At 36.3% G+C, this 57671-nt stretch carries 55 protein-coding genes and 2 pseudogenes (1 of these 57 only partly in view); 20 read left to right on the top strand and 37 right to left on the bottom strand.

The features are described from left to right. Positions 1–516: 516 nt before the first annotated feature. Genes WCV66_RS05870 through kdsA form a run of 3 tightly spaced genes read right to left on the bottom strand, consistent with a single transcriptional unit; the run spans position 517 to position 2873 of the window. Positions 517–1038: an HAD-IIIA family hydrolase gene (locus WCV66_RS05870; RefSeq protein WP_338788263.1), complete on the bottom strand. Its 522-nt coding sequence runs from the start codon at positions 1036–1038 to the stop codon at positions 517–519. 9 nt (positions 1039–1047) lie between these two features. Beyond that, a complete protein-coding gene (locus WCV66_RS05865; protein ID WP_066329351.1) occupies positions 1048–2031 on the bottom strand; it encodes a KpsF/GutQ family sugar-phosphate isomerase in 984 nt (327 codons plus the stop codon). A gap of 20 nt (positions 2032–2051) precedes the next feature. Continuing rightward, entirely contained in the window at positions 2052–2873 is an 822-nt protein-coding gene (gene kdsA, locus WCV66_RS05860) for a 3-deoxy-8-phosphooctulonate synthase (RefSeq protein WP_066329353.1), read from the bottom strand. A 512-nt stretch (positions 2874–3385) separates the two neighbouring features. Here kdsA and WCV66_RS05855 point away from each other — a divergent pair. From WCV66_RS05855 to WCV66_RS05845, 3 genes are all read left to right on the top strand, one after another. Further along, positions 3386–3835, top strand: a complete 450-nt coding sequence (locus WCV66_RS05855) for a YhcH/YjgK/YiaL family protein (protein WP_338788262.1) — start codon at positions 3386–3388, stop codon at positions 3833–3835. 212 nt (positions 3836–4047) lie between these two features. Further along, entirely contained in the window at positions 4048–4935 is an 888-nt protein-coding gene (locus WCV66_RS05850) for a peptidoglycan-binding protein (protein WP_338788261.1), read from the top strand. A 322-nt stretch (positions 4936–5257) separates the two neighbouring features. Further along, on the top strand, positions 5258–6841 hold the full coding sequence (locus WCV66_RS05845; RefSeq protein WP_338788259.1) for a L,D-transpeptidase family protein: 1584 nt from the start codon (positions 5258–5260) through the stop codon (positions 6839–6841). Positions 6842–6922: 81 nt separating this feature from the next. Here the strand turns inward: WCV66_RS05845 and WCV66_RS05840 are convergent, their stop codons facing one another. The 3 genes from WCV66_RS05840 to WCV66_RS05830 form a co-directional block, all read right to left on the bottom strand. Further along, positions 6923–7690: a hypothetical protein gene (locus tag WCV66_RS05840; RefSeq protein ID WP_338788258.1), complete on the bottom strand. Its 768-nt coding sequence runs from the start codon at positions 7688–7690 to the stop codon at positions 6923–6925. Between the two features lie 263 nt (positions 7691–7953). After that, the gene (locus WCV66_RS05835; protein WP_338788257.1) at positions 7954–8097 is read right to left on the bottom strand and encodes a hypothetical protein; all 144 of its coding nucleotides are present in this window, start codon (positions 8095–8097) and stop codon (positions 7954–7956) included. 144 nt (positions 8098–8241) lie between these two features. Beyond that, positions 8242–12381, bottom strand: coding sequence for a leucine-rich repeat domain-containing protein (locus WCV66_RS05830; protein ID WP_338788256.1), 4140 nt, complete (start codon positions 12379–12381; stop codon positions 8242–8244). A gap of 239 nt (positions 12382–12620) precedes the next feature. Here WCV66_RS05830 and WCV66_RS05825 point away from each other — a divergent pair, with 239 nt between their 5' ends. Then, the gene (locus tag WCV66_RS05825) at positions 12621–13568 is read left to right on the top strand and encodes a LytR family transcriptional regulator (RefSeq protein WP_338788255.1); all 948 of its coding nucleotides are present in this window, start codon (positions 12621–12623) and stop codon (positions 13566–13568) included. A 45-nt stretch (positions 13569–13613) separates the two neighbouring features. On the opposite strand, the gene WCV66_RS05820 is transcribed toward WCV66_RS05825, so the two are convergent. Then, positions 13614–14150, bottom strand: a complete 537-nt coding sequence (locus WCV66_RS05820; RefSeq protein ID WP_338788253.1) for a competence protein ComK — start codon at positions 14148–14150, stop codon at positions 13614–13616. A gap of 434 nt (positions 14151–14584) precedes the next feature. Here WCV66_RS05820 and WCV66_RS05815 point away from each other — a divergent pair, with 434 nt between their 5' ends. Beyond that, positions 14585–14842, top strand: coding sequence for a hypothetical protein (locus tag WCV66_RS05815; RefSeq protein WP_066329374.1), 258 nt, complete (start codon positions 14585–14587; stop codon positions 14840–14842). Positions 14843–14988: 146 nt separating this feature from the next. Here the strand turns inward: WCV66_RS05815 and WCV66_RS05810 are convergent, their stop codons facing one another. Next, positions 14989–15450: a hypothetical protein gene (locus WCV66_RS05810; protein WP_338788252.1), complete on the bottom strand. Its 462-nt coding sequence runs from the start codon at positions 15448–15450 to the stop codon at positions 14989–14991. Between the two features lie 388 nt (positions 15451–15838). Here WCV66_RS05810 and WCV66_RS05805 point away from each other — a divergent pair, with 388 nt between their 5' ends. After that, the gene (locus tag WCV66_RS05805) at positions 15839–16267 is read left to right on the top strand and encodes a hypothetical protein (protein ID WP_066329381.1); all 429 of its coding nucleotides are present in this window, start codon (positions 15839–15841) and stop codon (positions 16265–16267) included. 68 nt (positions 16268–16335) lie between these two features. Here WCV66_RS05805 and WCV66_RS05800 read toward each other — a convergent pair whose 3' ends face one another. From WCV66_RS05800 to WCV66_RS05780, 5 genes are all read right to left on the bottom strand, one after another. Continuing rightward, positions 16336–17154 carry a histidinol-phosphatase gene (locus WCV66_RS05800; protein WP_338788251.1) on the bottom strand — a complete coding sequence of 273 codons (819 nt, stop codon included), beginning with the start codon at positions 17152–17154 and terminating at the stop codon, positions 16336–16338. Between the two features lie 126 nt (positions 17155–17280). After that, positions 17281–17862 carry a PepSY domain-containing protein gene (locus WCV66_RS05795; RefSeq protein ID WP_338788249.1) on the bottom strand — a complete coding sequence of 194 codons (582 nt, stop codon included), beginning with the start codon at positions 17860–17862 and terminating at the stop codon, positions 17281–17283. Positions 17863–18107: 245 nt separating this feature from the next. Then, positions 18108–18848, bottom strand: a complete 741-nt coding sequence (locus WCV66_RS05790; protein WP_338788248.1) for a PepSY domain-containing protein — start codon at positions 18846–18848, stop codon at positions 18108–18110. Positions 18849–18920: 72 nt separating this feature from the next. Continuing rightward, positions 18921–20270, bottom strand: a complete 1350-nt coding sequence (locus tag WCV66_RS05785) for a HAMP domain-containing sensor histidine kinase (RefSeq protein ID WP_338788247.1) — start codon at positions 20268–20270, stop codon at positions 18921–18923. Continuing rightward, a complete protein-coding gene (locus WCV66_RS05780) occupies positions 20267–20968 on the bottom strand; it encodes a response regulator transcription factor (RefSeq protein ID WP_066329393.1) in 702 nt (233 codons plus the stop codon). Before WCV66_RS05780 ends, WCV66_RS05785 begins: the two co-directional genes overlap by 4 nt. Before the next feature lie 272 nt (positions 20969–21240). Here WCV66_RS05780 and WCV66_RS05775 point away from each other — a divergent pair, with 272 nt between their 5' ends. Next, the gene (locus WCV66_RS05775) at positions 21241–21435 is read left to right on the top strand and encodes a hypothetical protein (RefSeq protein ID WP_066329398.1); all 195 of its coding nucleotides are present in this window, start codon (positions 21241–21243) and stop codon (positions 21433–21435) included. A gap of 153 nt (positions 21436–21588) precedes the next feature. On the opposite strand, the gene WCV66_RS05770 is transcribed toward WCV66_RS05775, so the two are convergent. Beyond that, the gene (locus WCV66_RS05770; protein ID WP_338788244.1) at positions 21589–22722 is read right to left on the bottom strand and encodes a toxic anion resistance protein; all 1134 of its coding nucleotides are present in this window, start codon (positions 22720–22722) and stop codon (positions 21589–21591) included. A 19-nt stretch (positions 22723–22741) separates the two neighbouring features. After that, positions 22742–23368, bottom strand: a complete 627-nt coding sequence (locus tag WCV66_RS05765) for a 5-bromo-4-chloroindolyl phosphate hydrolysis family protein (RefSeq protein WP_338788242.1) — start codon at positions 23366–23368, stop codon at positions 22742–22744. Between the two features lie 162 nt (positions 23369–23530). Here WCV66_RS05765 and WCV66_RS05760 point away from each other — a divergent pair, with 162 nt between their 5' ends. Continuing rightward, positions 23531–25378 carry an SEC-C domain-containing protein gene (locus WCV66_RS05760; RefSeq protein WP_338788241.1) on the top strand — a complete coding sequence of 616 codons (1848 nt, stop codon included), beginning with the start codon at positions 23531–23533 and terminating at the stop codon, positions 25376–25378. Between the two features lie 95 nt (positions 25379–25473). Here WCV66_RS05760 and WCV66_RS05755 read toward each other — a convergent pair whose 3' ends face one another. Together WCV66_RS05755 and WCV66_RS05750 are read right to left on the bottom strand one after the other, a co-directional pair. Continuing rightward, positions 25474–25878 (bottom strand): hypothetical protein, encoded by a 405-nt coding sequence (locus tag WCV66_RS05755; protein ID WP_338788240.1) that lies wholly within the window; start codon positions 25876–25878, stop codon positions 25474–25476. A gap of 68 nt (positions 25879–25946) precedes the next feature. Then, positions 25947–26813, bottom strand: coding sequence for an ATP-grasp fold amidoligase family protein (locus WCV66_RS05750; RefSeq protein ID WP_338788239.1), 867 nt, complete (start codon positions 26811–26813; stop codon positions 25947–25949). Positions 26814–26971: 158 nt separating this feature from the next. Between WCV66_RS05750 and WCV66_RS05745 the strand changes: the two genes are divergently transcribed. After that, positions 26972–27157, top strand: a complete 186-nt coding sequence (locus WCV66_RS05745) for a hypothetical protein (RefSeq protein ID WP_338788238.1) — start codon at positions 26972–26974, stop codon at positions 27155–27157. Between the two features lie 517 nt (positions 27158–27674). Here the strand turns inward: WCV66_RS05745 and WCV66_RS05740 are convergent. Next, entirely contained in the window at positions 27675–30050 is a 2376-nt protein-coding gene (locus tag WCV66_RS05740) for an immune inhibitor A domain-containing protein (protein WP_413789659.1), read from the bottom strand. A 513-nt stretch (positions 30051–30563) separates the two neighbouring features. On the opposite strand from WCV66_RS05740, the gene WCV66_RS05735 reads away from it, so the two are divergent. Together WCV66_RS05735 and WCV66_RS05730 are read left to right on the top strand one after the other, a co-directional pair. Then, entirely contained in the window at positions 30564–31232 is a 669-nt protein-coding gene (locus WCV66_RS05735) for a response regulator transcription factor (RefSeq protein ID WP_338788236.1), read from the top strand. Next, complete coding sequence (locus WCV66_RS05730; protein WP_338788235.1) at positions 31229–32581, top strand: HAMP domain-containing sensor histidine kinase; 1353 nt, start codon at positions 31229–31231, stop codon at positions 32579–32581. The genes WCV66_RS05735 and WCV66_RS05730 overlap by 4 nt, the downstream gene beginning before the upstream one ends. A gap of 185 nt (positions 32582–32766) precedes the next feature. Here WCV66_RS05730 and WCV66_RS05725 read toward each other — a convergent pair. Next, positions 32767–32862, bottom strand: a pseudogene (locus WCV66_RS05725) (VOC family protein); the annotation flags it as partial. Between WCV66_RS05725 and WCV66_RS05720 the strand changes: the two are divergent. Next, positions 32856–33069, top strand: a pseudogene (locus tag WCV66_RS05720) (IS110 family transposase); the annotation flags it as partial. The pseudogenes WCV66_RS05725 and WCV66_RS05720 sit on opposite strands and share 7 nt — an antisense overlap. A 136-nt stretch (positions 33070–33205) precedes the next feature. Here the strand turns inward: WCV66_RS05720 and WCV66_RS05715 are convergent. After that, positions 33206–33775, bottom strand: coding sequence for a CBO0543 family protein (locus WCV66_RS05715; RefSeq protein ID WP_338788234.1), 570 nt, complete (start codon positions 33773–33775; stop codon positions 33206–33208). 160 nt (positions 33776–33935) lie between these two features. Continuing rightward, entirely contained in the window at positions 33936–34061 is a 126-nt protein-coding gene (locus WCV66_RS05710) for a hypothetical protein (protein ID WP_338788233.1), read from the bottom strand. 240 nt (positions 34062–34301) lie between these two features. Between WCV66_RS05710 and WCV66_RS05705 the strand changes: the two genes are divergently transcribed. Continuing rightward, positions 34302–34778, top strand: a complete 477-nt coding sequence (locus WCV66_RS05705; RefSeq protein WP_066329428.1) for a hypothetical protein — start codon at positions 34302–34304, stop codon at positions 34776–34778. A 219-nt stretch (positions 34779–34997) separates the two neighbouring features. Here WCV66_RS05705 and WCV66_RS05700 read toward each other — a convergent pair whose 3' ends face one another. The 8 genes from WCV66_RS05700 to WCV66_RS05665 all read right to left on the bottom strand — a co-directional run bounded on the left by WCV66_RS05700 (position 34998) and on the right by WCV66_RS05665 (position 42243). Continuing rightward, entirely contained in the window at positions 34998–35474 is a 477-nt protein-coding gene (locus tag WCV66_RS05700) for a hypothetical protein (RefSeq protein WP_338788232.1), read from the bottom strand. A gap of 616 nt (positions 35475–36090) precedes the next feature. Further along, on the bottom strand, positions 36091–37350 hold the full coding sequence (locus WCV66_RS05695; RefSeq protein ID WP_338788231.1) for an efflux RND transporter periplasmic adaptor subunit: 1260 nt from the start codon (positions 37348–37350) through the stop codon (positions 36091–36093). Further along, positions 37350–38024, bottom strand: coding sequence for a hypothetical protein (locus tag WCV66_RS05690; protein WP_338788230.1), 675 nt, complete (start codon positions 38022–38024; stop codon positions 37350–37352). Before WCV66_RS05690 ends, WCV66_RS05695 begins: the two co-directional genes overlap by 1 nt. Positions 38025–38355: 331 nt before the next feature. Then, complete coding sequence (locus WCV66_RS05685; RefSeq protein ID WP_338788228.1) at positions 38356–39906, bottom strand: polyamine aminopropyltransferase; 1551 nt, start codon at positions 39904–39906, stop codon at positions 38356–38358. 25 nt (positions 39907–39931) lie between these two features. Further along, entirely contained in the window at positions 39932–40327 is a 396-nt protein-coding gene (locus tag WCV66_RS05680) for a DUF350 domain-containing protein (protein ID WP_338788227.1), read from the bottom strand. A 20-nt stretch (positions 40328–40347) separates the two neighbouring features. Further along, on the bottom strand, positions 40348–40962 hold the full coding sequence (locus WCV66_RS05675) for a DUF4247 domain-containing protein (RefSeq protein ID WP_338788225.1): 615 nt from the start codon (positions 40960–40962) through the stop codon (positions 40348–40350). Positions 40963–41053: 91 nt separating this feature from the next. Next, entirely contained in the window at positions 41054–41722 is a 669-nt protein-coding gene (locus tag WCV66_RS05670; protein ID WP_066329454.1) for a PspA/IM30 family protein, read from the bottom strand. An 11-nt stretch (positions 41723–41733) separates the two neighbouring features. Then, the gene (locus tag WCV66_RS05665) at positions 41734–42243 is read right to left on the bottom strand and encodes a DUF4178 domain-containing protein (RefSeq protein ID WP_338788223.1); all 510 of its coding nucleotides are present in this window, start codon (positions 42241–42243) and stop codon (positions 41734–41736) included. Positions 42244–42410: 167 nt separating this feature from the next. Here WCV66_RS05665 and WCV66_RS05660 point away from each other — a divergent pair, with 167 nt between their 5' ends. Genes WCV66_RS05660 through WCV66_RS05650 form a run of 3 tightly spaced genes read left to right on the top strand, consistent with a single transcriptional unit; the run spans position 42411 to position 44765 of the window. Then, positions 42411–43346 (top strand): ABC transporter ATP-binding protein, encoded by a 936-nt coding sequence (locus WCV66_RS05660; protein WP_338788221.1) that lies wholly within the window; start codon positions 42411–42413, stop codon positions 43344–43346. Beyond that, entirely contained in the window at positions 43324–44031 is a 708-nt protein-coding gene (locus tag WCV66_RS05655; protein WP_338788220.1) for an ABC transporter permease, read from the top strand. Before WCV66_RS05660 ends, WCV66_RS05655 begins: the two co-directional genes overlap by 23 nt. Then, complete coding sequence (locus WCV66_RS05650) at positions 44031–44765, top strand: ABC transporter permease (RefSeq protein ID WP_338788219.1); 735 nt, start codon at positions 44031–44033, stop codon at positions 44763–44765. The genes WCV66_RS05655 and WCV66_RS05650 overlap by 1 nt, the downstream gene beginning before the upstream one ends. A gap of 27 nt (positions 44766–44792) precedes the next feature. On the opposite strand, the gene WCV66_RS05645 is transcribed toward WCV66_RS05650, so the two are convergent. Further along, positions 44793–45383, bottom strand: coding sequence for a transposase (locus WCV66_RS05645; protein WP_338788218.1), 591 nt, complete (start codon positions 45381–45383; stop codon positions 44793–44795). 158 nt (positions 45384–45541) lie between these two features. Next, positions 45542–46846: a branched-chain amino acid transport system II carrier protein gene (brnQ, locus tag WCV66_RS05640; protein ID WP_066329467.1), complete on the bottom strand. Its 1305-nt coding sequence runs from the start codon at positions 46844–46846 to the stop codon at positions 45542–45544. A gap of 743 nt (positions 46847–47589) precedes the next feature. Between brnQ and WCV66_RS05635 the strand changes: the two genes are divergently transcribed. Then, a complete protein-coding gene (locus WCV66_RS05635) occupies positions 47590–48516 on the top strand; it encodes a hypothetical protein (RefSeq protein ID WP_338788217.1) in 927 nt (308 codons plus the stop codon). A gap of 5 nt (positions 48517–48521) precedes the next feature. Continuing rightward, a complete protein-coding gene (locus WCV66_RS05630) occupies positions 48522–49295 on the top strand; it encodes an SH3 domain-containing protein (protein WP_338788216.1) in 774 nt (257 codons plus the stop codon). A 118-nt stretch (positions 49296–49413) separates the two neighbouring features. Here the strand turns inward: WCV66_RS05630 and WCV66_RS05625 are convergent, their stop codons facing one another. From WCV66_RS05625 to WCV66_RS05600, 6 genes are all read right to left on the bottom strand, one after another. Further along, positions 49414–49920, bottom strand: coding sequence for a ferritin (locus tag WCV66_RS05625; protein ID WP_338788215.1), 507 nt, complete (start codon positions 49918–49920; stop codon positions 49414–49416). A gap of 172 nt (positions 49921–50092) precedes the next feature. Continuing rightward, complete coding sequence (gene pdxA, locus WCV66_RS05620) at positions 50093–51097, bottom strand: 4-hydroxythreonine-4-phosphate dehydrogenase PdxA (RefSeq protein ID WP_338788214.1); 1005 nt, start codon at positions 51095–51097, stop codon at positions 50093–50095. Beyond that, positions 51094–52395 (bottom strand): four-carbon acid sugar kinase family protein, encoded by a 1302-nt coding sequence (locus tag WCV66_RS05615; RefSeq protein ID WP_338788213.1) that lies wholly within the window; start codon positions 52393–52395, stop codon positions 51094–51096. The genes pdxA and WCV66_RS05615 overlap by 4 nt, the downstream gene beginning before the upstream one ends. Before the next feature lie 13 nt (positions 52396–52408). Next, positions 52409–53401, bottom strand: coding sequence for a 2-keto-3-deoxygluconate permease (locus WCV66_RS05610; RefSeq protein ID WP_066329483.1), 993 nt, complete (start codon positions 53399–53401; stop codon positions 52409–52411). Between the two features lie 186 nt (positions 53402–53587). Then, positions 53588–55282 carry a PrpR N-terminal domain-containing protein gene (locus WCV66_RS05605; protein ID WP_338788212.1) on the bottom strand — a complete coding sequence of 565 codons (1695 nt, stop codon included), beginning with the start codon at positions 55280–55282 and terminating at the stop codon, positions 53588–53590. 149 nt (positions 55283–55431) lie between these two features. After that, on the bottom strand, positions 55432–56235 hold the full coding sequence (locus WCV66_RS05600) for a helix-turn-helix domain-containing protein (RefSeq protein WP_338788211.1): 804 nt from the start codon (positions 56233–56235) through the stop codon (positions 55432–55434). Positions 56236–56601: 366 nt separating this feature from the next. Between WCV66_RS05600 and WCV66_RS05595 the strand changes: the two genes are divergently transcribed. Then, a complete protein-coding gene (locus WCV66_RS05595; protein ID WP_338788210.1) occupies positions 56602–57357 on the top strand; it encodes a DUF2087 domain-containing protein in 756 nt (251 codons plus the stop codon). Positions 57358–57381: 24 nt separating this feature from the next. Continuing rightward, positions 57382–57671, top strand: the 5' portion of a protein-coding gene (locus WCV66_RS05590; RefSeq protein ID WP_066329489.1) for a GIY-YIG nuclease family protein. 70 nt of this gene lie beyond the right edge of the window; 290 of the gene's 360 nt are visible here — the first part of the coding sequence; its start codon is at positions 57382–57384; its stop codon lies beyond the right edge, outside the window.

The following is a 57671-nucleotide window of genomic DNA, read 5'->3' as shown; positions in this document are numbered from 1 at the left end:
TCTGTTTCTACACTACTTATGAACGCCTAGTTCTCATCCTTCCTAACTTGTTCAGTCCTTCCCTTTCATTCTCGAGTTTGAAAGGTACTATGACCTCTGCTGACTTCTGACTGTTCAGCTATCTATCACTAGATAGGTTGCCAAGAGTGCTTGGCTTATCAGTCAGACCTCCCCAGGTAAGAGTACAGTCTTTCACTCCATCTATCTGCTTCATTTACTCTATACCACCTTCGGCAGAAAGGACTTTGTTTTGTTAAGCAAACTCATCCAATGGTATCTAGCCTTATATGAAGTTCGTATTCCTCAGACCGGAGGTTTGCCGCTCGCTTCCTTCAGATTCTGCGTCACCACAGACACCCTTGCGTTAAGCTACTGCTACTTCTGCCTTCACAGTTCGGGACTTTCACCCTATAGACTGCACCCATGCTGGGCGCACTAAAAAACCTTAGCCCAATAGTATAAATTGGGCTAAGGTTCTATTTTAATCCACTAAATATGACTGAATCACTTTTAAAATTATTGGGTAATCTTAAATTTACCTTTTAAATAATCCTGTAATAGAGCATTGTAATCAACCGTTTGATTAAGAATATGGTCGATAATCTCGCGTACTGCTCCATTTCCACCCGTTTCAGTCGAGATGTACTGAACATGCTGTTTTACAATTGGCACTGCATCATGTGGTGCCGCGGAAAATCCCACAACTTGTAGGATTGGAAGGTCATTAATATCATCTCCGACATAACAAACTTCTTCCAAGGTTATATTTAAGTCATTCATAATTTGCTCCATGACTTCAAGCTTTTCATGGATACCTTGATGAACATAATCTATTTTTAATTCTTCCGCTCTTTTTAGAACAGACTCAGACGTTCTTCCGGTAATGATTGCTGTTTTAATCCCAGCATAATGTGCTAGACTAATGCCCATCCCATCTTGCGTATGAAAGGCTTTATATTCTTCGCGATCTGAGCCAATATAAAGCTTTCCATCTGTTAATACACCGTCAACATCAAAAACGATCAATTTAATATTCATATAAGCACCCTATATTCCTAAATTCATTAAATCATGAATGTGAATCATCCCAATTGGACGATGATTTGAATCAGCTACAGGAAGGACATTAATTTTACGCTCTTCCATTATTTTAAGTGCATCAACTGCAAGTAAATCAGCGGTAATAACAATCGGATTTCGATTACAAAGCTCATCAACATTTGATAATAAGAGATTATCTGATAGAGCAAATGCTCTTCTAATATCACCATCTGTTAAGATTCCCACTAATTTATCCTCTGTATCAACAACACTTGTTGCGCCCATTCCTTGAGCTGTCATTAGGAATAGCGCCTCTTTAATCGTAGCATCACCCTGAACAATTGGGTTTTTATTTGTAGACCTAACAACATCATGCACCGTTAATAATAGCTTTCTCCCTAATGCACCACTTGGGTGGTACACTGCGAAATCCTCTGGCTTAAAATCTCTTGCCTTTAATAAAGCGATCGCAAGTGCATCCCCTAGTGCTAAGGTTACTGTCGTACTAGTTGTTGGAGCAAGACCGAGCGGACAAGCCTCAGTTACATTTCCAATACTAAGAACTAAATCTGATTTTATTGCTAAAGTAGATTTTGTGTTTTTAGAAATTGCAATCATCTTAGCGCCAATTTTCTTGATAGAAGGAATTAGTCTAAGCACCTCATCAGATTCACCGCTATTTGAAATAGCAATCACGATGTCATGCTTTGTTACCATGCCTAAATCTCCATGTAATCCTTCCGCTGGATGGAGAAAAAGAGATGGCGTACCAGTGCTAGCCAAGGTTGCATTCATTTTTCTACCGATAATACCTGACTTTCCTACACCAGTAATGACAACTCTTCCTTTACAAGCAAGGATCATCTCGATTGTACGATTGATTGTTTCTTCCTCTAGTACTTCTTTTAAAGCTAATATTGCAGCAGCTTCTTGCTCTAATACATCATTAAAACTTGAAAGATAACTTGTAGAAATTTTGCTACTTGCCATCTTCATACCTCCTAATAAAATTAAAGCTTCATGATATTGTCAATTTCTTTGATTTGCTTAAGTATATTTTCTAGTTCTTCTAATTTAACAGTATTTGGTCCATCAGATAACGCCTCATCTGGGTTAGGGTGAACTTCCATAAAGACTGAATCTACACCAACAGCAACAGCTGCACGAGATAGATAAGGAACATATTCACGTTTTCCTCCAGTAGTTGTACCATTACCACCTGGAATTTGAACACTATGTGTAGCATCAAAAACAACTGGAACACCAAGTTCACGCATCGTAATAAGTGAACGGTAATCTACCACTAAATTGTTATAACCAAATGTTGAACCTCTTTCAGTTAAAAGAATATTATCATTACCTGTTTCACGTAATTTCGTTACAACATTTTTCATATCCCAAGGTGCTAAAAATTGACCTTTTTTCACATTGACGATCTTTCCAGTTTTTCCTGCAGCTACTAATAAATCTGTTTGTCTACATAAGAAAGCTGGAATTTGTAGGATATCTAGAACTTCAGCTGCTACTGCTGCTTGTCCTGGCTCATGAATATCAGATGTAACTGGTAAATCAAATTGTTCCTTTACTTTAGCTAGAATTTCTAGCCCTTTTTCAAGACCTGGTCCACGATGGGAATGTATTGAAGAACGGTTCGCTTTATCGAATGAAGCTTTAAATACATACGGAATACCAAGCTTTGTTGTTAACTCTTTTACTTTTTCTGCTGTAGATAAGACAAGTGATTCATCTTCAATCATACAAGGGCCTGCAATTAATACAAATGGGTTTTTCCCACCAAATTTTATATCATTTAATATAACTTCTTTTGACATAAGGATTACCTCCATACAATTTTCTCATTTTTTATAAAAACTTAAGGACATTTCTCTATTACCTATTAAATATAGCAAATTAAAGACTGCTTACAAAACAAAATATTCATTTTCTCCATTAAACAAGCAGATAAGACCTATTTAGTATGATCAATTCGAGCGAAATTTCCAAGGATAATTTTACTTAATATTATCCTAACTGTAAAGGGAATCAAGTAATGATAGTCTTCCCCTAACAATTAAGAAAATTAATTTAACAAGGATATTTTCTTAATAATAGTCTATCTTCTTACGATAACCACAACTGGGTAGGAAGAAGTACTTCAAAGGAATGAGATGATTGGAAATAAATTATAATTACGATCCAAATAAATAAGATTTTGCCTAGATTACTTTTTATTATGTCTCATTTGGAGATAATCCCAACATAAACTTCCTAATAAAATGGTAATCATATTTTATATACCTTATAATTAATAATTGATTTTATTATGAATTAATGGGGGATAACATTGATTATCGACAAACTTTCAAATGCTGAAATATATTATGGACTGCATCCTCGTATAAAAAAAGGACTACAATTTCTTATTGATAACGACTTGAATTCATTAACTCCTGGTAAATACGAAATTGAAGAAGATAATATTTTTGTTATGATTCAGGAGTACGAGACAATAGACGTTGAACAAGGACGTTGGGAATCTCATCATAAATATACCGATATTCAATTTATGATAAATGGCGAGGAAAGAATGGGTTATGCAAATATTGAGGCAATGGAAGTAGTTGAACAACATAAAGAAAAAGATCTAATGTTTCTTGAAGGTAATGGTGACTTATTCTTGGTGAAACAAGGATACTTTACTATTTTTTCACCTGAAGATGCACATATGCCAACGCTTTGTGTTCACGAACCTCGATATATTAAAAAGGCAGTAGTAAAGGTTTTTTGTGATTGAAAAAATCCATAGGTGACTGGTCTGGAATAACTAATTAACAATTAGGCAAAAAAAGCCACATAGTTTATTTTTGAGCTGCCATTCGGTGGCTCTTTTGTTTTGTAAGGTTCAGGAAAAGTCCCCAGATTAATTTGTAATATTTGTAATATTTTTGAAACTTTTCCCCTTCTTATACGTCTTATATAAGGGAATACAAATAAGGGGGCATCTTTATGTATAAGAAAATAATTATTTCAACATTACTAGCAACTCCATTGTTCGCATTAAATTTTGATCCATCATTAACTCATGCGGCAACATCTAGTGCGCAAGTAAATGCAAATATTGATCTAGAATACTTGAAGAAAAACTTAGGTGCTGGTATGTCGAAATCACAAGTTAAACAAACATTAGGTAATGAGTACACAAAAGGAGTTAACCATTTGAATAGTCATGAATCATGGACTTATATAATTGGTAAAGTTGGAGGTTATGAATTTGATAATCCAAACAATGATGCAGTTGATGTGGATGGAATAAAGAATGGTAAGCTCAAATACCATGTTTCTATTACGTTTGATAATGATATTCTAGAAAGTGTATATATCCGTTACTTAGATAGAAAAGGAAAAGTAGCTGAATATTTTAAAGACGACTCAGGTTATTTAAAGGATAATGGATATAAAGTTAGAAAGAGTAATAGTAAGTTTATAGATTTTGGAGACCGTGGAGAAAAAGTTAAGAATATTCAATCTCAACTTATGTCAAAGGGTTTTAGTTTAGATCGTTATGGAAATGATGGTGTGTTTGGAGAAGAGACAGAGAAAGCAGTACGTGCCTTTCAAAAACAACAAGGTATTCTTGTTGATGGTATCGTAGGTCCTGTAACATTAAAAAAGTTAGATATTACTATTGAGAATAATAATGTTGCTTATCCTGGTGACTTAGTAAAAAAGGGATCAAGAGGTAAGAACGTAGAAAGAATCCAACAGATTGTTGGTGTAACTGTAGACGGAATTTTTGGACCCAAGACAGAGGCATCTGTAATAAAGTATCAAAAGAATAATAGTCTTAGCGTAGATGGTATTGTAGGTCCAATAACATGGTCTAAAATGTTTTAAAAAAAGCCCTTTCTATCGGAAGGGCTAACCATTCGTCTTCCCAAACAGTATTCTATTTCCATCAATTTAAAAAACAGCAATAACTTTAATAAGACGAAATACTTTTGCCTTTATCAACCTCATCTCCCTGTACCTACAAACTCTCCAAGTGAAAAAATAACTCCTAAAAAACATTTTATTTCAAGTATAATTGCTAACTATTAAACAAGTCTTTGTACCTAGAGTTATATTGTACGAATACTCTTTCTAAAGGATTTTCTTTTCTAATCACTAAGAAAGCACTATAATTTTAAGAAAAGACTAAGCGAGGAGAAAGATAATAATGAGAAGAGCAATGCTTATTTTCCTATTAACATTGATTATTGCAATTTCCCCATTCATATCAATTCAAACAAGTGCAGCAACACCTTCAGTTGAAAGTCAGTTAAATCAACTTAAAGGCGGTATAAGTCAGGTAATTATTGCTACAACGGATAAAACAAGTTCTAGGAACGCAGAAGTCTCTTTCTATAATAAGAAAAACGGCAAATGGGTAAGAGTATATTCTAAAATGAGTGGTGTAGTGGGAAAAAACGGAATAACCACAAATAAGAAGGAAGGAGACGGGAAAACGCCAAAAGGTGTCTACAATCTCTCTACTTCTTTCGGTACAGCAACAAAGCCTTCAGGTTTAAAACTGCCTTATACAAAAACCAACAAATATTATTATTGGATAGATGATGTAAAATCTAACGACTATAATAAAATGATGTATTACAAAGGAAACGCTGATAAAAGATGGAATTCTTATGAAAAATTAACACATTCCTTGTATTCCCACGCAGTGGTCATTGATTACAATACTTCTCCTATCCTTAAAGGGAAAGGAAGTGCAATATTTCTTCATACAAGGACTTCTAAGACGCAATATACATTAGGATGTGTGGCAATTTATAAGGACAGCTTAGTTAAAATAATGAAACAATTAGATCCTAAATTAAACCCACATATCATTATTAGTGAAAAAGGAAGCTTAAACAAAACGATTTCAGAGTTCACAAAGGGAATGACAGATGATAAGGAGGAAAATACAGAAAAACAGTATAATTATTTTTCTCCAACAAAAAGCATTCCAGTTTATAAGCATATGACCGGAAATGCTACAATCGGTACTCTATATAAGGGAGAAATATTTCCAATTATAGAAGATGAATTTATTAATTGGTATAAAGTGAAACTAGGTAGCACCTATGGGTATATCAAAAAGGCAAATACAAAAGGCGTTTCCACAATAGATCGTAATAAGTTAACTAATAGTAAAGCACTCTCAAAGTCATTTACGGCGAAAAATGTTTTATATGTAAAGGCGAATACAGAAGGAAATCAAATTACGATTGGTAAGATTCAGAAAGGAATATCATATCCTATTATTAGTGAATCTGAAAATTGGTATCAAATTGACTTTTCAGGTCGAATAGGCTATGTGTGGAAAGCAAATACATCATTGGATGAAGGTTATTTCTCACCCAAGAATAATATAGTTGTCTACAAGCATATGACCGGAAATGCTACAATTGGTACCCTCTACAAGGATGAAGTATATCCAATAATAGATGACCAATTTGTAAACTGGTATAAGGTGAAGATAGGTAATACAGTGGGATATATAAAAAAGGATGAAACAAGATATCTTACAAATGTCTCAGTGCCTTCATTAAATAATGGTTCCACAAGTAGTTCAATAAAAGTAACAGCCATATCAGATTTATATGTGAAACAAAATATTACAGGAAAACAGATAACTTTTGGAAAGATAAATAAAGGAGTTGTTTATCCAATCCTAGAAGAAACAGGAAACTGGTATAAAATTGACTTCTTAGGAAGAATAGGCTTTGTATGGAAATTTAACGCTAGCATCTTAAAATAAATACGAAAACTACAAAATGCATCGAAAGATTAATTCTTTCGATGCATTTTGTAGTTTAGCATTAAAGTTTCAGTTCAATAATTACTTCGCAACAAAATAATTCAATAAATATTCCGCCCAAACTTTATTTCCACTTTCATTCGCTTTCGAATCTGTTAAATAATCCTTCATTTCAACATCATCTAAATCAGGCCAATTCTCCCAATGATTTAAATAAATCATTTCATTTTCTTCCGCATAAGCCATTAATTGTGATACCTCAATTGGATAGTAGGTTGCAGCATATAGAGGATTTGGAGGCTGAATCATAAGTGTCATATCTTTATTTGCCTCTAGCCACGAATCAACCATTTTTTGAATATTATCCAAAGTATTTTCAATTCCAATATGTCCATTATCTTTTAGCATCGATGGTTCAAATAATAGAATATCAGGGTTCAATTCGTTAATTCCCTCATAGGATTGGTCCTTTATGACATCACGAGTTGTTTTGTCACCTGTTGAAAGTATGGTTACTTCGAATACATTCTCACCATATGTAGTCTTTAATTCCTTGCTAAATTGTTCTGACCACGCCCCTTTTGCATCAGAGGTTCCAAAAATCACAAGCTTTAGCTGTTTACCAGTACTTGTAGCATTACTTACTTTATCTTGGAGATTTTTAGGTAGATTACTAGAATACTTTTCAACATCTATCTCAATTTCAGGCTCTTCCTGTAAAGGTACTGACTTACTAGTGCTTGTCACTTTCTCACCCTGTGCGGAAATTTTATTATTCCAATGGAGATTACCAAAAATAATTACTGCCACGCACAAAATTAGTGTTAGAAAAACTAAAAGCTTTTTCACAATGCTATCCCCCAATTTTCGACATATTTCTATCTAAAATTATACACAAAAACATTGATTCTACAATAATTTCCATAATAACAAAAGTGCAAGCGTCTTGAACAGCACCGACAAGCATAAGATGATTTAGAATAGAAGGCGTCCTTTGCCTTCAATTCTAAATTAGCTAGACTCTAAAGGGGCTAGGCGCTGGATGCCTAGTGCTTAACCACAGTACAAGAATTTTAAATTTCCTAAATAACAAGAAATGGATTTTCTATTTTTCAATGATAGGAAATCATTTGTAATTTTTGAATAAGCTTTAGCTCTTGATCATGCTTTTGTTTTTTTGATTCTCGATTAAATTGAGTTGTGCATTCATCAATAGAAAATCGTTGTTCATGCTGTGATAACTCTGTGCCTACCATCGTTAGATTAAACTCCTTCTCTAATCTTATATAGTGACTTCTATTATTATTTCGGCATAAAATTACTTTTTTTAAGCTTTTATAGACATAAATAAGAAAAAGACTCAAAAAAGAAGGAAACCACTCGGTTCCCTTCTTTCTCATTTACATATTAGTTACGCGTTTTCTTTTCTGAATAAAAAGTATTACTCCTCCTAAAGCTAGGACAATGAGTCCCACTGCTAAAAGGTTATACACTATAGTAGCTGTTTTAGGAAGCTGATTCTTATTTTCAACTTTAACAGGTTCAGTAATGATGTTTTTCGAATCTACTGGTTTTTCCCCAATAGATGAATTATTTCCATTAGCTGGATTTTCACCGTCAGGAGTTGGCTTTTGAGGATCCACTCCCCCATCTTGACCATCACCAGGTGTTGTTACTGGATTATCGTCACTATCTTCTAACAGAAAGAGAATTGGATCTACTAGGTAATCTTCCGTTCCGTTTATTTCAAACTGGAAGGTTACTTCTTCTCCATCCGCTGTCACAAACGTTATTTCGTAATTTCCAACAGGGAGCTCTACTATATCCATTTCTTCATCTGTTGAAACGTCAATTAATCTTCCTTGTTCATCAGACCAACCAAAGTAATAAATATTCTCTGTTTCTTCATCGATTCCGTAAAGGTCAAATGTCGCATCAACCTCAGGAAGATCGACTGTTTTGTACACATACAGACTAACATCCTTAACTGATCCTTCTATAGGTAAGGTTGTCACATCTGCAGATAAAAAGCCATAATACTCATCTTCTTCAACATTAATCTCAATGTAATAATTAGTATTTGGTGAGAGTTTCAAAAATTGATAGCTAGTTTCATTACTATGAAGCTCTACGTCCTCAACAAGTTCTCCGTCATCTGAATATAGAGAAACGTTGTAAGTGCCTGTACCTTTTGGTAGCATTGGATCCCATGAAATTGAAATAGAGTCTTCAGTTACTTCATCGATATTTAGCTCAGGACTATTATCTACGTCAAGATTTACTTGAACGCCCCAATCCTTTAGAGCTGCAATTACTTGGGCATTATCCTTATCATTTACATCAAGTGTTGCAATATTGTATAACGAAACATATTCTAGGCTTGGCAATTCAAGTAAAGGTGTTAAAGCTGAAATTTTCGTTTCATCTAAAATTAAATAATATAGGTTTTCTAACTCTGCAAGGCTTGAAAGATCCTTAATTAGGTTTCCACTTACATCGAAATAATTAAGATTTTCCTTCAATCCTGATAGTGGCGATAGATCCTCTATTTTATTATTTGCAAGACTAATAAAGTTAAGTTTTCTTAATCCTGATAAAGCGGAAATATCTTGTATACTATTATTTATTAATGTCAGATCTTGCAGATTAGTCATTCCACTTAAAAAGGAGATATCAGATAGATTACTATTGACGATAGCTAAAGAACTTACCTTTTTTAAATCCTTTAAAATTGAATAATTCTTTAAATCCGCATCTTCAATATGAACATAGCTTAGCTCTGATAAATTCTTAAGCGGTGATAAGTCTAGAGTATATGCATTTCCAAATACATAAAAATCATATAGGTTGCTTGCAAACTCTAAGCCAGAGAGATCCTTAATATCTGACTCAATTAAAGATAACGAGGTTAGCTTCTCTAAGTCACTTACTCTTAAATCACGATCAAGTCCAAGCTGTTCTTTAATAAGCTCTTGTAAATTGTTATCCTTAAATGGTACGGTTTCACCTGTTGGCTCAGACCATGTCATTTCAGAGATATTCGAACTAAGAACAAGATCTCCATCACCGTTATATGCCTTAACCTCTAAGTCATACACAGTAGCTGGTTTAAGACCATCTATTTCTAAGAAGTTTTCTTCACCTGGTAACTCGCTGTGAAGTTCACCATTGACGTATACCTCATACATTTTAATTTCTTGTTCACCGTAATAATCCCAATAAAGAGAAAGTGAATCTTCTGTAACTGTATTAATATAGGCTTCAAGCCACTCTTCCCCTTCAGCACCTTCATAATCAACCATTACGCCATTTGCGATAAGCTCCTCAATTACCTGCTGAGCGGCTGACCCTTCTGATAAATCGAGTTGTTCTGTTCCATATAAAGTTACATATTGAAGCTGCTCAAATTTCAGCAATTCATCAATCTTTTCAATGCTTGTATAACTTAAATTAATACTCTCTAGCTTTGTCAGCTGCTGAATATCAGCGAGTGAGCTAATTGGGTTATCATCCACATCGATATATTCCAGCTGTGTTAATTTTTCAATTCCTTTAAGATCTTTTAAATCATTTTCGTAAAGCGATAAGTAGCTAAGACCTTCAAGTGCTGGCAGTGTTTCAATGCTCTCTAAATTGTTTCCATTGAGAGAAAGATCAGTTAAGTTTTGCAAATCTGCTAAAATAGACAGATCCTTTATTCCCGTTTCACCTAAGTGTAAACTTTCTAAATTCGTTAGCCCTTTTAATGCAGTGAAATTCACAAGCGGATTTCCATCTACATATAGATCTCTTAGGTTTTTTAATGAAGCGAGTGGTGTTAAATCAGATATTCTGTTTCCAGACAAGCTTAAGCTTCTGAGATTAGTTGCTGCTTCAATACCTGATAAATCTTTAATTCTTTTACTGTCGAGATATAGTTCTTCTAGTCCTTTTAAGTCACTAATAAAAATATCACGTTCTAAACCAAATTCAGCTTTTATTGCTTTCTCTAGTTGTGCATCCTTAAATACAGCTTTTTCTCCTACAGGAGCTGAAAGAGTTTTAAACGTAGAAACAGCTTTTCCGATTTGCTCATCCTTGTTGTTATAAGCAAAAATCTCTACTGAGTATTCTGTATTTTGCTGAAGTGTCTCAACTGTTATTTGGTTCCCAACTTCATCAGGGTCTACCATTGTTACCTTATCAGCAACTTTTACCTCATAATAAGCTATTGATTCCTCATCATCATATTCCCAGCTAATGATCGCTCTCTCTTCATTCGCCTTTATTGATGTGATGTACATCTTATATGAATCATCGTGGTCAATCGTTAGACCTTCGCGCTCAAGTGATTGTACCTCATCAATTAGAGTAAAATAAAGCTCACCGTAAATTGTTAATGTAGATAAATTGGTTAGCTGCTGCAGCGGTAATATTGTTGCAACCTCTATGTAGCTAATATCTAACGTTTCTAGGCTAGCAAGCATTGCGATTGGTGCTACATTATTTACCAATGATTCTGCGAGTATAAGAGTTTTTAAGTTTGTTAAAGATGTTAAAAATTCAATGTTTTCTCCTTGGAAAGAAGTAAGATCAAGGTAGTTAAGCTTTGTTAATCCTTGTAATGCAGCGGCACCCTTGATATCATTTCCCGCCAATTCAAGCTTTGTTAAATTTATCGCCTTTTCTAATCCTGTCACATCTTTAATTCCACTGTAAGATGCATCTAACGTCGTTAAGCTTTCCATATCTGATACATAAATTTCATCACGTTTCAATTGTAGAGCTGCTTTAATTTCACGCTTTAAAGCAGAATCAGGTACTGTGACAAGCTCACCTGTAGGTTCAGTAGCTGTTATACTTACCTTTTCTTTGCTTTCAGTTACACTAGTAGTATCTACACTTTCTTCTTCTTGCTTTTGTGCAGTGATAATATTTTTCGATGCTTCTTTTAAAATAGCACCATCACCAATTGCTCTAATGCTAACGGAATAGCTTGTCCCACTTTGAAGATCCTTTAGCTCATAAGAACCAGCTTGGTTGACTTCCTCAATAATCTTGCCGTCAACAACAACTTGATAACGATCAGCTTCTAGGAACTCTGACCATGAAACCTTGATTGAGTGGTCTGTTACACTTGTCGTGTTCATTTCGAATGGAGCTAATGCTTCCTTAACTAGTTCATAAGTAACTTCAATTGGTTGTGTTTGAAGCTTTGTATCACCAGTTTTTTGCACAGTATATTTATACGTTTCACCTACTACCACTTGTTGATCAACGAACTGATAGGTTCTATGGAGATTCCCATCTTGATCTTCTGATGACTCAATGACTTCTACAGAAGACAAATGAGTCTCTTCTGTATTTTTCAATAAAGTAAAGCTTTCTTCTGAATGAGATGAAGAAATTGTACTCCATTGAAGCTTAATTCCACTCTCAATATTTTCTGCTGGTAAAATTGTCATGCTTTCATTAGCAGCAACTGCAGTTGATAAGAATGGGGTAATGAGAGTAAAAAGTAATGTAACAACGAGTGATAATGAAACGAAACGTTTAGTCAAGTTCGTCTTTCCTCCTATAACTTTCTATATATTGTCAGGATTCATTATAATTTTTATTTAAGATTCTGCATATAAGAATTATTAGACAAATTTCTACAAAATTATGAAACTTTTTTTATTACCTATCGTCTTATAACTGGAAACATTTTTTTACAAAAAAAGATTGTGATAAAAGTAGGAGAGAACTATAATCTTTATAGACTAATTAATTAAATAAAATAAAAAAGGATGAACTATATATGCGTGAAACAAAAAAGAAAAAGAAGAAGTTACTATGGATAATTCTTAGTATTATCGGTGTGCTTGTTTTAGGTACAGGTGGTTATGCATTTTACCTTTATAAATCTGCCGCAGATACAGTTGCTAGTATTCATGAGGATATTGACAGAGAAAAGTCTGAAAAGAGAACGGAAGAAGTTGAATTTACTGAAAAGGACCCAATTTCAATTCTATTAATGGGTGTTGATGAGCGTGAAGGTGATGCAGGTCGTTCTGACTCCTTAATCTTAATGACTGTAAATCCTAATACGAATACAACGCAAATGGTAAGTATTCCGCGTGATACAAGAACTGAGATTGTTGGTAAAGGGAAACAGGATAAAATCAACCATGCGTATGCTTTTGGTGGAACAGAAATGGCAATCAACACAGTTGAGCACTTTCTCGATGTCCCTGTTGATTACTTTGTGAAAATTAACATGGAGAGTTTTAAGGATACGGTTGATGCTGTGGGTGGTGTAGAAGTTAATAACACACTTGATTTCACTTACGAAGGTTACCATTTCACAAAAGGTACTACTTCTTTAGATGGTAAAAAAGCATTAGCCTATACAAGAATGCGTTATGAAGATCCACGTGGTGACTTCGGTCGTCAAGACCGTCAGCGTCAAGTAATTGAAGCAGTTATTAAAAAAGGTGCAAATGTATCATCAATCACAAAGTTTGGTGATATGTTTGGAGTAGTACGTGACAATGTAAAAACAAACCTAACATTTGATGAAATGTGGGAAATTCAAGCTAACTACAAAGCGGCTAGTGCAAACCTTGAACAGTTTCAAGTAAAAGGTACAGGGGATAAAATTGACGGTATTTACTATTATATCGTTCCAGAGGAAGAGCGTTTAGCCTTATCGAATCAGTTAAAAGAGCATTTAGAGATTACTACAAATACAGCAAGTACTAATTAACACAAAAATGTCAGTCCATAACGGGCTGACATTTTTTATACTGATTTATGATGGTAATCGATCTATACCTAATAATGGATTTGATGCCCTGTCAAGATTTAATGTATTCTCCAGCTTATCATGATTGTTAATATACGTATTTAGGAGATCTGAAGCAAATGCTTTTTTCATTGTTAACACATCATAGCTAACTGGAACAACCACTTTATCATAGTTCTCAAATACAATAATTGCTCGATCCTTATAAGGAATAATTTCTCGAATGTGATTGACTGAAATCCACATACATTCTGATTTTTCTGCTGAATGTGTCGGGAACAAACAAATCCGAAATGTTGCGGATAAACATAGTGGCAACATTCTTTTCCCCTTTAATACGGTCCTAGCAGCTCCAAACTTTCCTTCGAGAGTGCAACCATGAAATTCACAATTGTCTTCTAATAATTGCTTAACTGACTTCAACACTCTTAGCTTGCGATATTGCTCGAGGACTATGGTGTTTTCATTTCCGCACTCATCGTAAACGGAGTGGATTAATTGTGTTTCCCTTGAAATAAGATATTCATCTTTTACAACTTTCATCGTTGCACCTCTTTTACATTTTTATTTTTAGATTAGTGACTTATGTATTATAGATCACATTTCACTTAGAACTGATGACTTGGATAAACACCTCCGAATAACATAGTAGATTCACGGATTTAATGTGTTTGAAAACAAAGATGTAGGAATAAAGGGGTTTGACTTAATCGAATTTAGGTTATTTATACAAATATCATTATACCTTTAGTAGTAGGTAAAAAATATTATTTTATGGGATTTTTACCTAATTTTAACAAGCGGGATTTTAATTTTACCTTGGTGAAAATTAAATTTTCTATGTAGATAATGAAATATTCAATATATGAGGGCTCATATACTGTAATTAAGGCTATGGTAACTTTTTATTCGGTATACGAATAAAAAGGATTGAACACCATATCCTTTAAGGATAATTGTTTGAGGAGGGATTTATTATGGAATTTTCATTTGGATTTATAATTTCCATTGCTATTGCAATCTTTTTGGCAATTGATGCACCAAAGCATGATCGTAATCCATGGCTATGGGGAATCTTAGGGTTCGTATTCGGACCAATCGTACTTGGGATATACTTAATAGTCACAGGCCGAAAAGTGGCCGGATGGATTATCTTAGTTATTTCCATTTTACTTCTTTTACTTGTGATCATATTATTCTCAGTTGGTATGTTCTTTTTGTTTAATGGAATGTAAGTGGAAAAGGAGTAATGCTGGGGACAGTCCCCCGCATTACTCCTTTTGCTGACTTTTGAGTTGTTTGGTGTAATTCGGGGACTGTCCCCACATTATCTTTTTGCTGACTATTGAGCTGTCCTTACTCTATTTTGGGGACTGTCCCCCTAATCAAATGCCCACACAACTTTCCACTCTTCCTCATCTTTCACAACATAAATATCCTGAATGACTCTAAATGTTCCAAACTTACTTTTAAACGTCTGCTCGACCTCTACACGATAGGCATTCGAGAACTTCTCTGCGTCCTTGGCCATCTTCCAGTTTTTCACTTCCTCTTCATCTCCGAGCTCAAATGAGAAGGTCTCAACACCGTAGTGGCTCATATTAATATGTGAACGCTCTGTCACGTATGCATTTTTTGAAAACCGCTCCTGCATCACAGGGTGGAAATGCTCCCACGCACTTCCGAAGTCACCTTCTTGCTCATAATGATAAAAAGCTTCAACTATATCCTTTGGATCCCGTTCTCCAACACCTGATAAAACCCTAATAATGAAAATCACGAACAAAATCACTGCTACAACTACTATCAAAATAGGAAGCTTACTTGAATTTCGTCTTCTCATGTTCACACCTCGCTGCCTGTCTACTAACAGACTATGATGGGGTGTGGACGAATATTCTTTTGCTTTTATTTTGATTGGGAGACTTTGTTTTTGGGGACTGTCCCCACTTTATCGCGTTAACTTAGTGGGGGACTGTCCCCGCTTTATCGCGCTAACTTAGTGGGGGCTGTCCCCACTTTATCGCATTAACTTAGTCGGGGACTGTCCCCACTTTATCGCGCTAACTTAGTCGGGGACTGTCCCCGCTTTATCGCGCTAACTTAGTCGGGGACTGTCCCCACTTTTTCACCAGTTACCAAATAACAATTTAAGGAAAAACAGCAAATCCTTATCAATTGTTGGTATAATAGAGGTTCAGATTAAACTTTAGAAGCGAGTGAAAGAGTTAATGGGAGAAGGAATTAAGTTTCTTGTTGAGGTTGTAAACAACATCCATGACATATTGATTCTTATATTGAATGACGTACTGGGACTTCAAATGACTGATAAAGACATGCATTTTTGGATTATGGGGTTTATCGGCATTTTCACCTTTGCTTGTGTATATGTTATTTCTAAATGGTTATCAGAGTTTCCATTTGGGATTCATCTTATCGCTTTTTTATATACCTTAACATTTATGTTTGTATTGGTTTTTGCTATCGAAATTCAGCAGGCGATAACCAATAGAGGAAACATGGAGTTTGTTGATGCTATCATTGGGCTTTGGGGATTTATAGCATTGTTTTTAGTGTATGTAGTAATAGCTGTGTTTTTGATTATCACAAAATTAATCTTCAAAAAGATTAGAAGAAAAGATGATGATGTAGATTTATAGTCAAATAAAAAGAAGTAACAAACTTAGTTGCCATAAGCCCTAAGTTTGTTACTTCTTTTTTCTAGTTATTAAAGTGAAGTCATTATCCTTTTCTTTTGTACAAAATAAGCCCACTCTGTAAAGCCGATTTCTTTCAGTCTTTTTTGAACTAGTTCAAATTCATCGCCAATTCTTTCTGGCTTATGGGAATCTGATCCAAATGTTACTTTCACATTGTGGAAAAGTGCTCGTTCTAAGATGTCATCTGCTGGGTACCATCCTCCACAATCCTTTGTTTTCCCCGATGTATTAATTTCGATTGCGATATCTTCTTGTCCGATTATTTTTAGTGTTTTTTCAATCACGTCTGTTTCAATATCTGAAAATGCTGGATAAAATCCTTTCATCGCATCAATATGACCGAGGATTTGAAACACTCCGCTTTTTGCTGATTTTTGAATTAAGTCATAGTATTCTTCTTTCAATTTTATCTGCTCTTGACTAGCTAAACCATCCCAACGACCTTTTTTAAAAATATTAAGGTCTTGAACATAGTGAACGGAGCCAATTATGTAGTCGAATGGATGTAAAATATATTGATCTTTATAGACGTCAATATGATCTGGAAAGAAGTCACTTTCCATTCCTAATAACACATGGATTTTATCTTGATATTTTTCTTTTAGATGAAGAACCTCATTAATATATGTGACAAATTCACTCTTAGCCATCGAAATTGTTGGGTAGAGATGATCTTCTTCACTATAAAAATATGGAGAATGGTCTGAGATCCCAATAAAATTTAATCCATATTCAATTGCTTGCTTTACGTAATCCTCAATTGTACCGATAGCATGTCCACAGCGATGATGGTGTGTGTGGAGATCAAACTTTATAGAATTTGACATTTCCTAAGCCCCCCTACTAAAATTAACCAATTCGTCTTACCTCATCATAGCTTAGATTTCAATTTTTATCCATTAAAAGGACCCCCACTATTTTATCCGTGGAGGCCCGGTTTATACTACTATCTATCAATCATCATCATCGTCGTCATCGTCGTCGTTATCCAATTCCAACTCTACTACCTTTTTACTGTGAGCATCAATTGTGATTTCTGCTTCACCCTTAGCTGTCTTTAATTCCATTTCATACTCGTATCTACCATCATCTTCGTCTAATTCAATTTTAATAACTTCACCCGTTACGTTCTTTTTTGCTATTGCAATTGCTTCATCTTCTGAAATCATTGATTCTGTCGCTGATGTTGAAGCTTGAACCTCACGATTATCATCGTCGTCATCGTCATTGCGATTTTCATCAACCTTAATAATTTCAGCTGTATATGCATCTACATCAATATCAAATTCTTTATTATCTTTATCAATATCCACTTCATAGTATGTTTTACCATTATAATCTCTATCTAATTCAACGCTCTCGACATGCCCATCTACCTTTTTCAATGCGGCTGCTTTCGCTTTTTCAATTCCTATTAATTCCTTTGTCTGCTCAGCCTTTTTCTGATTATCCTCTTGTGCATATCCATGATTAATTGCTATTGAACCACCTAGCACAATTGCTGCAGCTAACGTAATAGTAACGATCTTTTTCATCTTCTCTTTCCTCCTAAGTGTTTTGTCTTACAGTCTCTACTATAAACAGCGAAGATTAGAGGAAGGAAAAAGAAAGATTAAAATTTGATGAGAAAGTTTTTAGATTTTCTCATTTATTTGGGGACAGTCCCTCTTTTTATAGTGGGGACTGTCCCCCTACTATCTTAATCCTTAAGTTCATTGTGTTTTACTATGTTGGGGACAGTCCCCCACTATTGATTAGGGACTGTCCCCAATTAAACAATTCATTCCTCCTCATCACTTTCGTCCTCGTCCTCTTCATGGTCCTCCCAGGAGACGTTTTTGATTTCGCGGGTGTAGGCGTCAATTTGCAGTACGGCCTCTTGGTCTTCATTTATTTCGACTTCGACTAGGTAATATGGCGTTTGATTAGGTGGTTCATAAAAGTCAACTTCATCTACTGTACCTTTTACATGTTCTTCGGCAATCGTTATTGCTTCGGTTTCAGTTAAGATACGTGGTTTTTCTTTTGTTGAGCTAATGATATCCCCTGAATACGAATCTACTTTTAATGTTATGTTTTCGTTATTTTTACTTACAACAGCTTTATAATACGAGTTGTTGTTTTCTTGCACGAGATCAATTGATTTCACCGTACCTTGTGAGGAAACTATCGCCTCGACTTGTTTCTGAGTAAGTTGCTTTGGTGCTGTTTTTTCAGGAGTTTCTTTAGGGATCTCCTCGGGCTTTTCACCCCTTTTTATAGAGTTGACCTCCCCACTTTTTGCATCAATTCTAATATGATAGACCCCTGTTTCAAGCTGCATTTCAACGTGATATTCACCTGCAGATTTAGTTGTCTTTAGTATGTCACCAGGGTATTTATCCAGTGCCGCTTTGTTTGCTTCATCTTCTGTTAGCGATTGGGCTGATAATGATGGCGCCCATAATTGGAATCCGACAATGACAATCAGAGCTAAAACGAGAGTAGCTGCGGCGGTCCATATCCATTTTTTATTTTTCATCGTGTCACCTCATCCAACATTTTGTTGGCTTTATTATATCGTTGAAAAATGAGAACTTGCTGAGAAAGCAGGTTATTTGCTCGGTAAAAATAGAGTCACAGTTGTACCTCTGCCTTCAAGACTATCCATTTCAATCCGTACATGTATTGCATCTGCAATTTCCTTTGCTACAGATAATCCTAAACCTGATCCGCCTTGCTTTCGCGTTCTCGCTTTGTCTACCCGATAAAAGCGGTCAAACACTTTCTCCAGTTCATTTTTGGGGATTCCAATTCCTCTATCTTCAATTCGAACATAAGCTTCGTTACCTGTTTTTCCAATGTAGACAGCTATAAACTCATCACTGTATTTTCTCGCATTGTCTAAAAAGATAAACAATAGCTGTTTTAACTTTTGTACGTCTGAAGTTGCAAAAACCTCATCTTTTGAATGGATCTCGATGTTTCGATGGTAGGCATTTTGAAACACTTTTGCTGATTCGGCCATGAATTCAATTAGGTTGATTTTTTCAAGCTTGATATTCCATTGTTCCTGATGTTTTGCCAGGAGGAGCAATTGCTCAGTCATTTCTCTCATTCTAATTGCTTCTGAATGAATGGCCTCGATTGATTCGTCAAATAAGTCAGGGCGTTCCATCCCTCTTCTTTTTAAAAGATCGGCATAGCTTTCGATAATCGTTAATGGTGTTTTTAATTCATGTGATGCATTTGATACGAATTGCTCCTGCTTTTCAAAGTTAGTCTGCAGTAGATCAATCATGTGATTAAAGGTTTCACCCATTTCTACAAGTTCATCCTTGGATTTACCTTTAAAACTGATGCGCTTGAATTGACCACTTTGTTGAATTTCTTTCATCGTATCAATCATCGATCTGATTGGACGGGTAATTAAGTTACTAAGGATACTACTTGAGATTAGCACCGGTATCATTGCAATAATGGTTACTGCGATTAACACAATGCGTAAAATGCCAAGCATTTCTTCTGTTGTGTGAATGCTTTTCGTGATTTGGAGATTGACAATACTTCCATCTGTCCAGATGATTGGATTTGATGCAAATACATATTTTTTCTGATTATAAGTGATGATTTCACTTTTTTCTCCTGGATAAAAAATAGGTTTTCGATCCTTTAAAGGGTTTTCTGAATGTGATGTAATGGTCGAGGACTTTTTATTTGTTTCTCCTACAATTTGCACCATGCCATCAATCGGCACATAAGCACGAAGAAGATTATTTGGTGCAATTTGATTAACAGCATCACTAACATCTTTCGCAATTTTTTCAGTTTCCGCTTTTGTCCGATCAAGTTCATTCGTCATGATCATGTTGCTAAAAACAAGATAAATTGCGACATTCATTAAAATTAACAGGAAAATAAATAACACGGCGGTATATAAATTGATTTTATTTCGAAGCCTCATTTTGGATCCTTTAAGACGTATCCAACGCCTCTAACTGTATGTATTAGTGGTGTTTCAAAGTTGAAATCGATCTTTTTACGAACATAACGAATATACACATCCACAACATTCGTGTCGCCAAAATAATCATAGCCCCAAACTGCCTCCAAAATTTGATCTCTGTTCAACACTTGTCGCTTATTTTTCAGCAAATATAGTAGTAAATCATATTCCTTTGGAGTTAAATCAATTTCGCTTTCTCCTCTAATGACCTCACGAGTTTTATCATTCAGCTTTAAATCACCAGCAGATAACCATTCGTCATTATTCACTTCACTTGTTGGAGTGGTAGATCGCATCCTTAAAACAGCGCGAATTCTAGCAAATAATTCTTCAATTTGGAACGGTTTTGTTATATAGTCATTCGCGCCAAGATCAAGGCCAGACACTTTATCCTCAACAGACCCCTTTGCAGTTAATAAAATCACAGGAGTCATCGTGTCATTCGCTCGGATCCGACGAAGCAGTTCAATTCCACTTAACCCTGGAAGCATGACATCTAGTAAGATCAAATCCCAGTTCCCAGATCGATAGGCTTCAAGAGCTTCAACGCCATCAGAGGCCTTTCCGACTTGGTAACCTTCATATTCAAGCTCTAATTCGAGTAGCCTTTGAATTTTTTCTTCGTCTTCTACGATAAGTATCGATTCTTTGGTCATTTGGTTTGCCTCCTTTTCATTTGGTGGGGACTGTTTGGTGGGGACTGTCCCTCACTGCTTTAAAGCACCAGATTGGGGACTGTCCCCCAATTTATTATACCAGTTCATGGAAGTAAGGTTTCAATATTAAACTCACAAATAAAGATAGCTTGCTCTACCAAAATCATAATAGATTTCTCTACAAATATTAATTACAACTCTAGATCATGTTTAAAGCATTAATAAAAAGACAAAAATAGTAAGATAAAACCTTATGACGGGAGGTAGTAAGTGTGAACACTAGACATTATGTCATTTTTGCCATTATCTTAATTTTTATTTGTACACTAGGAAGTGCATATGCCTTTAAAGAGGAACCTAAGCCAATAGAGATCCATACTCCCCAAAGGAAAATTGAAAGGCAATTACCTACTCCAGATCAGACATCTTTTAATCAATCAAACGCTGATGAACGTTCTTTAAAATGAATGGGGACTGTCCCCATTTAAGTGAGAATAGTCCTAAAATTAAAGGTTTAAATAGAAGTGGGGACTGTCCCCACTTCTTCTATTCCAATACAAAAAAACCACAGAACCAAAATCTGTGGTTGGATAAAATTCATTAAGAAGCTCCGCAGAGACTCACATCCCCGTCAACTTCTTCTTCAAATCAGTCTCCATCGATGCTAAGTCCTGTTCAGCCTGAATACGTTTTGCTCTACCCTCTGCTTGAATGCGGAGGGTTTCTTCTAGTGTTGATACTAAATGATCCTGTACTTTTTTAAGAGTATCAACATCGACAAGGCCTCGTTCGTTTTCCCTTGCAGTTTCCAGTGTGTTTACCTTTAACATTTCAGCATTTTTTAACAAAAGATCGTTCGTAGTTTTCGAGACTAGCTTTTGCGCCTCAACAGCGTTCTTTTGACGAAGCAAGGTGAGAGCGATTGCCACTTGGTTTTTCCAAAGTGGGATGGCTGTTGTGATTGATGACTGGATTTTCTCTACTAATGCTTGGTTGGCACTTTGAATTAAGCGAATTTGTGGTGCGCTTTGCATTGTGATTTGTCTGCTTAGAACTAGGTCATGTGTACGCTTTTCTAAGCGGTCGGCGAATTGCATGAGATCATTGACCTCTTGAAAGGCCATTTGGTCTTGGGTTAATTCAGCCTTTTTCTTTAATTCTGGGATTGATTTTTTCTCTAATTCTTCAAGCTTTAGTTCTCCTGCAGCAATATAGACATTTAATGCGTGAAAATATTCTTTGTTTTTTTCATATAGTTGTTCAAGGACATTGATGTCACCGAGAAGATCATTTTTTGAGTGTTCTAATTTCACTGTAATGCGATCAATTTGCGCTCCGGTTTTTTGGTATTTTGACAAGACCTCCTGAACTGAGTTCGATATCTTGCCAAACATCTTTGAAAGAAGATTGCGTTTTTCCGCCTTTAAATCATCAGGACTCACTTGTTCTAGCTTTTTCATGAGATCACCGATAATTTCACCAATTTCACCGCTATCCTTCTTTTGCACATGGTCTAGCATTGTATGTGAAAAGTTTAATAGCTTTGTTTGCGCTTGGCTGCCATATAAAGAGATAGCTTGCTGGTTTTTCGGATCAATTTGTTCCGCTAGCTGAATGGCTTTTTGGCGATTTTCTTCAGGTAAGACATCAACTAGCCGTTTTGGCTTTGCTGGTGTAGCTTTATCGTCGATTACAACCTTATTTTCTCCAAATGGGTTAGAAAGTAAATCATCAAGTTCACTATTTTTACTCATATGAACAGACCTCCTAGTGTCATTTTTTGATTGTTTTATTAATAGAAAGCTTGGCAACATCTAATTCAAATTGTAAATGATCAATATCCTTTGATAGCACATCGTATAAATCCTTCTCCAAGGTCTCGGCAAGATTAGAGATCGTTCTGCGTGTTTCACTTAAAGAAATTGATAACTCAGCATTCTTCTTTGGTTGCGCTGCTAAAAATGCATATTTTTCACTGATTTCGACCATTGAGTCTAAGTGAGAATAAAAAAATGGTTCTACTAAGTAAAAACGTTTAGGTTCATTTTTGGTAATCGAATAGATTTTGTTAACGATCCGAATAATTTCAATGTTTTGCTTTATAGAAGCGACTGATCGCACATTCAAAAGTGCCTTTCTGAGTCGCCTGATTTTTTTGCTGGCTTCGTTTAAGTTCTTCTTTATATATTGATATTCCTTCTTCGTAAGCTGATTCTGTTTTAAAAAGCGATGTGTTGTCATCCCCTTAATTGTTAGGTAAACGACACCACCTACACCTAATGCATAAGCGCTTGCAAGGAGGAATGGTTGATGAAATGCGAAAAAACTCCCAAGCCAAATTGTACCTGTTGAAAATGTAGCTACTGATGACCGAAGTAAAAAGTTAACTAATTGTTTCAATCGTATCGACTCCTATTATTATCGTACTAATATTAGTACGTATGATGAAGGAAGAAAGTTTCATTCCTTAAAAGAAAAACTACCACTTGAATAGTTGTAACTATTCATCTAAAATCACATATGGCTACATATTTATATAATAAAAATTGATAGGTGATAAATTTGGTAATAAAACGTAATGATCCTTGTCCTTGTGGCAGTGGAAAAAAATATAAAAAATGCTGTTTAAATACAGCCAATGTCATTCAAATTCAAGAAGTTAAGGAAGAACGATTCTTTCAAAATAAACATATGCTTGTGTTAAAGCTTAGAGATTTTATGAACAAAGAGGTACCGGCAAACAAGTATTACCAATTGCAATCTGAATTCAAAAAACGGTCCCAGCACGCGATTAAAGGAAAATATGAAACGGGCTTTTTCGAGTTTTGGTTGTTTTTCTTCCATCGTTTTGAAAATGGACTTCGTGGGATCGAATGGTTTACAGGGGAAATTGCCCCACGTCTTTCAGAAGAAGAACGTCAGATGGCTAATACTTGGCAGGAGCTAACGCCAAAAATCGTCCAGGCAGTTAATAGGGAAGCAGATATCATTTATTATGAAGATCGGTTTACGAATAAGCAATACCGTGTACCTTTTATTAAAAATGATGATCCTGAGTTTGTCCCGTGGTATGGCACAATTGGACTGCTTGAACCATTTGAGCAATTGTTCTATTTTAATGGTGTAAGAGTTTTCGAAGATCCTATGGGTGTAAATCGAGCAGTTAAAAAGGTTGAAGAACTAGCTGAAACCTTTAATCAAAGCCATGAGCAAGTACTATTTAATTACTTTCCAGAGGTAATAGCTGCATTAAAAACAGATGAAGCGATGGTGAACTCTGAAAGTAAAAAGATTAGTGAATATACGCTTCAATATCATGTTCTAGATGAAAAAGCTCTTTCTGCTCTATTCGAAAGCAATCAGCAGTTTATGATTGACTCTTGGGAAATAAATAAAAAGCTTGGCAGTTGGGTTGATAGCTGGTACGTGTATACAGATAGTGAAATTTCAAGTCCGATACATCTCGGGAAATTATCAGGGAAATTTACTGTAGAAAATAATGTCTTACAGTTCATTAGCTTGGATCATGCTCGTGTTGAGGAATTCAAACAACTTATGGAAAGCTTAATTGCTTCTTCTGCTCTATCGTTTAAGAATGAAAAAATAAATAAACTAACAATTCCTTTCCAAGCTGAAATAAGAGAATTGGTGGTTTCTTATGATAAGGATATACCTCAATACTTTGCTCTATATGCGCAAAATAACATACAATTTGAATTAGATCAACCAATTGGACTGTTTAACGGTCTATCCATTAGAGAATTGATTGATGCGGGAAGAAAAGATGACGCAGACAGCTGGCTAAAACAAATGGAATACAATATGTATCAACAAGTACAGCAGCAATTTAAACAAGTCGCAACGACAGCAGACTATAATACGGTTCGTAAAGAGCTTGGCCTTGCCCTTTCACCATTTGTAACAGGTGGAGAAAATAGAACATCAACTTTTGAAAAGCTTGCAACTCAGAATACTGAGGGCCAACATGTAGTAAAAAAAGAGGACATCCCATACTACGAGCAACTCGGCTTCACACCAGATAACGTTAACACCTTCTACTCAGACGACTTTGTGGCCTTCTTTAAAGAAAAAACAGAAGGTAAATCTGAGAATACAATCAGAAAATATAGATTTAGTCTATCTGACTTAAGAATGATATTAGAGAATTATGAACTTAACAGCTGGGAGAACTGTGATCAAGAATTCTGGACCAGAGTTATGATCATCGACTTTATCGGACTTTATGAGGTCTTGACTAAAACAGCCATAAAGGATTTTATCAGTACAACAAAAGCCTTGGCAAAATGGCTGGATCAACAGAACAAAACATCCTCATTAGCTAAGATTGTTGCGCAAGTGGCAAAGGAAACTGAAGAAGAAATGATGCGATCGGTTGAGGTATTCAATTAATGATTCATTTTTTAAATTAACAAACTTATTAAACAAAAACGGCTTGGGAACTTTCCCGAGCCATTTTAAGTTTTTCTTGTTTAACTAAAGCAGCGTTACTCAAAGAAAATGTTTTTTAAGACACTTGCGTTTTCCTTGTTTAACTCGCCATAACCTTCATTTTTATCATTACTGATAATTGTAGCTGTACCTGCCTTATCATTAAACCAAATTTCATATTCGTATAATCTTTCAGGTGTATTTTTTTTAACTTCATAATAGAAGATAGCTTTAACATCTGGTTTTCTAGACATACTAGGAACTTTATTCTGTTTCCATTTTACTTGTTCAGAAAAGTTTCCCAATAAAGATAAGGTATTTTTATCTTGAATGTGAGTATCACTTTGATTTTCAATTAACACATCAATTCTTGTTAATTCTCCCTTTCCTTCCATTGTGCAGCCTACCATTAATAAAATAAAAATAGAAATAAAGGCAAAAGACTTCATTATTTTTCTCATCATACACCCCATGAATTTAGACGGTTTTCATTGCATAAAGTTTCATTATCCCGCTCTCAATCTAATACCTAGAGCAAATCCAACTTCGACCCATAAAACAAATCATACTCCCGCGGATCATAGGCTATAAACCCACTCCCTGGTGTAAACGTAAGCTCACCAAAATAAATCTTATTGGCTGTTTGATAAAGATCGACACGAACTAAAGGAAAATCCTTCGACAGTTCCTTAGCGATCGTCACCATCTCTTTTAGCATCGTGGGTTTTTGAATTTGTTCTTCTGATTTAGGATAAAGCAAACGAAATGCTAACGGATCCCACTTTGGTGTAAAAAGGTCTCGCTTGTGGCTGTCAAACCTTTCACTGTCCACTTGGATAAATAATGGTTCACCATGGAAACAAAAGAATTTGTAATCCTTTAGATCCTCTTCTTCTTCACCAATATATTCTTCCACGATAATCCTTCCTGTTAAAGGTTTATAGTTCGGCTCGCCACTGACATCATAGAAATTAGTTCCAAGCCAATCTCCACATTTCTTTTTTAATTCCGCTAAATCAAGCTTGCTTTTATCAAGGATCACTTCATTCCACCCTGAACCATGTGTGGCCTTAAGCACAAATTTTTCAGGCAGCTTTTCGAAGTCTATTTCATCTACTGTTGAATAAACACCGAAAAGGGGGATTAAGAACTCTTCACCAATTGTATTGCTTATGAACTCTCTAACTTGATATTTATCAACATAACGCGCGAATTTTTCTAAATTTCCATTCAGCTTCAACCATTGAATTTTTTCTGATAATGTTTGGGGATTGTTTAGTGGACATGGATAACCATGGTAGTTATGAAAATAAAATTCAATAAATGATTTCAATCCGAATTGTTCCAGGTATTCCTTTTTAGAGTCTGCATTCCTTACATTAACCGTTTTTTCCAAAGTACGCGTGCACCTCGATTCAACTATGTAGTTTGATTACATTTGGGACAAAGTTTTCCGCAAAAACCATGTAAGTAAAACGAACAATAGCATGGAATAATCTCATGTTTCATTCTATTATGATTGGTATAACTGTATATCACAAAGGGGTGGTAGCTTTGAAACAATATGTATTCACATTTGATACGAACGATTGTCAACGTGATCTTATCTTCAATGCTAGTGGAATTGTAGATGCAGTGAACCAACTCAAATTTATCATGAATGTACTTAAAGCCGACAGCAACTATCAGACAAAAAGCGTTTACTACAAAGGGGTTATTTTTAACAATCATCTTCTATAATATTTGACTTAATAGCCGTTTATCCTTTATTAAAACACGCTTTTCAACCAGTAAATTAACTCACTTTAAGAAAATGGGTTGAACTTTTTGTTCAACCCATAAACTTGCTGATCACCCTTATGAATCTCATTCATTGGTTATCTCTTCATCTATTGCCGGGACATTTTCTTCTGGAGAAGGCTCTACCGTCTCTTCCCCTTCAACATTCGTTTCTTCTTCTATATATGAATCATCAGGTATTTCTTCTTCATAACCAGCATCTTCAAGCTATAATCTCCACCCTAAAATAACCAAATTCATCTAGGTAGTCTTGGTAGTAGTAGACTCCTTCTTCAGATCACCCCACCCCTATTACTTTTGAACTATTTCTATCATATTGGAGAGAGGGAGATTTTACAATTAAAAACCATATTGGATGTTTCCACCAAAAACACCATTAGAAAAGGGCTGGACTCAGGCAATATGGTCCAACCCCTCTAAAAATATTTTCATATAAAGATATCTTCAAGCTAAGAGCTTATTTAAAAATCATCACCTTCCCAACCGTACCATCTTCACTCTCTCCAACAACACGGAACTTCAATCCTGTATTTGGTACATTTCGTCCAGCATCGACAAGTCCTTTGTTGCTGTAGTCGGCACTATCATCAAATAACGGATTGCGCTGGGTAAAGTTATCCTTTAATGTTAAGCCATTGATGCTTGAGTAATCTAAGAACATTTTACTAGATTTATCAAGGCTAAATGCCGCATCATTTAATTGGTAACGAGCCGAAGCAACTGTACCGTCACTCCAATAGTTCGTATGCTGATCAGCATCAACAAGACCTAGAAAACCCTCTCCTGGATGAATACCTGTCCAGTTATTATCATAGGAATTGTCGACATACCAAACGACTAAGCCTGGATCAAAGCTCATTAGGCTAGCACCACGGCGGATATGTGCTAAGCCAGCATCCACATCATTATGTGATCTCCATTCCAATAAATAGTAGTTTTCAGAAGAGAACGTTCCTTCATCCTTCTTAAAGCCTGCAAATGTAAAGGCAGAATCTCCTTCAGCATTATCATTTACTAGCGTATTACCATCAGCCTTTATCACAATATCATCAACATAGAAGCCAGGCATCGCCACCGCTACGTCTGTCCAATAGTTAAATTTCACTTCAATAGTTTTCCCTTTATAAGCGGAAAGATCAAAGTTAGCATCGACCCACCCATTCGAATTCCCTGTAATCCCATGCCCTGGATTTTGTTCATTTGGATTTTCAGTCGTTGTGATGTTTCCAGAAATAGCCGTCCATTCACTAGCACCTGCCTCTTTTACTTGAACAGATGCATAATCCCAATCTGCCTCAATGTCATACCACGCTTTAAATGTAAGTTCAGCACTTGTCGCACTGGTTAAATCAACAGAAGTGGTCATCGAATGATCCAGCTCATCACCACTACCACTAAAATACTCAAACTGCCCACTAGCTGGCGTGTTTACAATCGTTTTTTTATCAGGAAGATTTACTCTTACTGCATCTTGATTTGTTCCCTTTGTAACAGCTTCATCTAATAAGATTGTTGTCCCTTCACTTGTTACATCGGCACCATTTATTGTTGTTCCCGTTAACCAGTTACCACCATGTGCTGCCTGTAGAAATTCTTTTGCATATGGACTAAAACCAGTTGGTTCTGTTCCAGGAATTTTCCCTGCCCAGCTGCCCGCTGACATAATCGACCAGTATTCAACAGGCTCACCTGCACCACTATAGATTGTGTCATATTCATCTGGAAGGCCTAAATCATGGCCATATTCATGCGCGAACACACCAGCTGCGCCATCTTCTGGTTCAATTGTATAATCCCAAGCACCTAACAAACCACCGAAGCGGTCACTATTAGACGTTGCATTTGGAACCGCAACAGGACCCGTACTTAACTTAGAACGATGGGACCAAATTGCATCACCAGCAAGCTTGCCGCCCCCAGCCTCTTCACCAACACCTGCATGAATCACCATTAAATGATCAATAATCCCGTCTGGCTCAGCATACACACCATCACCATCATAATCATCGCGATCCCATTGGTCGTATTCTGTTAAATTAACATTAGGATCTGCTGATGCTTTTTTCAGTGCTTCATAAACTAATTCACGCGGGCGTGCATCATTGCCGTCAGGCGCAGGATCATTCCCTCCATAATAGCTTGCAGGATGTTCAGCCGTATACCAGCCAGCTACCTGCCCTTCAACGGTATAGCTCTCACCTGATTGCTTTTCATAGTACTGCTTCATTGAGACAAGGCTTTCTCCATTTGGACCTTCATAGCCATCTTCACCAAAGATCATTTTCTGGAAGTGCTCAAGTGGATAATCCTCATAAAACATATCTGTTTCTTCCTTTGTTATCGAACCTTGCTTATAGTCAGGAAAATCTATCGCAAGCACAAGAACCTTATCCTCACGAACAGCTCCTGTGTAATTTTCTTCTACAACAGAATCAACCTTATTTTTCTTTGCTTGTCCAAGCTTGTTGCCATTGCCATTTTTTAAGCCTTGATTAGTGGACTCATCAGAACCTTCAAGCTTCTCAATTGGCTTTGGTAGTTTATCTTTAGCTGAACCTACTTTATTTTTCCCTTTAAGATACTCTTTCAAGGCCTTATCTGCTTGAGCTTGAGTAGCATTTTTAGAAATCTTCCCTTGCTTTTTAAGCATTTCGATTAATCTCTCATCATTGGCCATACCTAAATCAGCGGTTACACCGAGAGTCGGTGCCGTCACTTCTTTTAATGCTGTTTCAGCGGCTACCTTCTGCGCAGGTGAAAATGCCCCTAGCGCAAATGTGCTTAGCCCTAGTGCCATTGCCATAGCGGTTTTTATTGCTTTCCCCTTCTTCAACCCAATCTCCCCTTTATTTGTACGTTTATGTTTCCTGACTAAACCATTTCGTCCCACGAAATAAATACTCCTTTTCAAAACGTGAAAATGAAGTAAAAGTCCTTATTCGTTTTATTGGAATAGTACTTTCGTCGAAGAGAATTCAGTCACATATTGTTGGAATAAGGGGATATTATTATTTTAGACTATTTATTCATGTTGTTTTTTTGCAACAACCTTTTAATCACTCCTATAAATCGTGATTAAATACCTATAAAAATTAAAACTATCATTATTCCCAAAGAATTATTCACTAACTTTTTAGTTTATCTCCCCTTCAAATCTTCTCTAGACAAATATCGCCATAGATTATTCTACAAAAATTCTGTTAAAGCTACATTTAGTTGAGAGCGTTCAGGGAAAAGAATATTTCACACAATACACAGATACACAAAACCCAAAATTCTCCAAATTTCGGGTGGTGACAGGCACCATCCCGTTGTAAGATAGTAAATAGATAGGGAGGGATCAAAAATGAACATCCTATACATAGAAGACGACAAAGAAATCGGCCAATGGGTTCAAAATGACTTAACTTCAAAAGGATTCGATGTTACCTGGCTAACCTCTGGTATCAATTTGCCAGCAAGCTTTGATAAATTTGATCTTGTTATTTTAGATGTGATGCTTCCTGGGTTAGATGGATTTTCACTTGGGAGAAGAATTAAAAAAGGAAGCGCTGAGCTCCCAATTATCATGCTATCTGCAAGGTCATCGCTTGAGGATAAACTAGAAGGACTCGAATTTGCGGATGATTATGTTACAAAGCCGTTTCATCCAGAGGAGCTTGCGAAACGGGTTGAAATTTTATTGCGGAGGTTTGATCGCAGCTCACCAGCAAAAAAACAGCTAAAGCATTTAGAGATCGATCTAGCAAGCAATATCATTATCAATACAACTAGCGGAGAAGAGATCATCTTAACTGGCAAACAGCATCAAATTTTTACATACTTCATTAGACATCTCAATCAAATTTTAACAAAGGAACAGCTCTATGAAGGTGTCTGGGAGGAACCCTATATCGAAGGTGATAAAACCTTAATGGTTCATATTCGGTTTTTAAGAGAAAAGCTAGAAATAAACCCCTCACAGCCAGAGATTATTGAAACAATTCGCGGAATCGGTTATCGGGTGAAATCATGAAATGGGTGAAATCCTTACAGGTTAAATATTTAATGATCATTTTCATCGCAGTTTTGATTATTCCATTTTCAGTTCCATTTGTTTCAATGCTTGTATTTGTCCCACAAATTGCAATGGATGATCAAAAGAGCACCTTCGAAGGCTTTAGTCAGCTAGAAGAATTGTGGCATGAGGAAGCGAAACAACTAGCTGATCAATCTGATACAACCATAAACCAACACCTTCAAGAACTACACAAAAAGTATCCTGAATCGCAAATGTTCTGGGTCGACCGCTCAGGAAAAACGCGTGAAACATATAATTACGAGGGTGAGCTTCCTGACAAATGGACACCCTCTTACACGATTCAATTTATGAAGCAGCATTTTGATGCAGATCCGTTTACTGTTGTCGCATTTCTCGGCGGTGATTCTACCAATGGGTTTATGGTCATCCAAGTCGATCGCACCCTACTAGAACCGCCAATTCAAAGGTTAAGTGATCATTATAGCTATCTTTATATGATTATTGTCATTTTCATCCTCTTTTTATTTATTTTCCTATCCTGGCTGTTTTTTAAAGGCATCCATAAACGATTACTCCGTTTAACAAATGCTATGCAGGATAGAAGTGAACTTGGCATCCCCCATACAGTTGTCATCTCAAAAATCGATGAAATCGGGGAGCTTGAAAAAAGCTTTAATCAAATGATTACCGAATTAGAACACAGTCGTAAACGGGAACAAGAGGCAGAAACACTTAGAAAGGACCTGATCGCAAATTTATCCCACGATCTCCGCACACCGCTTACAACGATTCGTGCGCAGCTTTCGATTGTGAAGGAAGAAGTAAAGTCAATCAAGGGAAATGAAGCTCTTAAATCAGTTGATCAGAAAATCGATTATCTTAGTGCTCTGATTGATAACTTGTTCTCATACACACTTTTATCAGCAGGGAAGTATCCGTATCATCCAGAACAAACGGACCTTAACCGATTAATCCGAAAAATAGCTGCACAATGGTATCCAGTATTGGAACAGCAACAATTTGCAATTGACATCAACACACATCAAGAGCCAATCTATTGGACAATTGATCCACAATGGATGGAACGATTAATCGAAAATCTCCTGCAAAATATCATTCGTCATGCAGCTGAAGGAAGGTATGTCGGCATTACCTTAAGCAAACAAGGGAATGGCGGGCAGCTCCTTATTCAGGACAAGGGAAATGGATTTAAGGAAAAAAGTGAGAAACAAGGTGCAGGGATTGGCCTTACAATTGTTGATCTTATGGTGAAAGAAATGGGATTGACATGGTCGATTGAGTCGAGTGAGGAAGGTACTGTTGTTAAGATTGTTTGCCCGTAGAATTTAAAGCACACCATTACTAGGGAGAAGTGTCTGTAGCTAACGGGTTCCGTTACCTATAGCAAAACGAGTATTTGTAGCTGATAGTGTATAGTAAAATTCATATGACATTGGCACCGTTTTTTCGGTGCTTTTTGATTGTGAAAATACATACCCCAGTCCTATTTTAACTGAGCTTCTTCAAGTAGATAACCGAGGGCGTTTACAGGAGCACCCCGGTGATCTGATATAGTAGGTGGGGTGAGAAATCGCGAAAGTTCAAGCCGGCTGTGGCCATCTGGCTGTTCAAAGTGGCATTCGTGATTCTCTTAAGAAGAAAATGACTGATGAGATAATTGCACGTAATAAAAGATTTAAGAGAGTTTTACGATAAGAAACGTGCAGAAGGAAAACCCTTCAGAGTAGCAGTTATTGCATGTGTTAATAAGCTCTTACATTGGATTTACGCCTTACTAAAAAGCAGAACTACCTTCCAGGATATAGCTTAATAACTATATCTAACTAAATACAACAAAACCTTCCAATTTCAGTATAGAGGAAGGTTATTTGGCGTGAGCACCTTTAGTATATCATGTGAAAAATGTTGACAAACTATTAGCTGGTTTAGTTCAGTAATGAAGGTGTTCATTTTCCTTTAGTATTATTAAAAGGAGAAAAGCCATTTCTTTTACTCACATAATATGCAATAAGAAAAATCAGAAAATAGATTGGAAATGAGAAAAAAGAATTCCATTTTATTTCTTCATAGAAATCAATCCATTTAAAAAATGGTTCGCCAATAAATGAACCTATAATAGCAAAAAGAAAGGCTTTAATATATGGTGAAACGTGTGGTTTATATTGGAGTAGCAACATTACAATAACTGGTAAAATAGAAAAATCATACGGTGCAAATGTTGGTATGATTGGTACAAGTTTATGTATATAAACCCACAAACCTAATGCAATCCCAATAAAATCAAGACCGCAAGTAATAATCATTACTAAAAATCCGATATATAGTAACCTATCTGCACTATCTTTTGGTCGAATTTTTAACCATATTATCCAAGGTAAAAAGGTTAATAAGAGATTTACCCACCATTCCCATCCTAAGAAACTATTCTCATACCATAAATTGAAAATTTCAGTATTTGCCTTGTCGACGTTTTCATATTGTTTCTTTATTAAATCTATATATTTTTCCTCGTTCAACATAGCTCTCCTTTTTTCAAATATGCCTTTTTTTCATATTCTTTCCTTAATTTTAATGAACTATCCTGCTACAATAGTGCTATAAGAAAATGCATTACCCCTACTTGAAGTAATGCACCCTATAGTTTAAGTATAGGTTTTCACAATCTACATTCCAGTCTTACTTCATTGCTATATCAAATAAATAACTAACTACTTTCCCCATTCTCCAAGCAATTACAGCTAAGCTAATGGCTATTACTGCTAAACTTCCAACCTTAATAAGCTCTAATTTATCTTTGTCCAATTCTTCTCCCCCTAAATAAAACCATTTTACTTATTTTAACATATAACTTATTTTCACTTATTCTGCTAACCTGCTCCTTCAGTTGAACAAGGCTGAATCAGTTCAACAATTTGTGCGAACTGCGACACTTTTCAATTGAATAATACGATACCTCTTGAGCAAAGATATCTAACAACAACTAAAAAAATATATTTTTCTTATGACAGATTTGGTGATTATGTCCACAAAAGGAGAATACCTTTGGATAAATTTATACATAATTTAAACTTAGGGGCAAAAGGTCTTTGGTTCCCCCTTACAGTGAGTATTTTATTAGCAATAACAGCATTATTAATTCCAAAGAAAAACATTTCTTGGAAAGAAATGTATATTACTTTTGGTATCGTAGGACTTGGTACTTGGATAAGCGATTCCATTATCGCTAGGGCATTTGATCTAATAGATTTAGGTGATCCTATTCGGACTGGAATTGGAGATATACTCTCGTATACGTTTATACCAACATCTATTGCCATTTTATTTCTAAATTACTTTACTAAAGAAAATAAATGGAGATTAACTATCCTTTTCACTGTATTATCATTTATGATTGATACCGGAATGATTTATTTTGGATACATGAAATACAAAGGATGGAATACGGCTTTTTCTCTCATTGTTTTTATAATCGCTTTTTCTTTCTTATTACCTATTCACTTAAAAATTATAAGAAGATAATTTTACCCCACCATGATTAGATGAAATATAAACAATTACTCATGTCGCAATTTTCTTCAAATACGACAATAAAGAGAGATGGAATATAATCTCTCTTGTTCCACTCACCAATAAAAAAAGAGTTGCAGCAAAACCCTTTACTCAACTAAATGCCCCGTTAGTGAAACAAGGACTATTCTTTAATTATGCTTGGTTCTATTTTTAACCCAAACACTTCTTTTAATATTTATTTACCTCTTTAATAATAGTTCGTTCCACTAATAGTTGATAAAAATAAATAACGATTGCTGTTACAACTGACAATATGTAAAAATGTTTAGGTTGAATTTTCTTGAATTTGAATACTCCTACTTTAGTGAAAAATTTTACGATAGGGAATGCAAGAAGATAATCGAGTACCATATTTAATGTTAAGTACTTTATAAAGCTACCGTATGTTAATTTAAACACCCAAATAGTTGTTATGAAAAATAAGCCTAAAAGGTAAGAGAAATCTAAACGATAGTTTGGAAATAAAGCATTTTTCACTTTCCACCACTTACGTCTATCAGCTATTTCGCTTAAAAAACTAAAGGTATAACCAATAAAAGTTGCGACTGGAAGAAAGCGAACAAATGAATTTTTCCCTAGCAATGGTGTAGTTAACCAAGGGATAACTAATGTACAAAATGATAAAACTTTTCTTTTACTAATCATAAGAACCTCACAAGGTATAATTTATACATTAGTATCCTTTAAACATACTTTTTTTATTCTTCAAGATGCTTTTTTCAAAAAATATTCTTAGAAAAATTAGGTATATATCCAGCTGTTAGTCGATGGTGTTAATTTTCATTTGTTGACAAATGAAATAGTATTCATAAATTCTACCTTATACATTATTATTTTTGATCTATTTTTATCATGAATTTACTCCTATTCAAACAAACAACGAAGTATAAATCTTTTTGGTTTTATGTCTAAATTTTCATGAAAGATATCACCGATAAATGAGATGGTAGCTTCGATTATATTCTCATCTTATATTTTAAATATATCATGACAACAACTGAACTTATTCAACAATCCACCACGTTACTTTAGGTACAACAGTCATTCTACCCCTGCAAAATACTATCCATTTTCTTGTACACATTTAAGCACTAATTCTGAAAAAAATCTGATCTATCAATAATAAAATGACTATCAAATTAGTTTACAATTTGATAGTCATTTTTGTTTACATTATTACTATTTTGATAGGGCACAGAACCCGTTAATAAACTGCACTTATCCTTAGTATATACCCATGATAATCCTGCTTAAAAAGCCCTTATTTCTCAATCAACCCAATTAAAAATGCTTCCCACTTATCACGCGTTGAGAACTCTTTAAAAGCAGCCTTTTTTATTCGTGTAGGTTTCATTTCGGTAACAAAATGAGCATTGTTTTTTGGTACCTTTTCTGGAGATACCATCATGATTTCTTTCACTTCAACACCATTGGTAACTTCTTTGATTCCATTAAAGCCTAACCCAGTTTGTACCGTTTTTTTTGTGATGAGACCATTTCCATTTAATTGATAGACATAAGGTTTTTCGCCCTTTTGAATCGCCTTTTCAGGAACTGTTAAGACACCGATTGCCTCCGCTGTCACAACTGAAACAGTTGCATTTGAGCCTATGGCGAGTGTTTCAGATTGTTCGGTAAGATTCCCTTCAAATTGGTAGTGATTGTCTTTATTGACTTCTGGCTCTTTTGCTGGATAAGGATTGATTTTCGCAAGTGTTCCTTCAAGCTGCTTTTTCTCTCCATTAATATCAGCGGAAAACTTCATGCCCGTTTCAGCTTTTTTAAATTGGGATTCTGTAAGCAATCCTTCTACAGAAAGGGCATCGGAAACAATGGTTATGACTGGGTTACCGAGCTTTTCATTAACTTCTTTGACAATCCCATCTGTTTCACTTACGATCATCGCTGTGCCGCTTTGTTCATCGATCGTGCTTAATTGACTATCATACTTGTACACTTCTTCTTCAAGCTTACTTTTTTCGAGCTCTTGTTTATAGATTTCTTGATCAATTGCACTAATAATCATCTCGGAGGATGCATGTTTATCAACCTCAATTTTTAAGCCTTCTTCAAGTCCAAGTGCAGCAACCTCTTGTACTTCAGAGGAAGGATCAGGGATGCTAGCTTGATAATCTAGTAATGTGCTAATGTAATCGTCAATACCTGTTATTTCTCCCTCAGCCTGCAGCTTTTCAGCTTCAAGTGTTTCCCTCAGCTTATCGAGTTCAGGAGTGATATACTCAAATAATGGTGTTCCTGCCGTTACGACATCTCCTTCTTTGACAAGGAAACGTTGAAATTCTTTATCTGCTTCATGAAAGTAAATTTTATACTCTTCTTGAGGCATCATAACGCCCTCTGTATCAAATGTTTCGACAACATCGTCTTTTGCAACACGTGCCCAATCTTCAACGTAAACGGTATGCTGAACCTTGCTATCCTTTTTTACAATTAAATACCCGTTTAAGGCAATAAACCCTAATGAAACAGCTGTTAACGAAATGATAATCCACTTTTTCATCACAGCACCCTCCTCACGATAACGGGTACCTCTACATACGCCATCAATGCTGTTAACATCCAGATCATCAGATAAAATAAAACAATGACAGTGAGCGTACCATACTTATTTTTATCAGAAAGATTTTTCAAGTAATAGAAAAGAACTGAGATTGCTAGAAAGTGAAATAGAGTAATTGCCCCGAAAAAATGCTGCCAAAACTCATTTTTGAACAAATACTGGCTAATGACCCCAAATGAAAAGGGATTACTTACTTGATTTAAATCAAAGAATACAAGAATTGGAACTGTGATTGCCTGTTCAAATAAGTGAACGGTAAACACAAACATCTGAACAATCACTGCTTTAATGTAAGAGATTTCAAGCATGATCCAGAAAAAAAGTGCACCCAACCAAATAAAAAGCGTGGTATACAAAACGCTTGAAGCAAGTTTCCCACCGAACAATAACAGCTTCCCTGCTTCAAACTCCGCTTTGGTTTGGTCCGTAATGGTCCCCGAGTATGTCTCTGCTCCAATTCCAAAATATGTACTTACCGCAAAACTAATTAACGCTAATAGATAAAGCAATAACAATTTAGGAATAACACCTGTCATTGCTTCTGCTCTTTGTAATTGATAAAGACTAGTGCCTGGTCGGAAAAGTCCATTCAGTACTTTCATTTCATATGTCATTACTTTACTGTTCCCCTTTGTAGATATATTCCTATGGTGTATTCATTTTAGCATGTTGCGTGCCTGTCACCACCCGAAATTTGTCGATAATTGAAAATATTTTGATTAAGTTTTGACAACTGGTTATTAGTCGAATCACGTATAGTATAAAGGTGCCGATACTAATTAGTAACCTAGACAAAAGCAACAGATGGTTAGGTGTAGAAATACCCCACCCAAACATAATACACGAAATCCGTCTGAACAAACTTCGAGAATACAAAAAAATAACTGTCTAACTCAAGTTTAAAGTTAGACAGTTACTTCCCTTTTTATTAATAAAGACACCTAATCAATAACTCTTCCATGCCTTCTCATATTTCTCAATAATTGTCGGCCTTGTTAACGTATTGGTTTCAAGAGGGACCGGATTTCCCTTTTCATCAAGTATCTCTTTATCAATATCTTTTCCAAACGTTGTAAGCCCACTAAGTACCTCTTTGGTTAAAAACTTCGTCTCAACTGTAATGTCAGCTTCTTCAAGTTTAACTGCTTCTCTTTTCGCTAAGACAAAACCCCAATCACCAAAGCTCGGAACATCGACATGTAAATTCTCAGTATGTAGATTTGCTGCTTGGACTGTTTGGTTAATCGACCAATATACCTCGGTTGCAAAGGTTGGACTTGTCGCTTGAATCATAATCGATCCGCCTGGGGTGAGATGATTTCGTAAAAGTTGATAAAATTCAAGCGTATACAGCTTGTTTAATGACTCATTATTTGGGTCAGGTAAATCAACAAGTATGACATCATAAAAGGTTTGCTTGTTTTTTAGAAACTGGAAGGCATCCTGGTTAATCACCTGTACACGTTCATCCTCATATGAATGCTCATTTAGGGTTACAACATCTCGATTTGTTTTGCCGATCTCAACGACTTTTGGGTCTAAATCAACGAGTGTCATTGATTTGACTTCATCATATTTTTGCAATTCCCTAAGTGCTAAACCGTCTCCACCGCCGAGGATGAGAATGTTTTCTTTTCTCTCAGCAGTAGCCATTGCTGGATGGACGAGTGCTTCATGATAGCGGTATTCATCACTTGAACTAAATTGCAGCTGCCCATCAAGAAATAACCGTAAATCACCCTGTTCCTTTGTTAAAATAATTTGCTGATAATCTGTTTGCTCTGTATAAATAATTGGATCTCTGTACAACTTTTGTTCAAATGTAAAGGCTGTTTCTTCACCAAAAAGCACACCAACGATAAGCAGAAGGAAAATCACAATTCCAGCGACAAAATGGCGTTTAAAGGTTCTGATTTCACGTTTAAAATAAACTAAAATCCATAACGCAACACCAACATTTATAATCGCTACTAAAAACGCTGTTTTGACGAGACCAAATTCAGGCCTTAATAGATAGACAAAGAGAAGTCCACCAATTAATCCGCCAGCATAATCTGAAAACAGCACTCTTGCCGTACTTTTTTTCACTGTGACGCCAATCTCATTTGCTTTCCTGATTAAAATTGGCAACTCTACACCTGTTAGAGCACCAACAACCAAGGTAATAAAGTAAAGAAAGAAGCCATCCATACCTTCACTTAGAAAGGCTGAAACCCCAAATAGTAAAAATGTTGAGAAGCCAGCAATGATCCCGATTAAATATTCGATCCAGACAAAGGACAAAATCAAATTTTTCGTTACCTTTTCACTAATGGAGGCGCCAATTCCCATACCAGTTAAAAAAAGAGAAATGGTGAGGGTGTATTGTTTTACACCATCACCAAGTAAATAGGAGCCAGCTGCACCAAATAATACTTCAAATATAATTCCACATACAGATACAATTCCTGACGCCCAATAAATGGCTTTGCTTTGTTTTATAGGATGTTCAATCACACAATGGTCTCCTTGTTAAAAATCTTTACGTAATGGATGCTCCAATAACAAATGCTAATCCAATTGATACACACATACTAATAATCCCTACAGATATATTCCCTTTTTGAAGTTGTTCTTCGACAGAAAATTTTCTTGTAAAGAGCTCAAATAATAAGTAGGCGATCATTTGAAGTAGAATCCCAAATGCACCCCAAATAATCGTGTCTAAAACACTAGCGCTGTGATAAATTGAGAATGCTAGAATAATACAAATTCCAATGATCTTACCTCCAATAGAAAGGGACACAGCGTGATTACCATTTAAAACCTCATCCCAGTCTTTATATTTCTTTGTCATAAATTCAAATATTGTTAAACCAATTAATACGATTGCAATTGCTACAACAAAGTAAACAGCCGTTAAGATAAATGGCTCCATATTATATCTTCCCTTCTTGTTTATTTTCCAGAACCAGGTCCGCCGCCTCGAACAGAAGATGTTCCACCTCTGACAGTCGAAGAAGTTCCGCCTGAACCTTTATAGTATCCACCAGATGTACCATAGCCTCGGTAACAATCTTCATTGTTTGATGTACACTTATTTCGTTGTTTCTTTCCCCAATCATCGACATCTAATATATCATCTAGAAGCCAAAGGACAAATAACCCGTCAAAAAAGTCTGGATTGTAATTGTCACGAACAAAGTTGTGTGTAGTAATTTCAACCATTGTATTTTGGGAGTTATTTTCATCATTTGTTAAGATTACGAACGAATCCTGATAGATGAGGACCTGTTTGTTGTCTTTTTTCTCACTGACTTCTTTTGGCTTTTCATGCGCTTGTAATTCCTTAGCAACCTCATCGATGGATTTATCTTCAGCAAGATAAATTTCCGAAATGTCTTCAGACCTCGCTTGACTCTTCACAGCATCTTGAAAGATATAATTCGTACTAATAAATTCAGCAATTCCATCTTTAAAAATTGACCCACTTGTTGAGCCCTGGCCTCCACTCCCACAAGCTGACAACAGGAGAATAAAAGACAGCATAACAAAAAGAAGTGGTTTTTTCATTACCTCACCTTCTTTCACGACAATCTATTAATGAGGACATCCAAAAACCGTTCTATAGGATTAGCCCTTGGAAGTCCCATTCACTTTTTGCCTATTCTTTTCCTAATTTTCTTTTTAATGCTGCTAGTTCATCATCAACATCATTTTTTTCTAATGCCGCAAAGTCGTCATCTAAGCTTCTATTTGAGGATCTCATATCTTCACTAGTTTCAGCCTCTGCTTCATATTGAAGGACTTTTTCCTCCATTCGTTCAAAGCCTCTTTTTGAATCATCACTGCCAATTCCAGACAAGGTGCGATTCATTTTTGTTCTCGTTTTCGCGGATTCTGCACGAGCCTTTAACGAATCTTTTTTCAATTTCATTTGGTAGTATTCAGCTTTCATTTCATCTAATTTCTTTCTTACCGAATCTGAGTCAAGCTTAGCACGATCATAAGACTCCTTTAATGTGTCAGCTGTTTGACTGTGAATCTTTTTATCCTCTAAGGCACGTCTAGCAAGGTCATCATTTCCTGCTTCAATTGCCTTGATTGCTTGTTCATCACGCTTTTCGACCATTTTTGTTGCGTCCTCATATTTCTTTTGCAGCATTTTTTCATTGGCAATTTGTTTCGCGACTGCTGTTTCCGCATCACGAATATCTGATTCCATATCTCTCATAAATTGCTCAAGCATTTTTACTGGATCTTCCGCCTTATCCAATAACGCATTTAATTCAGAATCAACAACCGTTTTTACTCGTTTAAATAATTTAAACATCCATTTTCCTCCTATTTACTCGCGATTATTTTTAATTCATATTGTTCAATTTCATAACCTGCACTTACTTCAATTTCACTGCCCCATATCTCAACAGATAGGAATTTTTCTTCCTCTTCATCACAATAGTCATAGTACCCGCAAATCATACCGTTTATGTTTTGATTTCGACCAATTCCTGTTACTTTTGCAGAACCTGATTCATCTAAGTAATACATTGTTCCGTCATATTCAAGTTTTTTAGGAATTGGTTCTTGAAGCTTCATTTTTATTTTTTCATAAATTCCAAGATAAAGCTCATCATCCATTTCGACACTTAACCAAATGGTTCTAGAAACCCCTTCAAGCTGATAAGCATGCCATTTGAAGCCATGGTCATCATAACTAATTTTTCCGACAACCTTATAATCCTCTAAATCATATGTGACAATGTCATCGAGCTGCAGATTGAACATATTCCGTTCTACTACTGGTTTAGGGGTGTTCACTTTCTTACCAAATAATTTACTAAAAAAACTCATGAATCCACCTCGGCTTTTTTTAAACTAATTTGTTCTATCTTAATAATACGAATGAGGAAGGGGAAAGTTTCAGGTTATATGTACCTTCCTTTTTTAAACAAAATTTAAACAAAACAACAACTCAATTTTAACTCTATCCCTCTAAACTATACATGAGGTGATAAATAATGAATGAAATGATGATAAAAACAACGGATCTAACAAGAAAGTTCAAAGGAAAAACAGTCGTAGATGATATTAATCTTACAATTAAAAAGGGAGAAATTTACGGATTTCTTGGACCAAATGGGGCAGGTAAAACAACAACAATTCGAATGTTGCTTGGGTTAATGAAGCCAACAAGCGGAAAAATTGAATTGTTTGGTGAAGATGTGAAGCATAATCATCTGAAGGCACTTAAGAAAATTGGATCATTAGTAGAGTCCCCTTCCTATTATGGACATTTAACCGCAAGAGAAAATTTAGAAGCATTACGAAAAATCTTACAAGTGAGCAAAAGTAGAATTGATGAGGTGCTTTCGATCGTTCGGTTAACCAAGGATGCAGACCGAGCTGTTAAGGGCTATTCACTTGGTATGAAGCAGCGTCTCGGAATCGCGGCAGCTATATTAGGGAGACCAGAGCTACTAATTTTAGATGAACCAACAAATGGACTTGATCCTTCTGGTATCCATGAAATTCGTGATCTTATCAAAAGTATGCCCCAGCAATACGGGATTACGATCTTGATTTCTAGTCATCTCTTAAGCGAAATTGATCAAATGGCCACACAGGTTGGCATCATTTCAAAAGGACAAATGATCTATCAAGATTCAATCGAGATGCTACGTAATAAAGCAATGGCACAAATTATGATAAAAGTGAAGAATGCAAAAAAGGCAAAAGCACTACTTTTAGCTAAAGGCTTTTTAGTTGAAGTTCAAAATGACTATGTCATCTGTGAGGATATGGCGGATGAAAAGGTCGCAACGATCATTACGATTTTAGTCAATGGCGGTCTTGCTGTTTACCGAGTGGAAGAAAAGCGGAAATCACTTGAGGAAATCTTCCTAGACCTAACAAGTGAAGGAGGAGCCCAACATGCTGGCGGTTCTGCAAGCTGATTTACTAAAAATTAAACGGAAGTGGTTTTGGTTCCTTGTTTTTCTCGGACCATTTGGCGTGATCGTGCTGCAAATGGTGAACTATGGTGTCCGCTACGAATATTTAGTTGAAGGTAGAGAGAATCTCTGGCAGGACCTCATTCAAAATGTAAATATGTTTGTAGCCCCTGCTTTGTTACTAGGGATAACGATTCTAGCTTCACAAATTGCAACAATCGAGCATCAACAAAGCTCATGGAAGCAGCTTCTAAGCTTACCTGTTAAAAGACGTGTCGTTTTTTCTTCAAAGTTTATCGTCACATTTATGATGCTCTTACTCTCTTGTCTCCTATTATTCATAGGAACTTGCCTTTTAGGGATAGGGCTGGGATTTGCTGAATCACCTATTCCATTTGTAGCCATCTTAAAAAATAGCTTTTACCCGCTATTGGCAGGTCTGCCATTATTAGCGATTCATATATGGCTGTCAATTACCCTAGATAATCAAGCCATCCCACTAACGGTTGGGATTTTCGGTGCCGTTGTGACGTTATTCGCCTATTATGCACCAGATTGGGTCATCTGGAAATGGCCATTGCTATATGGGGACAAGGAGCCTATTTGGTTTGTAACCGTCGGAATAATCGTTGGGGTTATCATCCTGTTAATCGGTATGATCGACTTCCAAAAAAGGGATGTGAAATAATGTTTTGGCACCTTGTACAATCTGAAATCTTAAAAATGAGAAAAACAAATATTTGGCTCCTGTTATTCGTTAGCCCTTTACTTGCCTTTGCAGTTGGTTTAGCAACAACAGAGACAATGGAAAGAACTATCAATGAATGGACAACAACCTTACTCATGATGACACCTGTTCATACGATTCTTTTCTTACCGCTAATTATCGGTGTTTTTACAAGCTTTATTTGCCGATATGAACACAAGGACGGAGGCTGGAAACAGCTCTTAAGTTTACCTGTCAAAAGAACTCAAGTGTATGTTTCTAAATTTTCACTCGTGATGTCATTAATCGCCTTAAATCAAATTCTGTTTATGTTGTGCTGGATTTCAGTAGGACTTATAAAAGGATTCTCAGATCCCTTTCCTACTCTCGTTATGTTCAAAAGCTTAGTCGGGGGCTGGATTGCATCCCTACCACTAGCTTCAATTATGCTGTTAGTATCAATGGCATGGTCAAGCTTTGCTGCACCGCTTGCATTGAACGTCGTCTTCACCTTACCAAACATATTAGTCGCGAACTCTGAAACCTATGCCCCTTACTACCCATGGGTTCAACCTTTTTTAACGATGATCCCAAAAGGAGATGGTCCTTGGGGCGGATTCTTTGTCTCGTTCGAATCGATTATCTTTGCAATTATTGGCGGGTTCGTGATTTTCTTTGCTAGTGGGCTAGTTTATATTCGAAGAAAAGCGGTATAATGTTGTTGAGGCTTAATCCATTTATTTTCAAGGGTTAAGCTCTTTTTCGACATATTTCGGGTGGTGACAGGCACCGCCGCCTACATACTCACAATACTTCCTCACTCTTTCATCAACCTCCCCATCAAATTCATCCAATAAAATCGAAGGATTAAAATATGGCTGCTCTATCTTCCCCTTCTCCATAAAGGACAGATAACTCCCCCATCGATAATCCTCTGGCTTTTCTACTATGTTGACTTTTACAGGATTCAAATGAATGTATCGACTTACCTCCAACATTCCACTTGTAGAAAGAATCACCTTATCGAAAAATCTTTTCTCAAATAAATGTCCTGTTAGATTGTAGCGAGTATTAAAATAGTTTGCGTATCTTTTATTAATAAGAGCCATTATCTTGGAAATGGATTGTTCTGTTGATCTGAGTTGTAAATGAAAGTGGTTCGTCATTAAACAGTAAGAGGCTAGTTCAAAAGGGTATTTTTCGTGGATCTTTCTGAGGATATATAAAAAGGTAAGGAAATCGCCATTATCCATAAATAAAGGGTCACGACGGTTTCCACGGCAAACAATGTGGTAAAAGTAATGAGGTATCCAAACTCGTTTCTTTCTTCCCATTCTTTTACCACACTTGCCCTTTAATATAATTTTTCATTGTAGCCATTATTCTCTCCTCACGCAGAACAAACGTTCCTATTTATAAGTTTAGAATATAGCATACAATGATGAAAGTCAAATATCTTTGTTCGACAAAATCCGGGTGGTGACAGGCACCACTAAACATTCGACAATTTCCGGGTAGTGACAGGCACCACTAAACCAACCAATCCCCCAACAACCGCCGGCAGCACCCAACCAACCCCTACATCATAAAGAGGAACTACTCCTAAAAGAGAATCCAGTGAATTTCCTAAAAACGTATAATTAACAGTCTCTACTAAACTAAACACCCCGGTAAACAATGTTGCAAAGAAATAAACACGGGTTGATATATAGTTGTTTATTAATCCTAAAGTAATCAAAACAACAGCAACAGGATAAATCGCTCCTAAAATCGGAACTGAAACAGACAGGATTTGCGTGAGACCCATATTCGCGACAATCATACTGACAATCGCTAGCACAACAGCCCAGCCTTTATAACTTATAAAGGACAAGGTTTCTGAGAAGTATTGGCTACATGAAATAATTAACCCAATACACACACAAAGACACGCAAGCGTGAATAGCAATCCGAGCATCAAAATACCAGTTTGCCCAAATAACTCATTCATGACAATCGTTAATACCTGTGCACCATTTTCAGGCTGCCCAAGCGATGCACTTGAAGCACCAAGGTAGCTTAAAATTCCATATATCGATGCCAGCAAAATTCCTGCCCCAATTCCTGCAAAACTCATATATTTAGAGAGTTGTTTTGGATCTTGCACACCCTTTGCCCTGATCGTATTCGCAACTACAATGCCAAACACAAGAGCTGCTAATGCATCCATCGTTAAATACCCATCTAAAAACCCTTGGAAGAATGGAGTTTCCTTATACGTCTCTGAAGGGGAGGAAAAAGATCCAATTGGTGTGATCATACTTTTCGTAAAGATCACGACAATCATCAGTAACAACAATGGCGTTAACAACTTCCCAAAACGATCAACTAGCTTTGATGGGTTAAGACTAAGCCATAGCGTAAGGGCAAAGAAAACAACCGTGTAACCTAGTAGCATGGAAGGCTTGTCCATCAAAGTCTGTGGTAAAAACGGCTTTAAGCCCATCTCAAACGCTATCGTTCCAGCACGCGGAATCGCAAGACCTGGTCCGATCGAAACATAAATTAATAAAGGAAAGATGAGCGCGAATAATGGATGAACACGTGTCGCTAAGTTATGAAAGCTACCTGCCTTCGCAACAGTGATGACCCCGAGAATCGGCAGCCCCACAGCCGTAATAATGAAACCAGCCAATGATAGCCAAACCTCTACCCCAGCTGATCTTCCTAAAAAGGCAGGAAAAATCAAATTCCCTGCTCCAAAAAACATCGAAAATAACATAAAACTAATAAAGATTAGTTCAGTTTTCTTAAACATATAATAATTCTCCTTACTTATAATAGGCTGAATTATAACAAGTTCATCATGTAAAAGCCACCGAATATAGAATAGATCCATTATTAAAATTATTGTGTTTTTTCAGACTTAAAAACCTAAAATTTATCTATGTGTAAATTATGTCCTCTTCCCTCCAAAAAAAGACAATAATCGATTAATTCCTGGGAAATAAGCGTCTTTTTTTGTATAATGTTTAATTATATTAACCTAAGATCGCCCTGCTTTTAACTTCACCATAGAGTTTACAAACCATTCATTTGCTCAACATTTAAGAAAAATGCCAAGCAATACTCATAATTGACGCTTCTTTTCATATATATTTATGGCTTGGTTTAGTTTAGTTCATGATAAGCTCCGTTCGTTATTCAAAAAAATGTAGCTGATTCGATTCTTTGTTTAACACAAATAGCACCTACTTATACTGAACTTTCTCTTGGACGACGAATCAACTTATGTACCTCATCCCTTTCTCTTTGAAGTGTGCTGTACAAAACTACAGACCGACTCACACACTAACAGCTAAATAAAGCCTCTAAATGAGTCGAGATTACATAGTAAGATTAGGAGATTACTATAATCACATTGCACTCGGTAGCATTTGATAAACCTAACAAACTAACACTGCTTGTGCTTAGCTTGCTTGAAACCAGATGCCAACACCATATAATCAATCATTTACCGAATTATCTATATAAATATTGAAAAAACGGGAGGAAAACCATATGAATTTAATCGATGTTCAACCAGTCAAATTTAGTTTTTTCGAAAAGCCGCCAGCTTCCTCGATGACACAGGCCTTTGTTTATACAAATGAAGAAAGTCATTTTTTAGTGGTAAAAAATGGAGATCGGATCACACGCAGTGATCTTCGGGCAGGAAAATACACGAAAGTTTATAGTGTCAACATGACAACCTTAAATTTCCATTATGAAAATGAGGTTCCTTCACAGGATCGTGGACGTCATTTCCTAGTCGACCTGTCGATTGATTACAAAGTTGTTGACCCAATCTCACTTATTCAGCAAGGTGCAGGAGAAATTGTCACCTATATCCAAAAGAAGCTTCCTTATTGGCTAGAAGAAATCACTAGTGACTATCCAGTATCTGAAGCGAAGCGTGTAAAACGTCATATCGAGGATCTTCATGAACACTCCTCAATGGTCGCAGGGTTAAAGCAAGTTGGAGTTGCTGTCACAGATATCAATGTTCTTGTTAAACAAAGTGAAGATGACCAGGAGCATGACAAGAGATTCAGAGTGATCGATCAAGAGGATGAACTAGATGAATACCGCCGTGAAAAAAGACTTAAAAAAGCCAGCATACTAGCGAAAAGCATCCAGGAAGCAATTGAATCTGGAAACCTTCTTGAAGCCGTCTTAATAGCTGAAGAAAACAAAGATGCATTAGAAATTGTGAAAAATCGCTTATACAACGAAGAAAATTTCCGACTCGAGGTTCAAGATCAAGTCCGAAAATTATTACTAGATCCAACAGTGGATGCGGTTGAGGCAAATGAGCAAATCATGAAAATTAGAGCCTATTTCCCACACGAATCATTTAGTGGACAGAACCCCACTTCGAACGAAAGCAGCATGGAAGACCCGCTAGCTTACTTAAGAAATATCTATCAAACAACTAAAGGAGAGTAAATACTGTGGAAACCATTATAAATCAAGTATTTTGGCTTTGGGTCCCACTGTCTTTATTGCCAGTTTGGTTAAGACTTGCGATCATAACCTATTTGGTTATCATTCTATCAAGACCCATCCTATTACGTCTCCTCCCGAAACTGATAGTATGGGGAAGCATCCTTCTAAAAAAAGCAATTGAGCTACTCTCCTATCCTTTGATGGTGGGGATTAGTCGCTCCTTAACAAAACGGAGACATGCAGGTAACTACCTGATCCCAGCATGGGTTGATATACTAGAGGATACTTGTGCTCTTCTTTTAAAAGGATTAAACAAAACACAAGGTCTATCCCAAAAACGAACAAGAAACAAAGCACGTCTGAAAAAAACCTTCAGAGCAGCTGCAATGACTCTGGCCATCCTTTTACCAATCGCAGTGATGAATAACCCGAGTCAAGCCTACTCAAAAACATGGTATAAATTTGAAACATGGGCAACAGAAGAAAAGGTCCAAAAATCACTTGGATTTAATCTCGACCAGCTCCAAGGGAAGATTCAAACAACAGTGCAATCTGTCAGTCCTACAAAACTGACACTAAAAGCAGAATATCCAGAAGGCGGCAACATCCGCCAAACCCCATCCCTCAACGGTAAAATTGTCGCTGACATAAAGGAAGGCGAAACCGTCACATACCTTGACGAGGAACAAACGGATGATAAAGGGATCACATGGCTTAAGGTTGAAACAGACGCTGGAAAAGAAGGTTGGGTGTCTGAGAGGATTGTCGAAGAGTCGTAAAGATATGAATTTAAATTCTAAGAAATCCATCACCACCTGATGATGATCAGCTGGTGGTGGTGAATTTCTCTTAAATTAACGAACACCGACAAGCTGTCGAAGTTGTGACCCCTAGCGATTACTCTCCGCCAGGAACAAACGTCCGTTTCCCAAGCTCACTATCCAACATAAAGAACGCATTACTATCAGTATCAATTCGCTTCAATTTCTGAATAAGACTATCAAAAGTAGCTTCTTCTTCAACCTGTTCTTCAATAAACCAATTCAAAAAGGTCATTGTCGCATGCTCACGCTCATCTAACGCAATGTCAGCAAGCTCATAGATGCGACGAGTAACCTCTTTCTCATGCTGCAAGCCCTTTTCAAATACATCTAAAATCGAAGTAAAATCATTATTTGGCGCAGGGAAACCCTCTACCACTGCTCGCTCTCCCATATCATTGATAAAGTTATAAAACTTCATCGCATGAAAACGTTCCTCTTCAGCTTGTACAAGAAAAAAGTTCGCAAAGCCATCTAAGCTTTCTGCAGAACAATGAGCAGCCATCCCTAAATACGCATGTGCAGAATAAAATTCATAATTCATCTGTTTAATTAAGCCATTTACTAATTTTTCACTAATCATGGAAAATCCCTCCTTTTTGGGTAGTATATCATAATTTTCTGGAGATTATTAAAAGGGGCAAAGTTAATAATTTTCTTTTACCAAAAAACTATATATAGCAAAAAAGAGAGAAAAGTATTTAGACTCTTCTCCCTTAACAATATCTATTTCAATACTTTCACTATGACAGGTACTACTTCTTCGGCGCCAATTCAACCGCTTGACGCATCGCTTCCATTAAACTTTTCTCATCTGCGATTCCTTTGCCAGCAATATCAAATGCTGTACCGTGATCCACACTTGTACGAATAATTGGTAAACCGACTGTAATATTAACTCCTGCATCTAAGCCTAAAACCTTAACCGGACCATGTCCTTGATCATGGTACATTGCCACAACGATATCGAAGTCACCACGAACAGTGCGGAAGAATAATGTGTCAGCTGGTAGTGGACCTACAACATCAATGCCTTCACCTTGTGCCTTTTCAACACCAGGAATGACTTTTTCCTCTTCTTCTCCATATCCGAATAAGCCATTTTCACCTGCATGTGGATTAATACCACAAACAGCAATTTTAGGTGCGTTGATTCCTGCTTTTTGGAGTGTGTCATGTGCAAGCTTGATCACATGGTAGACACGTTCAGGGTTAATCAATTTGACTGCATCAAGAATTCCAACATGTGTTGTCACATGAATAACCTTTAAGTTTGGTGCGGAAAGCATCATTGAGAAATCTTGTGTTCCTGTTAGGTCAGCAAGGATTTCTGTGTGACCCGGATATTTATGTCCACCTTTGTGCAAGGCTTCCTTATTTAATGGAGCTGTACAGATCGCACTAATTTTCTCTTGTTTTGCGAGTTCAATAGCTGTTTCTAAATATTTAAATGCAGCATGTCCAGCCTCTTTTGATACTTGACCTACTTTCAGCTCTTCAGATAAAAGATTTAAATCTAAGCAGAAGACCGTTCCGTATTCATATGCTAGATTTTCTAAGTTTTCAGCATTAACAGACTCAATCTTTAACTCACTGTTTACAAAAGATTTCGCTCTTTCTAAGATTTTGCTGTCACCGATGACAAGCGGACGACTGATTTCATACATTTCTTCTTTTGCTAAACTTTTCAAGATGATTTCCGGGCCAACACCTGCAGCGTCTCCCATTGTGATTCCAACGATTGGTTTTTGTTGATTCATGCTCTCACCCTTCTCTTGTTTGCCATAAATTCTACAACATTGACTAATGATTGTTCATGTCCAAATCCACCAGCTTTTGTGACTGCCCAATAGCTTTGCTCTTCACTACTTACTCTACCAAATGGAAGCCCTGGTTCAACCTCCGAATACAGCTCCATTTCTGAAATTTCAAGCGCAGAACATACAGCCTTTGCCGTATCTCCACCTGTTAACACTAGTCCTTGAATGGAGGAATTGTCTTGTAATAAACTTTTTGCAATTTCCCCTAAACCTTGTGAAATAGCTTCACTCACTTCTGTTACCGTCAAGCCAAGCTCTTCTCCAGCTATCTTTGCAGCAACACGGTTTTCCTCAGAAGCTTCGACATAAAGAACAAAATAATCGTGATGAAGATTTTTGGTTACTTGTTCTACATAGCTTTTAGGATGAAACGTTTGCTTCACTAATTCTACCGGGTTCACTTCTAGAAAAAATGATTTCGATAGTTCCTCAACCTTCACAAGCTGCTGCTTTGTTACTTGTGATAAGCTCCCTGACACAACCAAGGTTTTATCAATCGTTAGATCACGATTGTTTCCTTTATTTGATGGTGTTAGCTGTAAGGATTCTGGTAAATACTCAATTAAACCTGCAGAACCTGTCCAGATTGTTCGTTTATTCATTTCAGAAAAAATTTCTGTCACCTTTTGCAAATCAGCCTCTGTTTCACCATCACACACAAACCATTTAATCCCTTTTTCAAGAAAGGTATTAATTGCTTGAATCACTTCTACTACTGATTTAGCTAAGGTAGCCTTATCGATTAACGCAATTCCTCTATCCTGATATTTCTTAAGTAAATCCGGAATATAGGATTCTGTTACAGGCGTTTTTGGATCCTTCGAGAACTCAGTATCAGTGATTAACACTCCATTCACGTAATGATGGCCTTTGATCGTTTGGCGATTCATTTTCGGATAGGCAGGTGCAATGACGATAATCTCTGGTTGAAAGACCTTTTCAAGTGCAGATAATTCTGCTGCAATATTCCCTCTTAATGTAGAATCAACTTTTTTATAAAGATGTTGATACCCTTCCTTCTTAAGAAAGGAAGCAGCTTGGTAGGCTGCTTCATATGCTTCATTTACCGGTTTTGCCCTGCTGTCTGTATCAACAATTAACACATCAGGTTTTACTGTCACATTTGTTTTGTTAAAGTCAAACACAACCGTTGATGAAAGATGCTTTTTCGCTAATTGTACACCTGAGTCATTTGCACCAGTTAAATCATCAGATACAATACCAATATTATTTTTCATTATGATCACACCCTTAGATGTTTGCTTTCTCTGAATTTCCTTGTTCAAAATTGTAGCCTTTTTTCTCTAATCGTTTGACCAAAAAGCCAACATATATCGGGAGAAGAATTGCTGTTGTTACTGTAGATGCAGCCACTTGAACCGTTGCAATATCAACAACAGACGCAAAACTTGCATTTGCTGCAGCAATCGCAGCTGGTGTTGCTACTGCATTCCCTGCTGTTGATCCTTCTGCTGCTCCCACAATCGGGTTCCATTTTAATGCTTTAAAGACAAAATAACCTGCAGACCCTGTGACAAATACTGTTAAGATACCAAGAATAATACCTGATAAACCACCTTCAAGAATTGCTGCAAAGTCAATTCCCATACCAAGCGCAAAGGCAAAGAATGGTATTAACATCGAGCTTCCTTTGTCTAAGAACGTACGCATGTCTTCATCCAAGTTACCTAACACCATACCAACAACAATTGGAAGTAAAACAGAAATGAATGATGTAAATGAGAACATCCCATCAACAAAGCCCATTGCCCCAAAAATCGATAACGCTACCATTGTTAGGAAAGGACCATCATTAAGCGCTAAAAGGGAATATGCCGCACGGTCTTCTTTGCTTCCATACTGACCAACAAGGGCAACGAATAAGCCACCATTACTATTTGTCATTGCTGCAATAACTGCGATTGGAGCTAAGCCTAACCATAAGCCGTTGTCTCCTGCAAGCATATAAGCAATCAAGCCAAAGATTGCCCCTACAGCCCATTTTGTTGCTAAAAGGGTAGCACCTTTACCAACTGAAACACCAAATGATTTTACATTAATTTGTGCTCCTGTACATAAAAGGAAAAGAGAGATTAACGTTCCAGCACCATCTACAAATAAAGCCTGGGTAAAGTTTCCGATTCGTAGTAAGTCTGGAAAGAATGTATTAATCACTGCTGCAATTAACAACGGTACAACCATCATACCGCCAGGAATTCGATCTAACGTTGCTTTTATCTTCATTATCATAACACTCCTTTATTTATTGTTTCAATATTAAACACTTAAACTATCAAGAAATCGTTTACAAGTGTTATTGTAATGGCTTACATATAAAAATGCAACACATTAAATTAAAAACGTTGCAATTTTAAACAGTTATTAAATGTACATGAGTTTTATTATTCCCATAAAAAAACAAGCTGAACATTATTGTTTCAGCTTGCGCCATAGTGTTGAACGATTAATTCCTAACCGCTCGGCCACTTTTGTTTGATTATGGTTTTCTTCTTCCATGATTTTAAGGATTATCCTCTTTTCAATTTCATCTAATGTGCCAGTTAAAAATTCATTGTCGAAGGAAGCTGCTTTTCCCTGCTTCTCACCAAGAAGTTCGGAAATCAATTCTCTTCCAATGACATACCCCTTTTCCTCTAATACTGCATCCTTTAGTAGGTTTTTTAGTTCAGCTACGTTTCCGGGCCATGAATATTGCTCAAGTAGCTCCATCGCATCATTCTTAATTTTTATGGCGGAAGTGCCAAGTTCTCCATGTAATGAGGCAATAAAATAAGTTGTCAAAGGCTTAATATCTTCTTTTCGCTCAAATAGAGAAGGAATTGTGACGCGAATCGCTCCATCATCGTACATCAATGAATGAAACACAGGATCTTCCTGTTGAATCGCAGTTATTACAGTTATCCCCCTCCTAGCCCAGTTCTTTATTAATACTGCAAGCTTTTCGATATTTTGAGGAGATAAAACTTCTAACTCATTAATGTAGATCGTGTGAATATCAGGGTCATTAATATCATTCATTTTCAGAACATTTTCGGCTGATGAACTAGCAAAAAGTCCATTTCCCTCATTCTTTAGATAATGAATGTACTGAGAAATCAACATTTTACCAGACCCACTTGCACCAATAAGTGTCCACCGATTATTTGGAAGGTTATGATCAACCACATTCATACATCTCTGCATTTTTTTACTTTTGGTCATCAGCATCGGCTGCTGAGAAATTGCTTGAAAATGCAGTCCAGTTTGTTGGTTTTCATGGTTAAACTCTGAAAATTGGACTAAATAATAAGTCTGATCATCTATAACCTTTTCAATCACCTTTTGTTTTATCTTTCTTAACTCACTCGATTCAATTAGATTTACGCCATGACTCGGTAGTCCTTGTTGAACAAGATCCCTTAAGGTATCAATTGGACTTGGGCACGAATCAAAGGTCGTCCAATTTTGATACACAACTTCCCCTTCTGCCGATATCACAATCAAATCTGAAGCCGATTCCTCCAGAAGAGTCTTTAAAAAGGTAATTTTCTTTTGCTGCTTTTGATGCAACCGATAAATTGATCGTGCCTTTTGAAAGGCTTCAAAGATTGCTTCACGCCCTGACTGTATGAGAATACCTTCAAGATTATGCTTAGAAGCGGCATCTATGGTGATAACATCCCCCATAATAAGCTCACAGCCCTCTGTTTTGAGTTGTTCCACAATCGTCTCTACCTCTTGGGCTGTATCAACTGTATGTACCTCAATAGGAATATCTAACAAGTCCGTAATCGCCTTCGCACCAAGAGTAATATTCGAAAAGCCAACAATTGCTTTTCTTCCTGGAAAATCATTCGCTAATGTTAATACCCGAAGCATATCATAGCCAGAAACATGAACATCTACCACAGGAATATTTACTTCTTTTTCAATTAGTTTGGCTGTTCCACCGCGACTAATAATCACATCAAATCCACGATTCTCCGCAGCTTTCGCTAATGGAATCGCATCCTGAAGATTCCCTACTTCAATATGGAGATCAAGCTTTTGTTCTTCCTGCTGGCACTCTTCGATTAAATGTGTCATGGCAGGATATGGAGCTATAAATAAAGTTTTGATTTTCATTCAATCACACCTGTATATTTGTTTACTATGTATTTCCCCAAAGGGAATCAGTATATATCAATTCTACCTGTTCTTCTTGAATTTACAAAGGCATAATAAAAACGCCATTGATGATAAAGCTTAAATTTATGTTCTTTTTGTATATCTGATTACTCTTCCCCTATAAAATCAAAAAACATATGCTTATTCTCCTGACGTTTCTCCACAATTAATTTAGCATACAAAGTCCCGTAAAAATAACCTTCAAATGTCTTGTGAATTTTCCCGAGTTTTTGAGCAAACACAGTTTGTTTAAAGGCGAGAACGACACAATCAATGACATCACTCAAGGAGCGTTGCAGCTTCATTTTGTTATAAACAATCAACACTCTTTGCCAAAGCTTATAAATTTCCAATGTGCTAAGAAAGGGTTTTGTTGCTTCGACAAACTCTTTTGAAATGGACTCAGGAAGGTAACTTGAATCCATTTCATGTGATGACGGCTTTGGCGTTTCCTTTACGTTTGTAGGTTTTATTTCTTTCTCACAGAGTGAGCTTTGCTTATTCTCTGTTTTATTAGCAGTGTCAGGTAGAGTGACATCTTGGGGTGACTTATTATTTATGATCGAATCGATCGACTCAAAATGTTGAATCACAAGAAGGTTCACACCTTGTTTTCCATTCATACGAGAGGTAGGAACCTTTTTAATAATCCCTCTCTCTTCCAGTACATTAACAGCGCGAATTACCGTTCGTCTGCTCAGATTTACTTCCTCAGCAATATACTCATATTTTGCAAAAGAAACACCCACTACCTTAACCGAATGCTTCCAAATGAACGTAAGAACTGCCATCGTCCCTTCAGATAATTCCGCTTTATACTTATACAAAAAGCCGCGGACCGCTTGATCCATTTCTTCTATCTTTTCAAATGATTGATACTTCTGGATTGTTTCATAGTTTAGCTTTTCCACGTCTACATTCCCCTTTAAAATCTTAAGTAAGTAATTTTGCGCTAGCGAAAACCTGTTGGCCTATAGAGCAGCACAAAACTCCCTCACCCTCTATATAGGGTTTTATAGAGGCTAGAGTAGCGTGTAAATTTAATTTTTTTAAAAAGTTACGTAAAACTATTTTTATAGCCCACGATACACTTCCGAATGGTGATAGAAAAAATCAAACTTTATAGAAAAGTGTTTAGTCATTATCAAACATTCATCTTATTCGTTTGTCATCACATTGACAAAAACCAAACTTTATACTAATATGTTTATTATTAACCAAACAAATTAATCGTTTGTTCAATTTTATATACACTTTGATTGGATGTGTTTTTTAACATGGAGATCTCGGATATTTTTTGGAATGCTTCTTTGGAGGAACTAAAACGAGGATATATTCAAGATAATGATTCTTATTTATGCCTGCTTTGTGGCGAGAAAGTAGAAAAGGGGATTGTTTATCCTCACGAAAATATCTTTTACGAAGCGGAAAGATATATGCGAATTCATATTGAGCTGACCCATCAATCAGTATTTGAATCCTTACTCGGAATGGATAAAAAACTTACCGGGCTTACCGACCATCAAAAAGGTCTCCTTCGTCTTTTCTATCAAGGAAAGAGTGATAAAGAAGTCCAAGAGGAGCTGGGCTTGGGAAGCACCTCAACAATTCGTCATCACCGTTTTGCCTTAAAGGAGAAAGAACGACAAGCAAAGTCCTTTTTGGCCATGATGGAATTATTAAAGGAAAAAGATCAGTATGCACCAGCCTTTTTACCTGTTCATAAAACTGCGAGAATGGTGGATGAAAGATACAACATTACCCAAGAGGAACAAGAAAAAATAATCAGCAAATACTTTCCAGAAGGAACAAATAAACGCTTGAACAAATTTCCACCAAAGGAAAAGCAAAGACTTGTCATCCTCAGGGAAATCACAAAACAATTAAAACCTGACCATATGTATACGGAACAAGAATTAAATCAAACCTTAAAGGTGATTTATGAAGATCATGTCATGATCAGAAGATATTTAATCGAATACGGATTTTTAGATCGTAAACCTGATGGGAGCAAATATTGGTTAAAAAAATAAAAAGAGAAAGTAGGTAGAATAAACATGGACCGTAAAAGGGAATTAAAACAACGTTATATAGAAGAAACAAAGATTGAAGCTGGTGTATACCAAATTAAAAATACCAAAAACCAAAAAATCTTTATCGGAAGCACAAAAAACTTAAAAACGTTAAACGGAGTAAAGTTCACTCTTGAAACAGGTGGAAGCTACAACAAAGAGCTTCAAGAGGAATGGAATCAATTTGGGAAAGACGCGTTTACTATTGAAGTATTAGAGGTGCTCAAAAAGAAAGATGAACCATACTTTAATGAGAAGGAAGCATTGGCAGAACT

Source organism: Metabacillus rhizosphaerae (genome assembly GCF_037201795.1).
In the GTDB taxonomy this organism is placed as follows: domain Bacteria; phylum Bacillota; class Bacilli; order Bacillales; family Bacillaceae; genus Metabacillus; species Metabacillus rhizosphaerae.
This window is presented reverse-complemented; position numbering and strand designations above follow the sequence as displayed.

What these genes read in the sequence shown, in the direction of transcription:
- WCV66_RS05660 (WP_338788221.1), top strand. Translation starts at nt 42,411, where the DNA reads ATGAATGAAATGATGATAAAAACAACGGATCTAACAAGAAAGTTCAAA.
- WCV66_RS05735 (WP_338788236.1), top strand. Translation starts at nt 30,564, where the DNA reads ATGAACATCCTATACATAGAAGACGACAAAGAAATCGGCCAATGGGTT.
- WCV66_RS05850 (WP_338788261.1), top strand. Translation starts at nt 4,048, where the DNA reads ATGTATAAGAAAATAATTATTTCAACATTACTAGCAACTCCATTGTTC.
- WCV66_RS05675 (WP_338788225.1), bottom strand. Translation starts at nt 40,962, where the DNA reads ATGAAAAAACCACTTCTTTTTGTTATGCTGTCTTTTATTCTCCTGTTG.
- WCV66_RS05650 (WP_338788219.1), top strand. Translation starts at nt 44,031, where the DNA reads ATGTTTTGGCACCTTGTACAATCTGAAATCTTAAAAATGAGAAAAACA.
- kdsA (WP_066329353.1), bottom strand. Translation starts at nt 2,873, where the DNA reads ATGTCAAAAGAAGTTATATTAAATGATATAAAATTTGGTGGGAAAAAC.
- WCV66_RS05615 (WP_338788213.1), bottom strand. Translation starts at nt 52,395, where the DNA reads ATGAAAAATAATATTGGTATTGTATCTGATGATTTAACTGGTGCAAAT.
- WCV66_RS05820 (WP_338788253.1), bottom strand. Translation starts at nt 14,150, where the DNA reads ATGAAAGTTGTAAAAGATGAATATCTTATTTCAAGGGAAACACAATTA.
- pdxA (WP_338788214.1), bottom strand. Translation starts at nt 51,097, where the DNA reads ATGAATCAACAAAAACCAATCGTTGGAATCACAATGGGAGACGCTGCA.
- WCV66_RS05665 (WP_338788223.1), bottom strand. Translation starts at nt 42,243, where the DNA reads ATGAGTTTTTTTAGTAAATTATTTGGTAAGAAAGTGAACACCCCTAAA.
- WCV66_RS05780 (WP_066329393.1), bottom strand. Translation starts at nt 20,968, where the DNA reads ATGACCAAAGAATCGATACTTATCGTAGAAGACGAAGAAAAAATTCAA.
- WCV66_RS05700 (WP_338788232.1), bottom strand. Translation starts at nt 35,474, where the DNA reads ATGATTAGTAAAAGAAAAGTTTTATCATTTTGTACATTAGTTATCCCT.
- WCV66_RS05785 (WP_338788247.1), bottom strand. Translation starts at nt 20,270, where the DNA reads ATGAGGCTTCGAAATAAAATCAATTTATATACCGCCGTGTTATTTATT.
- WCV66_RS05695 (WP_338788231.1), bottom strand. Translation starts at nt 37,350, where the DNA reads ATGAAAAAGTGGATTATCATTTCGTTAACAGCTGTTTCATTAGGGTTT.
- WCV66_RS05815 (WP_066329374.1), top strand. Translation starts at nt 14,585, where the DNA reads ATGGAATTTTCATTTGGATTTATAATTTCCATTGCTATTGCAATCTTT.
- brnQ (WP_066329467.1), bottom strand. Translation starts at nt 46,846, where the DNA reads ATGTTTAAGAAAACTGAACTAATCTTTATTAGTTTTATGTTATTTTCG.
- WCV66_RS05800 (WP_338788251.1), bottom strand. Translation starts at nt 17,154, where the DNA reads ATGTCAAATTCTATAAAGTTTGATCTCCACACACACCATCATCGCTGT.
- WCV66_RS05825 (WP_338788255.1), top strand. Translation starts at nt 12,621, where the DNA reads ATGCGTGAAACAAAAAAGAAAAAGAAGAAGTTACTATGGATAATTCTT.
- WCV66_RS05595 (WP_338788210.1), top strand. Translation starts at nt 56,602, where the DNA reads ATGGAGATCTCGGATATTTTTTGGAATGCTTCTTTGGAGGAACTAAAA.
- WCV66_RS05690 (WP_338788230.1), bottom strand. Translation starts at nt 38,024, where the DNA reads ATGACATATGAAATGAAAGTACTGAATGGACTTTTCCGACCAGGCACT.
- WCV66_RS05645 (WP_338788218.1), bottom strand. Translation starts at nt 45,383, where the DNA reads ATGGGAAGAAAGAAACGAGTTTGGATACCTCATTACTTTTACCACATT.
- WCV66_RS05845 (WP_338788259.1), top strand. Translation starts at nt 5,258, where the DNA reads ATGAGAAGAGCAATGCTTATTTTCCTATTAACATTGATTATTGCAATT.
- WCV66_RS05835 (WP_338788257.1), bottom strand. Translation starts at nt 8,097, where the DNA reads ATGGTAGGCACAGAGTTATCACAGCATGAACAACGATTTTCTATTGAT.
- WCV66_RS05680 (WP_338788227.1), bottom strand. Translation starts at nt 40,327, where the DNA reads ATGGAGCCATTTATCTTAACGGCTGTTTACTTTGTTGTAGCAATTGCA.
- WCV66_RS05670 (WP_066329454.1), bottom strand. Translation starts at nt 41,722, where the DNA reads ATGTTTAAATTATTTAAACGAGTAAAAACGGTTGTTGATTCTGAATTA.
- WCV66_RS05805 (WP_066329381.1), top strand. Translation starts at nt 15,839, where the DNA reads ATGGGAGAAGGAATTAAGTTTCTTGTTGAGGTTGTAAACAACATCCAT.
- WCV66_RS05870 (WP_338788263.1), bottom strand. Translation starts at nt 1,038, where the DNA reads ATGAATATTAAATTGATCGTTTTTGATGTTGACGGTGTATTAACAGAT.
- WCV66_RS05635 (WP_338788217.1), top strand. Translation starts at nt 47,590, where the DNA reads ATGAATTTAATCGATGTTCAACCAGTCAAATTTAGTTTTTTCGAAAAG.
- WCV66_RS05810 (WP_338788252.1), bottom strand. Translation starts at nt 15,450, where the DNA reads ATGAGAAGACGAAATTCAAGTAAGCTTCCTATTTTGATAGTAGTTGTA.
- WCV66_RS05770 (WP_338788244.1), bottom strand. Translation starts at nt 22,722, where the DNA reads ATGAGTAAAAATAGTGAACTTGATGATTTACTTTCTAACCCATTTGGA.
- WCV66_RS05795 (WP_338788249.1), bottom strand. Translation starts at nt 17,862, where the DNA reads ATGAAAAAGATCGTTACTATTACGTTAGCTGCAGCAATTGTGCTAGGT.
- WCV66_RS05655 (WP_338788220.1), top strand. Translation starts at nt 43,324, where the DNA reads ATGCTGGCGGTTCTGCAAGCTGATTTACTAAAAATTAAACGGAAGTGG.
- WCV66_RS05625 (WP_338788215.1), bottom strand. Translation starts at nt 49,920, where the DNA reads ATGATTAGTGAAAAATTAGTAAATGGCTTAATTAAACAGATGAATTAT.
- WCV66_RS05790 (WP_338788248.1), bottom strand. Translation starts at nt 18,848, where the DNA reads ATGAAAAATAAAAAATGGATATGGACCGCCGCAGCTACTCTCGTTTTA.
- WCV66_RS05610 (WP_066329483.1), bottom strand. Translation starts at nt 53,401, where the DNA reads ATGAAGATAAAAGCAACGTTAGATCGAATTCCTGGCGGTATGATGGTT.
- WCV66_RS05605 (WP_338788212.1), bottom strand. Translation starts at nt 55,282, where the DNA reads ATGAAAATCAAAACTTTATTTATAGCTCCATATCCTGCCATGACACAT.
- WCV66_RS05730 (WP_338788235.1), top strand. Translation starts at nt 31,229, where the DNA reads ATGAAATGGGTGAAATCCTTACAGGTTAAATATTTAATGATCATTTTC.
- WCV66_RS05755 (WP_338788240.1), bottom strand. Translation starts at nt 25,878, where the DNA reads ATGAGAAAAATAATGAAGTCTTTTGCCTTTATTTCTATTTTTATTTTA.
- WCV66_RS05865 (WP_066329351.1), bottom strand. Translation starts at nt 2,031, where the DNA reads ATGGCAAGTAGCAAAATTTCTACAAGTTATCTTTCAAGTTTTAATGAT.